The 45,351-nt window shown below is 63.4% G+C and carries 48 protein-coding genes and 1 tRNA gene; 46 read left to right on the top strand and 3 right to left on the bottom strand.

All coding sequences use genetic code 11. The annotated features are described in order from the left end of the window. Positions 1 to 535 precede the first annotated feature (535 nt). Positions 536 to 1,321, bottom strand: a complete 786-nt coding sequence (locus tag QJT78_RS28805) for an SDR family oxidoreductase (protein ID WP_028152877.1) — start codon at positions 1,319 to 1,321, stop codon at positions 536 to 538. A gap of 134 nt (positions 1,322 to 1,455) precedes the next feature. On the opposite strand from QJT78_RS28805, the gene QJT78_RS28800 reads away from it, so the two are divergent. Together QJT78_RS28800 and QJT78_RS28795 are read left to right on the top strand one after the other, a co-directional pair. Beyond that, positions 1,456 to 2,154: a histidine phosphatase family protein gene (locus tag QJT78_RS28800; RefSeq protein WP_038942316.1), complete on the top strand. Its 699-nt coding sequence runs from the start codon at positions 1,456 to 1,458 to the stop codon at positions 2,152 to 2,154. Positions 2,155 to 2,223: 69 nt separating this feature from the next. After that, positions 2,224 to 2,991, top strand: a complete 768-nt coding sequence (locus tag QJT78_RS28795) for an SDR family oxidoreductase (RefSeq protein ID WP_028152878.1) — start codon at positions 2,224 to 2,226, stop codon at positions 2,989 to 2,991. Between the two features lie 200 nt (positions 2,992 to 3,191). Here the strand turns inward: QJT78_RS28795 and QJT78_RS28790 are convergent, their stop codons facing one another. Continuing rightward, positions 3,192 to 4,415 carry a serine hydrolase domain-containing protein gene (locus tag QJT78_RS28790; RefSeq protein ID WP_028152879.1) on the bottom strand — a complete coding sequence of 408 codons (1,224 nt, stop codon included), beginning with the start codon at positions 4,413 to 4,415 and terminating at the stop codon, positions 3,192 to 3,194. A gap of 152 nt (positions 4,416 to 4,567) precedes the next feature. Between QJT78_RS28790 and QJT78_RS28785 the strand changes: the two genes are divergently transcribed. The 12 genes from QJT78_RS28785 (at position 4,568) to QJT78_RS28730 (ending at position 22,936) form a co-directional block, all read left to right on the top strand. Further along, positions 4,568 to 4,643: transfer RNA gene (locus QJT78_RS28785), tRNA-Trp, on the top strand. A 345-nt stretch (positions 4,644 to 4,988) separates the two neighbouring features. Then, a complete protein-coding gene (secE, locus tag QJT78_RS28780) occupies positions 4,989 to 5,180 on the top strand; it encodes a preprotein translocase subunit SecE (protein WP_007611620.1) in 192 nt (63 codons plus the stop codon). Further along, positions 5,180 to 5,737, top strand: a complete 558-nt coding sequence (gene nusG, locus QJT78_RS28775; protein WP_038942315.1) for a transcription termination/antitermination protein NusG — start codon at positions 5,180 to 5,182, stop codon at positions 5,735 to 5,737. The genes secE and nusG overlap by 1 nt, the downstream gene beginning before the upstream one ends. A gap of 131 nt (positions 5,738 to 5,868) precedes the next feature. Beyond that, complete coding sequence (rplK, locus tag QJT78_RS28770; RefSeq protein ID WP_006611824.1) at positions 5,869 to 6,297, top strand: 50S ribosomal protein L11; 429 nt, start codon at positions 5,869 to 5,871, stop codon at positions 6,295 to 6,297. Between the two features lie 6 nt (positions 6,298 to 6,303). Continuing rightward, positions 6,304 to 6,996 (top strand): 50S ribosomal protein L1, encoded by a 693-nt coding sequence (gene rplA / locus QJT78_RS28765; RefSeq protein ID WP_014494487.1) that lies wholly within the window; start codon positions 6,304 to 6,306, stop codon positions 6,994 to 6,996. A gap of 102 nt (positions 6,997 to 7,098) precedes the next feature. Further along, complete coding sequence (locus QJT78_RS28760; protein ID WP_028152881.1) at positions 7,099 to 8,052, top strand: 2-hydroxyacid dehydrogenase; 954 nt, start codon at positions 7,099 to 7,101, stop codon at positions 8,050 to 8,052. A gap of 584 nt (positions 8,053 to 8,636) precedes the next feature. After that, a complete protein-coding gene (gene rplJ, locus QJT78_RS28755; protein WP_028152882.1) occupies positions 8,637 to 9,155 on the top strand; it encodes a 50S ribosomal protein L10 in 519 nt (172 codons plus the stop codon). 54 nt (positions 9,156 to 9,209) lie between these two features. Beyond that, positions 9,210 to 9,587 carry a 50S ribosomal protein L7/L12 gene (gene rplL / locus QJT78_RS28750; protein WP_028152883.1) on the top strand — a complete coding sequence of 126 codons (378 nt, stop codon included), beginning with the start codon at positions 9,210 to 9,212 and terminating at the stop codon, positions 9,585 to 9,587. Positions 9,588 to 10,072: 485 nt separating this feature from the next. After that, positions 10,073 to 14,191 carry a DNA-directed RNA polymerase subunit beta gene (rpoB, locus tag QJT78_RS28745; protein ID WP_028152884.1) on the top strand — a complete coding sequence of 1,373 codons (4,119 nt, stop codon included), beginning with the start codon at positions 10,073 to 10,075 and terminating at the stop codon, positions 14,189 to 14,191. 129 nt (positions 14,192 to 14,320) lie between these two features. After that, positions 14,321 to 18,517, top strand: a complete 4,197-nt coding sequence (rpoC, locus tag QJT78_RS28740) for a DNA-directed RNA polymerase subunit beta' (protein WP_038942314.1) — start codon at positions 14,321 to 14,323, stop codon at positions 18,515 to 18,517. A 192-nt stretch (positions 18,518 to 18,709) separates the two neighbouring features. Continuing rightward, positions 18,710 to 20,773 (top strand): FAD-dependent oxidoreductase, encoded by a 2,064-nt coding sequence (locus QJT78_RS28735; RefSeq protein WP_028152886.1) that lies wholly within the window; start codon positions 18,710 to 18,712, stop codon positions 20,771 to 20,773. 132 nt (positions 20,774 to 20,905) lie between these two features. Further along, complete coding sequence (locus QJT78_RS28730) at positions 20,906 to 22,936, top strand: ABC transporter ATP-binding protein (RefSeq protein ID WP_038942313.1); 2,031 nt, start codon at positions 20,906 to 20,908, stop codon at positions 22,934 to 22,936. On the opposite strand, the gene QJT78_RS28725 is transcribed toward QJT78_RS28730, so the two are convergent. Next, a complete protein-coding gene (locus QJT78_RS28725) occupies positions 22,852 to 24,102 on the bottom strand; it encodes an NAD(P)/FAD-dependent oxidoreductase (RefSeq protein ID WP_038942312.1) in 1,251 nt (416 codons plus the stop codon). The genes QJT78_RS28730 and QJT78_RS28725 overlap by 85 nt on opposite strands. Positions 24,103 to 24,785: 683 nt before the next feature. Between QJT78_RS28725 and rpsL the strand changes: the two genes are divergently transcribed. The 32 genes from rpsL to QJT78_RS28565 all read left to right on the top strand — a co-directional run bounded on the left by rpsL (position 24,786) and on the right by QJT78_RS28565 (position 45,013). Further along, positions 24,786 to 25,157: a 30S ribosomal protein S12 gene (rpsL, locus tag QJT78_RS28720; protein ID WP_007603006.1), complete on the top strand. Its 372-nt coding sequence runs from the start codon at positions 24,786 to 24,788 to the stop codon at positions 25,155 to 25,157. Between the two features lie 15 nt (positions 25,158 to 25,172). After that, positions 25,173 to 25,643: a 30S ribosomal protein S7 gene (rpsG, locus tag QJT78_RS28715; RefSeq protein WP_038942311.1), complete on the top strand. Its 471-nt coding sequence runs from the start codon at positions 25,173 to 25,175 to the stop codon at positions 25,641 to 25,643. 30 nt (positions 25,644 to 25,673) lie between these two features. Further along, positions 25,674 to 27,746, top strand: a complete 2,073-nt coding sequence (fusA, locus tag QJT78_RS28710) for an elongation factor G (RefSeq protein ID WP_027549195.1) — start codon at positions 25,674 to 25,676, stop codon at positions 27,744 to 27,746. 40 nt (positions 27,747 to 27,786) lie between these two features. Continuing rightward, the gene (tuf, locus tag QJT78_RS28705) at positions 27,787 to 28,977 is read left to right on the top strand and encodes an elongation factor Tu (protein ID WP_014494497.1); all 1,191 of its coding nucleotides are present in this window, start codon (positions 27,787 to 27,789) and stop codon (positions 28,975 to 28,977) included. A gap of 83 nt (positions 28,978 to 29,060) precedes the next feature. Then, positions 29,061 to 29,369, top strand: coding sequence for a 30S ribosomal protein S10 (gene rpsJ, locus QJT78_RS28700; protein WP_002712302.1), 309 nt, complete (start codon positions 29,061 to 29,063; stop codon positions 29,367 to 29,369). A 53-nt stretch (positions 29,370 to 29,422) separates the two neighbouring features. Beyond that, positions 29,423 to 30,136: a 50S ribosomal protein L3 gene (gene rplC / locus QJT78_RS28695; protein ID WP_014494498.1), complete on the top strand. Its 714-nt coding sequence runs from the start codon at positions 29,423 to 29,425 to the stop codon at positions 30,134 to 30,136. Between the two features lies 1 nt (position 30,137). Further along, on the top strand, positions 30,138 to 30,758 hold the full coding sequence (gene rplD, locus QJT78_RS28690; protein ID WP_011088150.1) for a 50S ribosomal protein L4: 621 nt from the start codon (positions 30,138 to 30,140) through the stop codon (positions 30,756 to 30,758). Next, positions 30,755 to 31,057 carry a 50S ribosomal protein L23 gene (locus QJT78_RS28685; RefSeq protein ID WP_007603019.1) on the top strand — a complete coding sequence of 101 codons (303 nt, stop codon included), beginning with the start codon at positions 30,755 to 30,757 and terminating at the stop codon, positions 31,055 to 31,057. The genes rplD and QJT78_RS28685 overlap by 4 nt, the downstream gene beginning before the upstream one ends. Before the next feature lie 12 nt (positions 31,058 to 31,069). After that, positions 31,070 to 31,903 carry a 50S ribosomal protein L2 gene (gene rplB / locus QJT78_RS28680; protein ID WP_028152985.1) on the top strand — a complete coding sequence of 278 codons (834 nt, stop codon included), beginning with the start codon at positions 31,070 to 31,072 and terminating at the stop codon, positions 31,901 to 31,903. A gap of 12 nt (positions 31,904 to 31,915) precedes the next feature. After that, the gene (gene rpsS, locus QJT78_RS28675) at positions 31,916 to 32,194 is read left to right on the top strand and encodes a 30S ribosomal protein S19 (protein WP_008136357.1); all 279 of its coding nucleotides are present in this window, start codon (positions 31,916 to 31,918) and stop codon (positions 32,192 to 32,194) included. A 10-nt stretch (positions 32,195 to 32,204) separates the two neighbouring features. Then, positions 32,205 to 32,591: a 50S ribosomal protein L22 gene (rplV, locus tag QJT78_RS28670; protein WP_008136353.1), complete on the top strand. Its 387-nt coding sequence runs from the start codon at positions 32,205 to 32,207 to the stop codon at positions 32,589 to 32,591. A gap of 18 nt (positions 32,592 to 32,609) precedes the next feature. After that, complete coding sequence (gene rpsC / locus QJT78_RS28665; protein WP_014494500.1) at positions 32,610 to 33,335, top strand: 30S ribosomal protein S3; 726 nt, start codon at positions 32,610 to 32,612, stop codon at positions 33,333 to 33,335. A 30-nt stretch (positions 33,336 to 33,365) separates the two neighbouring features. Further along, the gene (gene rplP, locus QJT78_RS28660) at positions 33,366 to 33,779 is read left to right on the top strand and encodes a 50S ribosomal protein L16 (protein ID WP_008136349.1); all 414 of its coding nucleotides are present in this window, start codon (positions 33,366 to 33,368) and stop codon (positions 33,777 to 33,779) included. Positions 33,780 to 33,784: 5 nt separating this feature from the next. After that, entirely contained in the window at positions 33,785 to 33,991 is a 207-nt protein-coding gene (rpmC, locus tag QJT78_RS28655) for a 50S ribosomal protein L29 (RefSeq protein ID WP_011088144.1), read from the top strand. Positions 33,992 to 34,004: 13 nt separating this feature from the next. After that, a complete protein-coding gene (gene rpsQ / locus QJT78_RS28650; RefSeq protein WP_007603028.1) occupies positions 34,005 to 34,253 on the top strand; it encodes a 30S ribosomal protein S17 in 249 nt (82 codons plus the stop codon). Positions 34,254 to 34,337: 84 nt separating this feature from the next. Continuing rightward, entirely contained in the window at positions 34,338 to 34,706 is a 369-nt protein-coding gene (gene rplN, locus QJT78_RS28645; RefSeq protein WP_007603030.1) for a 50S ribosomal protein L14, read from the top strand. Further along, the gene (gene rplX / locus QJT78_RS28640; protein ID WP_028152984.1) at positions 34,706 to 35,020 is read left to right on the top strand and encodes a 50S ribosomal protein L24; all 315 of its coding nucleotides are present in this window, start codon (positions 34,706 to 34,708) and stop codon (positions 35,018 to 35,020) included. Before rplN ends, rplX begins: the two co-directional genes overlap by 1 nt. Beyond that, the gene (gene rplE, locus QJT78_RS28635) at positions 35,013 to 35,570 is read left to right on the top strand and encodes a 50S ribosomal protein L5 (RefSeq protein WP_028152983.1); all 558 of its coding nucleotides are present in this window, start codon (positions 35,013 to 35,015) and stop codon (positions 35,568 to 35,570) included. Before rplX ends, rplE begins: the two co-directional genes overlap by 8 nt. A 46-nt stretch (positions 35,571 to 35,616) precedes the next feature. Next, positions 35,617 to 35,922 (top strand): 30S ribosomal protein S14, encoded by a 306-nt coding sequence (gene rpsN / locus QJT78_RS28630; protein ID WP_014494504.1) that lies wholly within the window; start codon positions 35,617 to 35,619, stop codon positions 35,920 to 35,922. Positions 35,923 to 35,936: 14 nt separating this feature from the next. After that, positions 35,937 to 36,335 carry a 30S ribosomal protein S8 gene (rpsH, locus tag QJT78_RS28625; protein WP_014494505.1) on the top strand — a complete coding sequence of 133 codons (399 nt, stop codon included), beginning with the start codon at positions 35,937 to 35,939 and terminating at the stop codon, positions 36,333 to 36,335. A gap of 16 nt (positions 36,336 to 36,351) precedes the next feature. Beyond that, complete coding sequence (gene rplF / locus QJT78_RS28620; RefSeq protein WP_028152982.1) at positions 36,352 to 36,885, top strand: 50S ribosomal protein L6; 534 nt, start codon at positions 36,352 to 36,354, stop codon at positions 36,883 to 36,885. A gap of 11 nt (positions 36,886 to 36,896) precedes the next feature. Then, positions 36,897 to 37,259 (top strand): 50S ribosomal protein L18, encoded by a 363-nt coding sequence (gene rplR / locus QJT78_RS28615; protein ID WP_007603036.1) that lies wholly within the window; start codon positions 36,897 to 36,899, stop codon positions 37,257 to 37,259. A gap of 44 nt (positions 37,260 to 37,303) precedes the next feature. After that, positions 37,304 to 37,894 (top strand): 30S ribosomal protein S5, encoded by a 591-nt coding sequence (gene rpsE, locus QJT78_RS28610; protein WP_028152981.1) that lies wholly within the window; start codon positions 37,304 to 37,306, stop codon positions 37,892 to 37,894. 25 nt (positions 37,895 to 37,919) lie between these two features. Next, positions 37,920 to 38,114: a 50S ribosomal protein L30 gene (gene rpmD / locus QJT78_RS28605; protein WP_011088137.1), complete on the top strand. Its 195-nt coding sequence runs from the start codon at positions 37,920 to 37,922 to the stop codon at positions 38,112 to 38,114. 75 nt (positions 38,115 to 38,189) lie between these two features. Then, positions 38,190 to 38,675, top strand: a complete 486-nt coding sequence (gene rplO / locus QJT78_RS28600) for a 50S ribosomal protein L15 (RefSeq protein ID WP_014494508.1) — start codon at positions 38,190 to 38,192, stop codon at positions 38,673 to 38,675. 148 nt (positions 38,676 to 38,823) lie between these two features. After that, positions 38,824 to 40,155, top strand: coding sequence for a preprotein translocase subunit SecY (gene secY / locus QJT78_RS28595; protein ID WP_028152980.1), 1,332 nt, complete (start codon positions 38,824 to 38,826; stop codon positions 40,153 to 40,155). A gap of 276 nt (positions 40,156 to 40,431) precedes the next feature. After that, complete coding sequence (locus tag QJT78_RS28590) at positions 40,432 to 41,301, top strand: adenylate kinase (protein WP_038942309.1); 870 nt, start codon at positions 40,432 to 40,434, stop codon at positions 41,299 to 41,301. Between the two features lie 187 nt (positions 41,302 to 41,488). Then, complete coding sequence (rpsM, locus tag QJT78_RS28585; RefSeq protein WP_014494511.1) at positions 41,489 to 41,857, top strand: 30S ribosomal protein S13; 369 nt, start codon at positions 41,489 to 41,491, stop codon at positions 41,855 to 41,857. 121 nt (positions 41,858 to 41,978) lie between these two features. Further along, on the top strand, positions 41,979 to 42,368 hold the full coding sequence (gene rpsK, locus QJT78_RS28580) for a 30S ribosomal protein S11 (RefSeq protein ID WP_007603045.1): 390 nt from the start codon (positions 41,979 to 41,981) through the stop codon (positions 42,366 to 42,368). A gap of 112 nt (positions 42,369 to 42,480) precedes the next feature. Further along, the gene (locus QJT78_RS28575) at positions 42,481 to 43,512 is read left to right on the top strand and encodes a DNA-directed RNA polymerase subunit alpha (protein ID WP_038942308.1); all 1,032 of its coding nucleotides are present in this window, start codon (positions 42,481 to 42,483) and stop codon (positions 43,510 to 43,512) included. A 123-nt stretch (positions 43,513 to 43,635) separates the two neighbouring features. Beyond that, positions 43,636 to 44,052, top strand: coding sequence for a 50S ribosomal protein L17 (rplQ, locus tag QJT78_RS28570; protein ID WP_014494513.1), 417 nt, complete (start codon positions 43,636 to 43,638; stop codon positions 44,050 to 44,052). A gap of 121 nt (positions 44,053 to 44,173) precedes the next feature. Beyond that, on the top strand, positions 44,174 to 45,013 hold the full coding sequence (locus QJT78_RS28565) for a c-type cytochrome (RefSeq protein WP_028152977.1): 840 nt from the start codon (positions 44,174 to 44,176) through the stop codon (positions 45,011 to 45,013). Positions 45,014 to 45,351: the final 338 nt, after the last annotated feature.

The following is a 45,351-nucleotide window of genomic DNA, read 5'->3' as shown; positions in this document are numbered from 1 at the left end:
TCCCCGGGGAGAGCACGACATAAGCCGTTCCAACCATTGCGCAGGGAAGGCCGGGATGCTCCGGTTGCCCTGTTACCCGCTGTGCATTGTAGCGCAGACTACTCATGGCATGGCGGTCCATGGGAGCCAATCGGCTCCCGGTCTTCCCTGCGCCCTCTTTCAATTGGGGGTGAGGCATCGAGGCAAAGCTCGGGTGAAACAAGCCGCGAGGATGCGATGGTGTGTCTGCGATGAAGGTGCGAATAATGAAGCGGCCGTGTCACCCCACACTCCGTCATTGCGAGGAGCTCTTGCGACGAAGCAATCCAGACTGCCTCCGCGGAGGGATTCTGGATTGCTTCGCTGCGCTCGCAATGACGATGAAACAGCTGCGTACCAAAGCGCACTCTCGTGCCCCGGACGCAGCGCAGCACGAAGTGATGCGCTGCAGAGCCGGGGCCCATGCATCATCGAGGCGCGCGGTCCGCTGGGTCCCGGCTCTGCGCAGCAACGCTAAGAGGCGTTGCAGCGCGTCCGGGACACGAGAAAGCGCGTGCTAAACCGGCTTGCCCGTATACGGCATCGACGCAGTCAAACCACCGTCCACCGGGAACGCCTGGCCATTCACATACGACGCCTCGTCGCTGGCCAGGAACAGCCCCATCGCCGCGAGCTCGTGCGGCTGGCCGGGGCGCTTCAACGGATTGAGCTGGCCGATCTTGTCCTGGGTGCCGCGCTCCTTGGCGCGGTCGAAGATCGGTTTGGTCATGCCGGTCTCGATCAGGCCCGGGCACACCGCGTTGATGCGCACGCCGGTGCCGGTGAGCGAATACGCCGTGGTCTGCACCAGGCTGATCACGCCGGCCTTGCTCGCCGCATAGGGATGCCCGCTAGCGCCGGCCTTGAGGCCCGCGACGGACGCCGTGAGCACGATCGCGCCGGACTGCTGCTTCACCATGTGCGGCATCGCATGCTTCACCGCGAGGAACGGGCCGATCAGGTTGACGCGCAGCACCTCCTGCCACTGTTCCACGGTCTGCTCGCCGAGCGGCACGAGCCCGCCGGAGACGCCGGCATTGGCCCAGATCACGTCGAGCCGGCCGTGCGTCTTCACCGCCTTGTCGATGACGGCCATGACGTCCTTTTCGGAGCCCGCGTCCGCCACCATGGCTTCCGCGACGCCGCCGGCCTTCTTCACCTCGTCGACAGTCTCCTTCACCGCCTCGGTGCGATCGACCGCGATCAGCTTGGCGCCTTCTCTGGTGAAGAGGAGTGCGGCGGCGCGGCCGATGCCGCTGCCGGCGCCGGTGATGATGACGGATTTGCCTTGCAAACGGCCCATGCGTTTCTCCCTTTGGTATGCTGCGCGACGCTTGCCGCGCGACGGAATTTCAAACAAGATTTCAAACGGTAAAGTGTCTTGAGACACGTTCACACCTGACGTACAGCGACATCAAACGGGATGGAAGGGTTTCGATGGCAGCCGCAGAAAAGCCGAATGTGGTCACGACGCGATGGTGGTGGGTCCGTCATGCGCCGGTGCGCAATGACGGCGGCAACATTTACGGGCAGAGCGATCTCGCCTGCGACACCAGCGACACCTACGTCTTCAATGCTGTTGCCAGGGTGCTGCCACGCAAGGCGGTCTGGTATTCGAGCAATCTGATGCGCACCCACCAGACCGCGGAAGCGATCTGGGCGGCCGGTTACCCGAAGCCTGCGTCGATGAAATGGGAAGCAGACCTGGCCGAACAGAATCTCGGCCGCTGGCAAGGCATGAACCGCGCCCAGTTCATCGCGAGCCGCCCCGTCGGCTCGAGCTGGTTCGCCGACATCAACGAGCCCGCGCCCGGCGGCGAAAGCTTCATGGATCTCTACAACCGCACGCGCCGCACCGTCGAGCGGATCAACAACGAGGCGGCCGGGCAGGACGTCATCGCGGTTGCGCATGGCGGCACCATCAAGGCGGCGATCGGCCTCGCGCTCGACGGCCAGGTGGAGCGGGCACTGTCGTTCGACATCGACAATGTATCGATCACTCGGCTCGATTATTTCTCGAGCTCCGAGCGCTCGGTCTGGCGCTTGCCGATGGTCAACCAGCAGCCGTGGATCGCTGATGACGCGCACGCCGAGATGCATCAGCCGGCGGGGCCGGAAGTCAAGAAGCTCGCCTGACGCCATTGTCCGCGCGCGCGGACGCGGCGTAGGCTTCAAGCCAATCAAAACGTACTCTGGGAGAGAAACATGACCTTGTTCGACATGAAGGGAAAAGTCGCCGTCATCACCGGCTCGACGCGCGGCATCGGGCTTGCGATCGCCGAGCGCATGGCCGAGCACGGCGCCAAAGTCGTGATCTCCTCGCGCAAGGCCGACGTCTGCGATCAGGTTGCGAAGGGCATCAACGACAAGTTCGGCAACGGCACGGCGGTTGCGATCGCCGCCAACATCTCGTCGAAGGAAAATCTGCAAAACCTCATCGACGAGAGCAACCGCGCCTTCGGCAAGATCGACGTGCTGGTCTGCAACGCCGCGTCGAACCCGTATTACGGTCCGCTCGCCGGCATCTCCGACGATCAGTTCAGGAAGATTCTCGACAACAACATCGTCGCCAACAACTGGCTGATCTCGATGGTGGTGCCGCAGATGATCGAGCGCAAGGACGGCTCGATCATCATCGTCTCCTCGATCGGCGGCCTCAAAGGCTCGACCATTCTCGGCGCCTACGCGATTTCCAAGGCCGCCGACATGCAGCTCGCGCGCAACCTCGCCTGCGAGTACGGCAAGCACAACATCCGCGTGAACTGCATCGCCCCCGGCCTGATCAAGACCGATTTTGCCAAGGCACTGTGGGACAATCCGGAGAATTTGAAGGCCTCGACCTCGCGCTCGCCGCTGCTGCGCATCGGCATCCCCGACGAGATCGCCGGCGCCGCCGTGTTCCTGGGATCGAAGGCCGGCGACTTCATGACCGGCCAGACCATGGTAATCGACGGCGGCGCGACGATCAGTTGAGGTGGTCGAAGTGGGAGGGGGCAAGCAGCCCACCCCAACATCGGTGTCATCGCCCGCGAAGGCGGGCGATCCAGTATTCCAGAGACCGGCAATAGAGTGCTCGCTCTCACAACATCCGCCGCGGCGTACTGGATGCCCCGGTCAAGCCGGGGCATGACAGCGATTGTGCAGATGCAACGCCGCGTCTAACTGGCGTCTCCTCAATCCACCGCCGCGTAAACCAGATCCCGCACCAGCGTCCGCGTGTGGTCGCGCTGCCCCGGTCCCTGCGACATAAACACGACGAACAGATCCTCCTTCGGGTCGATCCAGAAGAACGTCCCCGCAATGCCGCTCCAGAAATACTGGCCGACGCTGCCGGGGAACGGCGCGATGCCGGCCTCGCGGCGCACGGCGAAGCCGAGGCCGAAGCCGTGGCCCGGCGACAGCAGTGTGCCGTTGGTCACGACGTGCGGCCCGAGATGATCGGATGCCATCAGCTCCAGCGTCTTGCGGCCGATGATCCTGTTGCCGTCGAGCGTGCCGTCGTTGCGCAGCATCAGCGCGAAGCGGGCATAGTCCATCGTGGTCGAGACCAGACCGCCGCCGCCGGACTCCATCACCGGCTGCTCGAGCATGTTGAACAACGCGACCTTGTCGCCGGTCCAGGGATCGGCTTCGAACGGCTGAGCGAGCCGGCCGGCATTGGCTTCGCTGGTGGAGAAGGCGGTTTCAGTCATCTGCAACGGCGCGAGGATGCGCTCGGTGAGGAACGCGCCGAGCGATTTGCCGCTGACGACCTCGATGATGCGGCCGAGGATGTCGGTGGAGCGGCTATAGTTGAACTCGTCGCCGGGATGGCAGACCAGCGGGAAGCTTGCCGCCAGCGCGGCATGCTCGGCATTGGTGATCTTGCGGCTGCGAACGCGGGACTCCTGGTAGAGCTTGTGCACGGGGCCGTCGCCCTGGTGCTCATAGGTGAGACCAGAGGTGTGGCGGAGCAGGTCCTGCACCGTCATCGGCCGCCGGGGCGGAACCAGTTCCAGCTTGCCGCCGCTGACCACGCCGACCTTCTGGTCCGCGAACTCCGGAATGAACTTGGCGACGGGATCGGCGAGCAGCAAATGGCCATCCTCGACCAGCGCCATGATGCCGACCGAGACGATCGGCTTGGTCATCGAGAAGATCCGGAAGATCGAATCAAGCGCCATCGGCGCGGCTCCCGCCGGGCTCTGCTTGCCAAGCGCCTCGAACCAGCCGACCTGGCCGCGCCGGGCGACCAGCACGGTCACCCCGGGAATGGTTCCCTTGTCGATCTCGCGCTTGAAGGCGTCCGACATCGCCTGGAGGCGAGGGCGCGACAGGCCCAGCGTTTCCGGCCTGGCCTCGGGCAAAGGCGGGGTTTTCGGCGCGGTGGCGGCTTGGGCGGCGGCTGTGGCAGTCATGTTCACTCCCGGGGGCACATTATTATCGGGAATGAACTCTGGCCCAGAAGGCGCGGCACAAACAAGCGAAGCCAGCGCGCTTCACCCTTGCAAACCAGCCGTCCCCTGTGCTTGAAAGCGCCCCTGATCCGCGTGGCGACGCGAGGGTCCGTAGGAGTGTAGCTCAATTGGTAGAGCACCGGTCTCCAAAACCGGGGGTCGCAGGTTCGAGCCCTGCCACTCCTGCCAGCTAATCCCAGACAATCAGGATCGACAGGCAGGACGGCGGCGGGCTGACAAGCTCGGACCGTGGATCATGCGGACCGGGTAAGCCCTTGATCCGGATCGGGTCCGCTGGCCTCGGCCGCGCGTGTCCCGGCCAGCCCACATCTTGACCTTTGGCCTCATCCGCAGTATCTACCCCGCACTCGCAGCCGGCCCGTTAAAAGCGGATTTCCGGCGCGGCTTTGAAATCCCCGAACAATCGAGCCCGGTTTCCCGGCTCATCCTTCGAGACAGAGGGCTGGGCCAACGGCGGCTGTTCGGATCCCTGAAATTCATTCGCGTCTGTCGACGGACGTTGGACATCAAACGATGGCAGTCAGCCCGTTCAAGTTCTTGCAGGAAGTGCGCTCGGAGACCGCGAAGGTCACCTGGCCGACCCGTCGTGAGACCACGATCACCACTATCATGGTGTTCGTGATGGTCGCCGTGGCCTCAATCTTCTTCTTCGCCGCCGACCAGATCATCCGTTACCTCATCACCTTCCTTTTGGGCATTCACTGATGGCAACAGCCGCTGCAACCCAATCGTCCGACAAGCGCTGGTACATCGTCCACGCCTACTCGAACTTCGAGAAGAAGGTCGCCGAATCGATCCGCGAGCAGGCCAAGCAGCGCGGGCTCGAGGAGTTGTTCGAGCTGGTGCTGGTTCCGACCGAGAAGGTCACGGAAGTGCGCCGCGGCCGCAAGATCGACGCCGAGCGCAAGTTCTTCCCGGGCTACGTGCTGGTGAAGATGAAGCTGACCGACGAGGCGTTTCATCTGATCAAGAACACCCCGAAGGTCACGGGCTTCCTCGGCGCCGAGAACAAGCCGATGCCGATCTCGGAAGCCGAGGCTATGCGCATCCTGCACCAGGTGCAGGAGGGCGTGGAACGGCCGAAGGCGTCGGTGTCGTTCGAGATTGGCGAGAACGTGCGCGTGGCCGATGGCCCGTTCGCCTCGTTCTCGGGTGTGGTCGAGGAAATCGACGAGGCGCGCTCGCGCGTGAAGGTCGCAGTGTCGATCTTCGGCCGCGCCACGCCGGTCGAACTGGAATTCGGTCAGGTCGAGAAGGTCTGATCGATTGAGGCGTGAGGCTTCGGTCTCACGCTAGCAAGAGGCCGTGGGAGGGAGAGGGCGGTTGCCAGCCGCATCCGACCCAGACCACGAACCTGAAACCGCCGGCCTGGCCGGCACAACAGGAGTGATACATGGCAAAGAAAGTGACCGGATACCTGAAGCTTCAGGTCCCGGCCGGTGCGGCGAATCCTTCGCCCCCGATCGGTCCCGCGCTTGGTCAGCGCGGTCTCAACATCATGGAGTTCTGCAAGGCGTTCAACGCGCAGACCCAGAAGGAAGAAAAGAACACCCCGATTCCCGTCGTGATCACGATCTACGCCGATCGTTCGTTCACGTTCGAGATGAAGACGCCCCCGATGTCCTTCTTCCTCAAGCAGGCCGCCAAGATCCAGTCCGGCTCGAAGGCGCCGGGCCGCGACAAGGCCGGCAAGGTGACCAAGGCGCAGGTGCGCGAGATCGCCGAGAAGAAGATGAAGGATCTCAATTGCGATTCCATCGAGTCGGCCATGAAGATGGTCGAGGGCTCTGCCCGTTCGATGGGTCTGGAAGTGGCGGGGTAAGCGGTCATGGCAATCGGAAAGCGTTTGAACAAAGCCCGCGAAGGTGTTGACCGCGAAAAGCTTTACCCGCTCGCGGACGCCATCAAGATGGTCAAGGAACGCGCCAAGGCGAAGTTCGACGAGACCATCGAGGTCGCGATCAATCTCGGCGTCGATCCGCGTCACGCCGACCAGATGGTCCGCGGCGTCGTGACCCTGCCGAACGGCACCGGCCGTACGCTCCGCGTCGGCGTGTTCGCCCGCGGCGCCAAGGCCGATGAGGCCAAGGCTGCGGGTGCCGACGTCGTCGGCGCCGAGGACCTGGTCGAGAAGGTGCAGAACGGCTCGATCGATTTCGACCGCTGCATCGCCACCCCCGACATGATGCCGCTGGTCGGCCGTCTCGGTAAGGTGCTCGGCCCGCGCGGCCTGATGCCGAACCCGAAGATCGGCACCGTGACCATGGACGTCACCGGTGCGGTGAAGGGTGCCAAGGGCGGCTCGGTCGAGTTCCGCGTCGAGAAGGCCGGCATCTTGCAGGCCGGCGTCGGCAAGGCCTCGTTCTCCGAGGAGAAGCTGGTCGAGAACATCAAGGCCCTGGCCGATGCTGTCTCGAAGGCGAAGCCGGCTGGCTCCAAGGGCACCTACATCCAGCGCGTTGCGGTGTCCTCGACGATGGGCCCCGGCGTGAAGGTCGAGCCGGGCACGATTCTCGGCTGAGGTTTGGAAATTGCATGAGGCGAGGGGCGGAATTGGGCAACCGATTCCGCCCCTCGTCGTTTGTGGCGTTCATCGGAAGCAAGAACCGGGAAACAAGAAAAAATGGCTGACAAGGTCCTGATCTACTCGCGCTTCCCGAAGACGATGATGGCGCGCTTCGCCGAGCGGTTCGAACTGCTCGACACCGGCGGCAAGCCGGCGCGCGAGGTGTTTTCGGCCGATGAGCTTGGCGGTATCCGCGCGATGCTCACCGCTGGTGGCTCGCCGCTCGGGGCAGAGGCGATGGACCTGTTCCCAAAGCTCGGCGCCATCGTCTGCTACGGCACCGGCTATGACGGCGTCGACCTGAAGGCGGCCGCCGCCCGCAACATCGCGGTCGGGCACAGCCCCGGTGCCAATGCGGCCTCCGTCGCCGACATCGCGATGACCCTGATGCTGGCGACGACGCGGCGGATCCTGGTCGCCGACCAATATGTCCGGAGCGGCGATTGGGCGGCGTCAAAGCAGTCGCCGATGATGCGCCCGCAGGCCGGCATGCCCGGCCGCCGTATCGGCGTCTACGGCATGGGCGAGATCGGTCGCAAGATCGCGGCGCGCTGCGCCGCCTTCGAGAGCGAGGTCGGCTATTTCAGCCGCAGCAAATACGATCTGCCCTATCAATATTTCCCGACGCTGGAGGCGCTGGCCGACTGGTGCAGCGTGCTGATGATCGCGGTCCGGGCAGGGGCCGAGACCCAGCACGTCGTCAACGCCGATATGCTCGGGCGACTCGGGGAGCACGGCTATGTCGTCAACATCTCCCGCGGCTCGGTGATCGACGAGAAGGCCCTGGTCGCTGCGCTCTCCGACAGGACCATCGCCGGCGCCGGCCTCGACGTCTTCGAGAAGGAGCCGCGCGCCCCCGACGCGCTGACGGCGCTCCCCAATGTCGTGTTCGCCCCGCATATCGGCGGCCACACCCTCGAATCGCACGTCGCCATGCAGAACTGCGTGCTGGCGAACCTGACGGCCTTCTTCGCGGGCGAGCCGCTGCCATATGGGGTCAAATCGGGCTGAATCGGCCCTTGTCGGGCCGCCTCAAGCCCGGCCGGCGACGGATTGGAACTGGTGCGAATTTTGCTCTTGGCAAGCGGGCTCCGAGCGGTTAAAGAACCGCTTCCGGACGTGCCGGCCTCGGCTGGCGCGTTCGTGCACGCATTCCGAAAACCCGACAAGGCAGGAGATCATTCCTTTTCAGGACGTCCGTGAGGATTTGCCCGAAAAGGAAGGAAAGCCCGTCGGTTGGTGGAGTGCGGGCAGGGGTCGGACGGTTCACCGGCTGACCTTGTCCTGTCCAAGACTGCAGGCGCCCGCGGGAAATTTCGATTTCTCAACGGCTTAATCGTATGGCCTGCATAGACGGGTGAAGACCGGATTTCACTTCGCGCCTAGCTTTAACGGCTGGCTTGCGAAACGGGTCTGGTTCGGACCTCGACACGCCGTGGGCCTTAAGGGCTCCCGGAGGGCAGGCTTTGAATTGTCGTCTCGCCCGGCGCGTGTCCAAGGGGTTTTGGCCCCGAGGTTCAGGTTTTGGGTGGGACGATGGGTGCAACCCGGCGGTCCCGCTTCTCGCGATGACCGCCAACCGGAAAGAGCTTGCTGTGGAACGAGCGGCAAAAAAGGAAGCGGTCGAACAGCTCAATGGGGTCTTCAAGACCACGAGCGTCGCGGTCGTTGCTCAATATTCCGGCCTGACCGTTGCCCAGATGCAGAAGCTGCGTATGCAGATGAAGCAAGCTGGCGCCTCGGTGAAGGTCTCGAAGAACCGTCTCGCCAAAATTGCTCTTGAAGGCACCGACGTCGTTGCCATCGGCCCCATGCTGAAGGGACCGACCGTGATCGCCACTTCGAACGATCCGGTAGCGGCGCCGAAGGTCGCCATCGAATTCGCCAAGGCGAACGAAAAGTTCGTCATCATTGGCGGCTCGATGGGGAAGACCGTCCTGAATGTCGACGGCGTGAAGGCGCTTGCCTCGCTGCCGTCGCTTGATGAACTGCGCGCCAAGATCGTCGGCCTGCTTGTGGCCCCGGCGACCAAGATCGCTCAGCTCGCCAATGCGCCCGCGGGCAAGCTCGCGCGCGTCATCCAGGCTCATGCCTCAAAGGGCGAAGCGGCCTGACGCCCTTCGCAAAACTCAAACCCGAACCAGACTTACACTCAAGGAAACTGAACAATGGCTGACTTGCAGAAGATCGTTGACGACCTCTCGAGCCTCACCGTGCTCGAAGCTGCCGAACTCGCGAAGCTCCTCGAAGAGAAGTGGGGCGTTTCGGCTGCCGCGGCTGTCGCCGTGGCCGGCCCGGCTGGTGGTGGCGCTGCCGCTGCTCCGGCTGAAGAGAAGACCGAGTTCACGGTCGTTCTTGCCGCCGCCGGCGACAAAAAGATCGAGGTCATCAAGGAAGTCCGCGCCATCACCGGCCTGGGCCTGAAGGAAGCAAAGGACCTCGTCGAGGGCGCGCCGAAGCCTGTCAAGGAAGGCGTGAACAAGGACGAAGCCGAGAAGATCAAGGTCCAGCTCGAGAAGGCTGGCGCGAAGGTCGAGCTCAAGTAAGCAACGCTTACTGGCGCGAGATCCCGGGGCGAGCATCAGCGAGACCGGGGTCTCGGTCCACCCTCTCAAAGGGGTGGGCAATATGCAAAAGGCGTGCGACGGAACGTCCCGACGCAGGTCGAACACGAAAAAGTGTGAGGATTTGAGGGTTAACCCCTCGAATCTTCACTATTGTCGCCCCATATCGGTTCGGCAGCACGAAAGCGCGGTGGGCAGGGATGCCGGATTTCCCTGTAAGCCGTTGGGAGAGCAGGCTATTTCGGGCTTTTGCAGTCCGTGAAGACAATCGTTGTGACGGGCGGGCGTGCCTATGCGCCCCGCGCGTCGTTTTGCGTTTTGAAGGTCTGAAGAGCAGATTCAGGACATGACGGCCTGAAACTGGATTTTTGGTCCCCAAAGCGGGTTCGAAAAATTCAACCCGGGGAGCGGCGGCAGCTGCGTTCCGGACGGCGCGCCCAGAGCGGGCGACGAAATGAGAGGCCACGATGGCGCAGCAGACATTCACCGGTCGCAAACGCGTTCGCAAGTTTTTCGGACACATCAAGGAAGTTGCCGAGATGCCGAACCTCATCGAGGTTCAGAAGGCGTCCTATGACCAGTTCCTGATGGTCGACGAACCCGCGGGCGGGCGTCTCGACGAGGGCCTGCAGGCGGTGTTCCGCTCGGTGTTCCCGATCTCCGACTTCTCGGGCACCTCGATGCTGGAATTCGTCCGCTACGAGTTCGAGCAGCCGAAATATGACGTCGACGAGTGCCGCCAGCGCGGCATGACCTTCGCGGCCCCCCTCAAGGTGACGCTGCGCCTCATCGTGTTCGATATCGACGAGGAAACCGGCGCGAAGTCGGTGAAGGACATCAAGGAGCAGGACGTCTACATGGGCGACATTCCGCTCATGACGATGAACGGCACCTTCATCGTCAACGGCACCGAGCGCGTCATCGTCTCGCAGATGCACCGGTCGCCCGGCGTGTTCTTCGACCACGACAAGGGCAAGACCCATTCCTCGGGCAAGCTGCTGTTCGCCGCCCGCGTCATCCCGTATCGCGGCTCCTGGCTCGACATCGAGTTCGACGCCAAGGACATCGTCTATGCGCGTATCGACCGTCGCCGCAAGATTCCGGTGACGTCGCTGATGTTCGCGCTCGGCCTCGACGGCGAGGCGATCCTGTCCACGTTCTACAAGAAGATTCTCTACAAGCGGACCAAGGAAGGCTGGCGCGTTCCGTTCGACGCCAACCGTTTCCGCGGCTACTCGACCATCAACGACCTGATCGACGCCGACACCGGCAAGGTCGTGCTCGAGGCCGGCAAGAAGCTCACCGTGCGCGGTGCGCGTCAGATGCAGGAGAAGGGCCTGAAGGCGCTGCGGCTGTCCGATGAGGAGCTCGTCGGCAACTATCTCGCCGAGGACCTCGTCAACCCGAAGACCGGCGAGATCCACGCAGAAGCCGGTGAAGAGATCACCGACAAGTCGATGAAGGCCCTCAACGAGCAGGGCTACAAGGAACTGCCGCTGCTCGACATCGACCACGTCAATGTCGGCGCCTATATCCGCAACACGCTCTCGGCCGACAAGAACATGACGCGCGAGGACGCGCTGTTCGACATCTACCGCGTGATGCGTCCGGGCGAGCCGCCGACGCTGGATTCGGCGCAGGCGATGTTCCAGTCGCTGTTCTTCGACGCCGAGCGCTACGACCTGTCCGCGGTCGGCCGCGTCAAGATGAACATGCGCCTCGACCTCGATGCGCCCGACACCCAGCGTACGCTGCGCAAGGAAGACATCCTCTCCGTCATCAAGACGCTGGTGGATTTGCGCGACGGCAAGGGCGAGATCGACGACATCGACCATCTCGGCAACCGCCGTGTGCGCTCGGTCGGCGAGCTCATGGAGAACCAGTACCGCATCGGCCTGCTGCGCATGGAGCGCGCGATCAAGGAGCGCATGTCCTCGGTCGACATCGACACGGTCATGCCGCAGGACCTGATCAACGCGAAGCCGGCGGCTGCCGCCGTGCGCGAGTTCTTCGGTTCCTCGCAGCTCTCGCAGTTCATGGACCAGACCAACCCGCTGTCGGAGATCACCCACAAGCGCCGCCTGTCGGCGCTTGGACCGGGCGGTCTGACCCGCGAGCGCGCCGGCTTCGAGGTGCGCGACGTGCATCCGACGCATTACGGCCGCATCTGCCCGATCGAGACGCCGGAAGGTCCGAACATCGGCCTGATCAACTCGCTCGCGACCTTCGCGCGCGTGAACAAGTACGGCTTCGTCGAGACGCCGTACCGCAAGGTCAAGGACGGTCGCGTCACCGACGAGGTCGTGTACCTCTCGGCGATGGAAGAGGGCCGCTACACGGTCGCGCAGGCCAACGTGCCGCTCGACCCGAAGGGCCGCTTCACCGAAGATCTCGTGGTCTGCCGTCACGCCGGCGAAGTCTTGCCGGTGACGCCGGACAAGGTCGACTACATGGACGTGTCGCCGAAGCAGCTCGTTTCGGTTGCCGCGGCGCTGATCCCGTTCCTCGAAAACGACGACGCCAACCGCGCGCTGATGGGCTCGAACATGCAGCGCCAGGCGGTGCCGCTGGTTCGCGCCGAGGCGCCGTTCGTCGGCACCGGCATGGAAGGCGTGGTTGCGCGTGACTCGGGCGCCGCGATCGCGGCGCGCCGTTCGGGCGTGATCGACCAGATCGACGCGACCCGCGTCGTCATCCGCGCCACGGAAGATCTCGATCCGACCAAGTCGGGCGTCGATATCTACCGTCTGATGAAGTACCAGCGCTCCAACCAGTCGACCTGCATCAACCAGCGTCCGCTGGTGAAGGTCGGCGACATCGTCAAGAAGGGCGACATCATCGCCGACGGTCCGTCGACCGATCTCGGTGAGCTCGCGCTTGGCCGCAACGTGCTGGTCGCGTTCATGCCGTGGAACGGCTACAACTTCGAAGACTCGATCCTGCTCTCCGAGCGGATCGTGAAGGAAGACGTCTTCACCTCGATCCACATCGAGGAATTCGAGGTGATGGCCCGCGACACCAAGCTCGGCCCTGAGGAAATCACCCGCGACATTCCGAACGTCTCGGAAGAAGCGCTGAAGAACCTCGACGAAGCCGGTATCGTCTACATCGGCGCGGAAGTGCGCGCCGGCGACATCCTGGTCGGCAAGATCACGCCGAAGGGCGAAAGCCCGATGACGCCGGAAGAAAAGCTTCTGCGCGCCATCTTCGGCGAAAAGGCCTCCGACGTTCGCGATACCTCGCTGCGCGTTCCTCCGGGCGTGCAGGGCACGATCGTGGAAGTGCGCGTGTTCAACCGTCACGGCGTCGACAAGGACGAGCGTGCGCTGGCGATCGAGCGGGAAGAGATCGAGCGTCTGGCCAAGGACCGCGACGACGAGCAGGCGATCCTGGACCGCAACGTCTACAACCGTCTTGCCGAGCTCCTCGAGGGACGGCAGGGCATTGCGGGCCCGAAGGGCTTCAAGAAGGACACCAAGATCACCCGTGCGGTGCTCGAGGAGTACCCGAAGTCGCAGTGGTGGCTGTTCGCTTCGCCGAACGACAAGCTGATGGCCGAGATCGAGGCCATGCGGAAGCAGTACGACGAGTCGAAGAAGGGGCTGGAACAGCGCTTCCTCGACAAGGTCGAGAAGCTTCAGCGCGGTGACGAATTGCCGCCCGGCGTGATGAAGATGGTCAAGGTCTTCGTCGCGGTGAAGCGCAAGATCCAGCCTGGCGACAAGATGGCCGGCCGCCACGGCAACAAGGGCGTGGTGTCGAAGATCGTGCCGATCGAGGACATGCCGTTCCTCGAAGACGGTACGCATGCCGACATCGTGCTCAATCCGCTCGGCGTGCCCTCGCGCATGAACGTCGGACAGATCCTCGAGACCCATCTCGGCTGGGCTTGCGCCGGCCTCGGCAAGCGTATCGGCCAGACGGTCGATGCCTATCTGTCGAAGCAGGACATCAAGCCGCTGAAGGAAACCTTGAAGAAGGTCTACGGCGAGGACGAGACGATCAAGTCGCTCAACGACAACGAGTTGATCGAGCTTGGTCACAATCTGAGCCGCGGCGTGCCGATCGCGACGCCGGTGTTCGACGGCGCCAAGGAAGCCGACATCGAGGAGATGCTGAAGCTTGCCGGTCTCGACGCTTCGGGTCAGTCGACCGTCTATGACGGCCGTACCGGCGATGCCTTCGATCGCAAGGTGACGGTGGGCTACATCTACATGCTCAAGCTGCACCATCTCGTGGACGACAAGATCCACGCGCGTTCGATCGGTCCGTACTCGCTCGTCACCCAGCAGCCGCTGGGCGGCAAGGCGCAGTTCGGTGGCCAGCGCTTCGGTGAAATGGAAGTGTGGGCGCTCGAGGCTTACGGCGCGGCGTACACGCTCCAGGAGATGCTGACGGTGAAGTCGGACGACGTCGCCGGCCGTACCAAGGTGTACGAGGCGATCGTCCGCGGCGACGACACGTTCGAGGCCGGTATTCCGGAATCGTTCAACGTGCTGGTCAAGGAAATGCGCTCGCTCGGCCTCAACGTCGACCTGCACAACTCCAAGGTGGGACCGGCGCCGACGTCGGAAGCAGCCGAGTAATACGACCTTTCATGCCCGGCCTTCACGGCCGGGCATCGGCGCCCCTCCCGAGGCCTTGAGGGCAGGGCGCCCCGATTGAGTGATTTTCGAATTTGCGGCCGTAGGCGACCGGCACGCGAGGAGAAGACGATGAACCAAGAAATTATGAATCTCTTCAACCCGACGACTCCGGCTCAGGTCTTCGACCAGATCCGGATTTCGATCGCGTCTCCTGAGAAGATTCTGTCCTGGTCCTACGGCGAGATCAAGAAGCCGGAGACCATCAACTACCGTACCTTCAAGCCCGAGCGCGACGGCCTGTTCTGCGCCCGCATCTTCGGGCCGATCAAGGACTACGAGTGCTTGTGCGGCAAGTACAAGCGCATGAAGTACAAGGGCATCATCTGCGAGAAGTGCTCGGTCGAGGTCACGCTGTCGCGCGTCCGGCGCGAGCGCATGGGCCATATCGAGCTCGCAGCCCCCGTCGCCCACATCTGGTTCCTGAAGTCGCTGCCCTCGCGCATCGGCCTTCTGCTGGACATGACGCTGAAGGATCTCGAGCGGATCCTCTACTTCGAATATTACGTCGTGCTCGAGCCGGGCCTCACCGCGCTCAAGGACCGTCAGCTGCTGTCGGAAGATGAGTATCTGAAGGCGCAGGACGAGTACGGCCAGGATTCCTTCACCGCCATGATCGGCGCGGAAGCGATCCGCGAGCTGCTCAAGGGCATGGACCTCGAGAAGCTCGAAGCCACCTTGCGCCTCGAGATGCAGGAGACCGACTCCGACATCAAGCACAAGAAGCTCGCCAAGCGCCTGAAGATCGTGGAAGCGTTCCGCCACTCCGGCAACAAGCCGGAATGGATGATCATGACCGTGGTTCCGGTGATTCCGCCGGACCTGCGTCCGCTGGTGCCGCTGGACGGCGGCCGCTTCGCGACCTCGGACCTCAACGACCTCTACCGCCGCGTCATCAACCGCAACAACCGCTTGAAGCGGCTGATGGAGCTGCGCGCGCCGGACATCATCATCCGCAACGAGAAGCGCATGCTTCAGGAAGCGGTCGATGCGCTGTTCGACAACGGCCGCCGCGGCCGCGTCATCACGGGTGCCAACAAGCGCCCGCTGAAGTCGCTCGCCGACATGCTCAAGGGCAAGCAGGGTCGCTTCCGTCAGAACCTGCTCGGCAAGCGCGTCGACTATTCGGGCCGTTCGGTGATCGTGGTCGGTCCCGAGCTGCGCCTGCACCAGTGCGGCCTGCCGAAGAAGATGGCGCTCGAGCTGTTCAAGCCGTTCATCTACTCGCGGCTTGACGCCAAGGGCCTGTCCACCACGGTGAAGCAGGCGAAGAAGCTGGTCGAGAAGGAGCGGCCCGAGGTCTGGGACATCCTGGACGAGGTGATCCGCGAGCATCCGGTGCTGCTCAACCGCGCACCGACGCTGCATCGTCTCGGCATTCAGGCGTTCGAGCCCGTGCTGATCGAGGGCAAGGCGATCCAGCTGCATCCGCTGGTCTGCGCCGCGTTCAACGCCGACTTCGACGGCGACCAGATGGCCGTGCACGTTCCGCTGTCGCTCGAGGCGCAGCTGGAAGCGCGCGTCCTGATGATGTCGACCAACAACATCCTGCATCCGGCGAACGGCCAGCCGATCATCGTGCCGTCGCAGGACATCGTGCTCGGTCTCTACTACGTCTCGATCATGCGCGAAGGCCTGCCCGGCGAGGGCAAGATCTTCGGCGACATGGCCGAGCTCGAGCACGCGCTGCACGCGAAGGTCATCCACCTCCACACCAAGATCAAGTATCGGTGGCAGGGCATGGACGAGACCGGCAAGGTCTCGACGCGCTGGATCGAGACCACCGCGGGTCGCGTTATGCTCGGCAACCTGCTGCCGAAGAACCCGCGGATTTCGTACGAGATCATCAACAAGCTGATGACCAAGCGCGAAATCTCGGGCGTGATCGACCAGGTCTACCGTCACTGCGGCCAGAAGGAGACTGTGATCTTCTGCGACCGCATCATGGCGCTCGGCTTCTACAACGCGTTCAAGGCCGGCATCTCGTTCGGCAAGGACGACATGGTCGTGCCGAACTCCAAGTGGAAGATCGTCGACACCACCCGTACGCTGGCGAAGGATTTCGAGCAGCAGTACAACGACGGTCTGATCACCCATGGCGAGAAGTACAACAAGGTCGTCGACGCCTGGTCGAAGGCCACGGAAGAAATCGCCAAGGCGATGATGAAGGAGATCTCCTCGACCAAGAAGACGGCGAGCGGGGCGGATGCCGACATCAACTCGATCTACATGATGGCTCACTCCGGTGCCCGCGGTTCGCCGGCCCAGATGCGCCAGCTCGCCGGCATGCGCGGCCTGATGGCCAAGCCGTCGGGTGAGATCATCGAGACGCCGATCATCTCGAACTTCAAGGAAGGCCTCTCGGTGCTCGAGTACTTCAACTCGACCCACGGCGCCCGTAAGGGCCTCGCGGACACCGCGTTGAAGACCGCGAACTCGGGCTACCTGACCCGTCGTCTCGTCGACGTGGCGCAGGACTGCATCATCACGCAGAACGACTGCGGCACCAAGCTCGGCATCAAGATGCGCGCCATCGTCGATGCCGGCACCGTGGTCGCCTCGCTCGGCTCGCGCATCCTCGGCCGCACGGCCTGCGAAGACGTGCGTGACAGCTCGGGCAAGGTGATCATCAAGCGCGGTACGCTGATGGAAGAGAGCCATCTGGACGCCATCCACCAGGGTGGCGTGCAGGAGGTGAAGATCCGCTCGGCACTGACCTGCGAGCTCGTCAACGGCATCTGCGGCATGTGCTACGGCCGCGACCTCGCCCGCGGCTCGCCGGTCAACCACGGTGAAGCCGTCGGCGTCATCGCGGCGCAGTCGATCGGCGAGCCCGGCACCCAGCTGACCATGCGCACCTTCCACATCGGTGGTGCGGCGCAGCTCAACGAGCAGTCGTTCGTCGAATCCAACTTCGACGGCAAGATCGTGATCAGGAACAAGGCCATCGCCCGCAACAGCGAAGGTCACCTGGTCGCGATGGTCCGCAACATGGTGATCGCGATCGTCGATGCCGACGGCACCGAGCGTGCGACGCACCGTATCCAGTACGGTTCGCGCCTGCACGTCGACGAGGGCGACACCGTCAAGCGCGGCCAGCGCATCGTCGAGTGGGATCCCTACACTCGTCCGCTGCTCACCGAAGTCGAAGGTACCATCGGCTTCGAGGATCTGGTCGAGGGGCAGTCGATCTCGGAAACGCTCGACGAGGCCACCGGCATCGCCAAGCGCGTGGTCATCGACTGGCGCTCGACCCGCGGCGGCGCGGACCTGCGTCCGGCTATCGTGGTCAAGGGCAAGGACGGCAAGGTGCTCAAGCTCGCCCGTGGCGGCGATGCCCGCTACATGCTGTCGGTCGATGCTATTCTCTCGGTCGACGTCGGAGCCAAGGTCAATACGGGCGACATCCTCGCCCGTGTCTCGACCGAAAGCGCCAAGACGCGTGACATCACCGGCGGTCTGCCGCGGGTGGCGGAACTGTTCGAGGCACGGCGTCCGAAGGATGCGGCGATCATCGCCGAAATCTCGGGCACCATCCGGTTCGGACGCGACTACAAGAACAAGCGTCGCATCTCGATCGAGCCGATGGACAAGACCGACGAGGCACGCGAGTACCTGATCCCGAAGGGCAAGCACATCCACCTTCAGGACGGCGACGTCGTCGAAAAGGGCGACTTCATCGTCGAAGGCAACCCGGCGCCGCACGACATCCTGGCGGTCAAGGGCATCGAGGAGCTCGCGGCCTATCTGGTCAACGAGATCCAGGAGGTCTACCGGCTCCAGGGCGTGCTCATCAACGACAAGCACATCGAGGTGATTGTCCGTCAGATGCTCCAGAAGGTGGAAGTCACCGACCAGGGTGACACGGACATGATCTCCGGCGAGCAGGTCGACAAGATCGAGTTCGACGTGCTCAACGAGAAGGCGAAGGAAGAGGGCAAGAAGATCGCTACGGGAACGCCGGTTCTGCTCGGCATCACCAAGGCGAGCCTCCAGACCCGCTCCTTCTTCTCGGCGGCCTCGTTCCAGGAGACCACCCGCGTCCTCACGGAAGCGGCGGTCAACGGCAAGGTCGATCCGCTCGAAGGTCTCAAGGAGAACGTCATCGTCGGCCGGCTGATCCCGGCGGGCACCGGCGCCTCCATGGCCAAGATCCGCGAAGTCGCGATGAAGCGCGACAAGCTGATCCTGGACGAGCGCGAGAAGCAGGCGGCCGTCGTGTCGCCCGCGCCGGAAGCGGAGCTTCCTGCGCTGCCTCCCGCGGAATAATCGTTCATCCGTAGGAATACCGAGGACAATGAAAAGGCCGGCGTAAGCCGGCCTTTTTGCTGCTTTGTTTGCCTGTTGCGGTGCAGGATCAACCTTTGTTCATCTTTCCTTCAGGCGCAAAAGCGCTTCTGCTAAGGGAAGTTAGACCGGTGGTCCCGTGACGGGGGCAGGGCCGGAGACCACGGAACTCATATGCTTGATCTCGCAATCGTAGGCGGCGGCCCCGGCGGGCTGATGAGCGCCTGGTACTTGAAGCGTAAGCTCGGCGACCTCTGCCGCATCACCATCTACGAGGCCTCCGACCGGCTCGGCGGCAAGATCGTCACGCGTAAATTCGATTCCGCGCCGGCGATGTACGAGGCCGGCGTTGCCGAGATCTACGACTACTCGATGACCGGTCCCGATCCGCTGCGCGAGCTGATTCAGCATTTCGGACTTCAGACCATTCCGATGGACGCCGAGCAGGTGCAGTTCGGTGGCGAGCTCCTCAACGACGTCGCAGGTATGCGCCGCAAATACGGCGCCAAGACTGCGGCGGCGATCGAGGCGTTCCGCGAGCGCTGCGCCGAGGCGATGACGCCGATCGAATATTACGAGGGCGTCGGCGCGCACGACAACGAGAATCCCTGGGCCTACAAGACCGCCGAGCAGGTGCTCGACGAGGAGGTCGAGGACGAAACCGCAAAGCGTTTCTTCAAGGTGATGGCGCGCTCCGACATCGCGACCGAAAGCCACAACACCAACGGGCTCAACGCGCTCAAGAACTATCTGATGGATGTCGACGGCTATATCGGCCTCTATTCCATCCAGAACGGCAATGAGCAGCTGATCGAGTGCCTGCAGTCGGAGGTCAACGCCGACGTCCAGCTCAATCACCGCGTGCTCACCGTAGGCAAGGCGTCGACCGGCCGCTACCAGCTGAAGATGATGAACGGCAAGGGGCCGGAGACGCGCGACTTCGACCTCGTGCTGGTCTGCCTGCCGCATTCGTGGCTCGCGACCATGGGCTGGGAAGGCGAGCAGCTCCGCAAGTCGATGGTCAAGCACGTCTCGTATTTCGATCGTCCCGCACACTATCTGCGCGTCTCAATCCTGTTCGACACGCCGTTCTGGGGCGAGAAGATTTCCGGCGCCTGGTTCATGTCGGAAGCCTTCGGCGGCTGCTGCGTCTACAACGAGGGCGCGCGCCATGACGTCGGCAAGCACGGCGTGCTGAACTGGCTGATTCCCGGCTCCGACGCGCTGGCCTTCGCCAATCTGTCGGATCAGGAACTGATCGACGCCGCACTGAAATCGCTGCCCGCCTCGCTCGGCGATGCGCGTTCGCATTTCGTGGAAGGCAAGATCCACCGCTGGCTGTCGTCGGTGAACGCCATCCCCGGCGGTCTGCCCGTGCGCGACGTCATGACCAATCACCGGCCGGAGCCGAAGGAGCATCCCGGCATCGTGGTGGTCGGCGATTATCTGTTCGACTCCACGCTGAACGGTCTGCTCGACTCCTCGGACGCGGCGACCGACATCATCCTGACCGAGATGATGCGCCTGCGCCGCGAGCGCGCACAGGAGGAGGGCGAGCCGGTCTCGGACAAGATCGACCGCGACTATTTCGAGAATTATCGCGGCCTCGGTCCCTACAGCGAAGCCTGGCGCCACTTCACCGATCCCGATTATCTGACCAGGCTGATCGGCATCGTCTGGGGCAAGGCCAAGGGCGCCAAGCTGCTGGTCGCGGGCTCGGCCAGCGGCGAATTGGTCGGCGCGCTGCGCGATCGCGGCATCGACGCCTTCGGCATCGAGAACAACCGCGCCATCCACGCCAGGACGCCGAAGGCGCTGAAGAAGTACAACAAGCTCGGCTCGATCACCGACATGCCGTTCAAGGACGGCGCCTTCGACTTCGTGTTCGAGACCAGCCTCTGCCATGTTTCCCCGAAGCAGGTGGTCCGCGCGATCCGCGAACTGAACCGCGTGGTCAAGACTGGCCTCGTGTTCGGCTCGATCACCTCGGACATGGCTTCGGTGGTGATCGACCGCTACGACCTGCTGCGCGGCGTCAAGAAGCTCGGCACCTGGTGGGAATGGTCCGAGCTGTTCTTCGGCAACGGCTTCGACCTGTCGATGCACCGCAAGGACTGCACTGATGCGCTCTGGGAGGCGACGCTTGCCGCCAACAAGGGCCCGGGCCAGTGGTACGCCGACGCCGACAGCCTGCGTTATTCCTTCTTCGACAAGGTCGAGGATGAGGACGACGACTAGAGACAGGATCGGACCGGCCTAGCCAATTGCTTTGCCGAATTCGTCATGATCGCATAGAATCGGTGCGATAGCGGCTGCCGCTATTTCCTGCTTTCTCCGCGGTCATGCCGGCCGTCAGCATCGGTTGGTTTCATGGCGTCCAAGCCCCTCCCGCCCGACAAACAGAAACTCGCCACGGAAGAGGCGGCCGAGCTCGACGACAAGCTTGTCCCCGTCAAGCCGGACCTCGAAGACGACGAGGACGACGAAGACGAGGAGGATGACGGGCTGGAGCTCGACGACGACGATGAGGACGAAGAGCTCGTCGTCTTTACCGCGCGCGAGGCCGCAGGCGCGCTCGCGACCATCCTGGGTTTCGTCAAGCCGTTCCTGTCCAACTACAAGCGGATGCTGTCATTCGTGGCGTTCGGCGTCTGCGTCGAGACGCTGTTCAACGTCATCATGCCGCTCAGCCTGAAGTACCTGATCGACGACGCGCTCGGCGAGGAGGATTTCCAGGCGCTCTACAAGATCCTCGGCGTGCTCGCGGTCGCCGGCATCTTCACCTCGATCGTGGCGGTCTGGTACGAGCGCTGGGACGCCAGGCTGGCTGCCTGCATCATCTCCGACGTCCGCAAGCGCCTGTTCGAGCATGTCCAGGACCTGCCGGCGGCCTATTTCGGCCGCACCAAGCGCGGCGAGATCCTGTCGCGCTTTTCCGTCGACCTTTCGGCCTTCGAGGGCTCGGTCAAGACCTTCGCCAACAGTGCGGCGCTGCCGTTCCTGGAATTGATCGCCGGCATCATCCTGATGGTGTTCCTGAACTGGCAGCTTGCCGCGGTCGCGCTGCTGGTGTTCCCGATCACGCTGATCGGGCCGCGCATCCTCACCCCGAAGGCGGTGCAGGCCAATTACGAGCAGAAGCAGAACGAGAGCGCGCTGCTCGGCATGGTGCAGGAGAACGTGGCCGCGCAGGCCGTGATCAAGGCGTTCAGCCTGCAACGCAAGATGTTCGGCTTCTTCACCTTCCGCAACGACGAGACCCGCCGCAAGATCGCTTCGGCTGCGTTCCTGTCGACCATGGTGGAGCGGACGGTCACCATTTCGGTGCTGCTGCTGCACCTCGTCGTGCTCGCGATCGGCGCCTATCTGGCGACCAAGGGCCAGATCACCATCGGCACCTTCGTCACCTTCGAGAGCGCGTTCTGGGAGGTCTCCTACAACATCGCCCACGTGATGCACTTCATCCCGGTGTCGATCTCCTCGGCCGCCGCGATCCGCCACATGCAGGAGTTGCTGGACGAGCCGACGCGCGGCGCCGATCGACCGGGCGCGCCCGATCTGCCGCGCATCACCAACGACATCACCTTCGACCACGTGACGTTCCAGTACGAAGGCAGCCAGACCCCGGTGCTGGACAATCTCAGCCTCAAGCTCAACGCCGGCAAGCGCATCGCTATCGTCGGCCCCTCGGGCTCCGGCAAGAGCACGCTGCTCAATTTGATCCTGCGGCTATACGTGCCCAACGAGGGGCGCGTCGCCATCGACGGCGTCGACGTCCGCAAGGTGACGCTGGATTCGCTGCGCCGGAGCATGGCGGTGGTGTTCCAGGAGAACATGCTGTTCAACATGTCGATTCGCGAGAACATCCGGCTCGGCAAGGAAGGCGCGACCGACGAGGAGGTGGAGGACGCCGCCAAGAAGGCTGAGATCCACCGCTACATCATGAGCCTGCCGCAGCGCTACGAGACGCCGGTCGGCGAGCGCGGCGATACGCTGTCGGGCGGCCAGCGCCAGCGCATTGCGATCGCGCGCGCGGTCATCCGTAACCCTTCCGTGCTGCTGCTGGACGAAGCCACCTCGGCGCTCGACCAGACCACCGAGGCCGCGATCAACCGTACGCTGCTGAAGGTCGCGAAGGGACGCACCATGATCTGGTCGACCCATCGCCTGACCTCCGTGGTCGAGATGGACGAGATCATCGTGATCTCAGGGGGCAGGGCGATCGAGCGCGGCTCGCATGCCGAGCTCCTCGCCAGGAACGGGACCTATCGCAAGCTGTGGAACGACCAGATCCACCAGCCGCATGGCGCTGTGGCTCAGGCCGATGACGACAGCGACGATGACGACGAGGATGAAGACGACCTCGACGAAGACGATGAGGACGACGACGAGGAGGAGTGACCGAGGAAGTTCGGCTCCAGATGAATTGCTCCTCCGAGCGGCCGCAGCAAGCCTTGAACCGACCAGGCGATGAAGCGCGCCCAGCGCTGCGCGGTCCAGTAGGGACTCGTCGCGGTCGAGACGGAGCGGAACTCGAACGCCTTCGCCGCCGACCATTCGTCGCAGGCCCGCTTGACCGGATCGGCGTAGAAGGTGGCGATCTTGGCCCCGTCCATCCCGTCGGAGGCGAGCCACTCCGGGATATGGACGTTGCAGAGCCGCTCGACGTCGGTGAAGACCTTGTCACAGCCGGTGCCGGCGGCGGGGCAGGAGGTCGAGAACGCATCGCCCACCAGCACGAGGCCGGGCTGGCCGCTTGCGTCGTTCACATAGAGGTCGACCGGACGGATCTTGATCTCGCCGGCGATGTCGAAGGCGCCGGTGATGCGCTTGAGCCGGGGCAGGGCGGCGTTCAGCGTCTCGGCTGGCGTGCGGCGCAGCTCGCGCAGCCATGGGTCGTCGACGCCGCGATAGACGAACAGATTGGCGCGCATCCGCGGACCGGTCGGAAACAGCGTGATGTAGGGGATTCGGTCGCTCGGCCGTTCCGAGAAATAGGTCAGCGCCGGGAAGTCGAACGAATTCCGCCCCGCCGGCACCACGTCGAACCCGATCGAGATCGAATGGCAGGCGCTGATGACTTTTCGCGCGATGCCGAGCTGGTGGCGCAGGCCGACATTCAGACCGTTGGCGAGCACGACCAGCCGGGCCGAGATCGTCTCCTCATTGGAGAGCGTGATCTTTTGCCGCTCCGGGCTCGTCTCGAGCGAGACCGCTTTGGCATAGATGCGCTCGACGCCAGCAGGGATTTCGTCGCGGACGGCGTTGACGAGCGAATCGTAGAGGATGTTGAACTGCCGACACGGCGCCTTGTCGAGCAAACGGCCGAATCGAGCGATCCAGTTTTCGCCGGCAAAGGTCGCGCGGCGCAGCACCGATTCTCCGATTCCGGTCTTCAGGAATCGCTCGACCTGGACGTGACCACTGAGTTTTTCGACTCGAAAGTCCGCCGGATAGCTCTCATGCGGGTCGATCAGCACCGTCGAAATGCCGGCGCGGCCGAGCATTGCGGCGGCGGTTGAGCCGGACAATCCCCCGCCGATAATGGCAATGTCGGTGTAGCGCATGGTGCAAATCTCTGCCGCAGGCGGCAGATTGACGCATCAACAGGAAAAAAAGCCTTAGCAAGGGTTATAAAAGTACATTTCGCCCGGGTGTAAATTGCTTTTGGGCTGGCGGAACAGACGTCCGGTCCCCATATCCGGCAGGCGCGGTGAGTGCGGGCAAACAGCGATTTCGTCAGGTGGCAGAAGCGTTTTCCGACTGTCGTTTCACCTTGACTTGGTCGACTCTCACTTATAGAAAGCGCCTCACTTAACGACAGGCGGTGAGCATCGCCAGCGTCGGAACGGGCCACCCGTTGATCTCCAGGGATCGGATCCTCAGAGATCGCTAAGACGGGCACCAACCTCGACGAATGCCGCTCAAACGCTGTCGATCATAGCTAGGCAATGCCAGTGCGATTTTAGGTCTCTTGAGCTCGTTCTCTTGAGATCGAATTCGGATGCATGACCTCGGTGCGCGGGCCGCAGCTTTATGCTGATTGGCCTGAAACTGCGGTCCTCTGTGGCGTCGTAACGCTTTCCGCTCGGTGATGGAGCGGTTGGCGCAATTTCGCTTTGTGCGGATTGTTCCGTGCGAGGCGACCTCGTCGGGCGGGTGGCCCGAAAAGAATTGCGGTTCCGGCAACGGACCGCGCCAAGACAGCGGACCCGGAAGGGACCGCGGCAGAACAAAGGGTAAGGCCAGGATGCCGACGATCAACCAGCTGATCGCTCAACCGCGTGAAGTGCAGAAGTCGCGCAAGAAGGTGCCGGCGCTGCAGCAGTCGCCGCAGAAGCGTGGTGTTTGCACCCGCGTCTACACCACGACCCCGAAGAAGCCGAACTCGGCGCTTCGTAAGGTCGCCAAGGTGCGCCTGACGAACGGCTTCGAGGTGATCGGCTACATCCCCGGCGAAGGTCATAACCTCCAGGAGCACTCGGTGGTCATGATCCGCGGCGGCCGCGTCAAGGACTTGCCCGGCGTGCGCTACCACATCCTCCGCGGCGTTCTGGATACCCAGGGCGTCAAGAACCGTAAGCAGCGTCGTTCGAAGTACGGCGCCAAGCGTCCGAAGTAAGCGGGAACCAGCTCAATGTCTCGTCGCCACTCAGCGGAAAAGCGCGAAGTTCTCCCGGATCCGAAGTTCGGGAACATCATCGTCACGAAGTTCATGAACTCGGTGATGTGCGCCGGCAAGAAGTCGGTCGCCGAAGGCATCGTCTACGGTGCGTTTGGCATCATCGAAGCCAAGACCAAGCAGAGCCCGCTCGGCGTGTTCGAGCAGGCGCTCGAGAACGTCATGCCAACGATCGAAGTGCGCTCCCGCCGCGTCGGCGGCGCGACCTACCAGGTTCCGGTCGAAGTTCGATCGACCCGCCGTCAGGCGCTGGGCATCCGCTGGCTGATCTCGGCTGCGCGCGAGCGCAACGAGAAGACGATGACCGAGCGGCTCTCGGCTGAGCTGCTCGACGCCTCGAACAACCGCGGCAACGCCGTCAAGAAGCGCGAAGACGTGCACCGGATGGCGGAAGCCAATCGCGCCTTCTCGCACTATCGCTGGTAACGGCGAAACACGGAATCTAAGGAACAGCCCATGCCTCGCGTTCATGCCATAGAGAACTACCGCAATTTCGGTATCATGGCGCATATCGATGCCGGCAAGACCACGACCACCGAGCGCATCCTCTATTACACCGGCAAGAGCCACAAGATCGGCGAAGTGCACGAAGGTGCCGCGACGATGGACTGGATGGAGCAGGAGCAGGAGCGTGGCATCACGATCACCTCGGCTGCCACCACCGCATTCTGGGCCGGCAAGCGCCTGAACATCATCGACACCCCCGGCCACGTCGACTTCACCATCGAAGTCGAGCGTTCGCTGCGCGTGCTCGATGGCGCCGTCTGCGTGCTCGACTCGAACCAGGGCGTCGAGCCCCAGACCGAGACCGTCTGGCGCCAGGGCGACAAGTACAAGGTTCCGCGCATCGTCTTCGCCAACAAGATGGACAAGACCGGTGCCGACTTCTTCAAGTGTCTGGCCGACATCGTTGACCGCCTCGGCGCCAAGCCGATCGCGATCCAGCTTCCGATCGGTGCCGAGAACAACTTCAAGGGTCTCGTCGACCTCGTGAAGATGCAGGGCATCATCTGGAACGATGAATCGCTCGGCGCGAAGTTCGACTATGTCGACATCCCGGAAGATATGGTCGAGCAGGCCAAGGAATACCGCGAGAAGATGGTGGAAGCCGCCGTCGAGCTCGACGATGACGCATTGGCCGCCTTCCTCGACGGCAACGAACCGGATGAAGCGACGCTGAAGCGGCTGATCCGCAAGGCGGTGCTGACCGGCGCGTTCTATCCCGTGCTGTGCGGCTCGGCCTTCAAGAACAAGGGTGTGCAGCCGCTGCTCGACGCCGTCGTCGACTATCTGCCGTCGCCGATCGACGTGCCGGCGATCAAGGGCACCGACGACCGCGGCAACGAGGTCGTGCGTAAGGCCGACGACAAGGAGCCGCTCGCGCTGCTCGCGTTCAAGATCATGGACGACCCGTTCGTCGGCACCATCACCTTCTGCCGCATCTACTCGGGCGTCCTGCAGAGCGGCACCGGCGTCGTGAACTCGACGCGCGAGAAGAAGGAGCGCATCGGGCGCATGCTGCTGATGCATGCGAACAACCGCGAGGACATCAAGGAAGCCTATGCCGGCGACATCGTCGCGCTGGCCGGCCTGAAGGAAGCGCGCACCGGTGACACGCTGTGCGATCCCGACAAGCAGGTGATCCTGGAGAAGATGGAATTCCCCGAGCCGGTCATCGAGATCGCGATCGAGCCGAAGTCCAAGGCCGACCAGGAAAAGCTGGGCGTGGCGCTGGCGAAGCTCGCCGCCGAGGATCCGTCCTTCCGCGTGTCGACCGACCAGGAGTCCGGCCAGACCATCCTCAAGGGCATGGGCGAACTCCATCTCGACATCAAGGTCGACATCCTCAAGCGTACCTACAAGGTCGACGCCAACATCGGCGCGCCGCAGGTTGCGTTCCGTGAGCGCGTCACCAAGAAGGCCGAGGTCAAGTACACCCACAAGAAGCAGACCGGCGGTACCGGTCAGTTCGCGGAAGTGTCGATCGTGGTCGAGCCGAACGAGCCCGGCAAGGGCTACGAGTTCGAGTCCAAGATCGTCGGCGGTGCGGTTCCGAAGGAATACATCCCCGGCGTCGAAAAGGGCCTCAACAGCGTGATGAGCTCTGGTGTTGTCGCGGGCTTCCCCGTGGTCGACGTCAAGGTTCAGCTCGTCGACGGCAAGTACCACGACGTCGACTCGTCGGCGCTCGCCTTCGAAATCGCATCGCGCGCGGCATTCCGCGAAGCGCTGCAGAAGGGCAAGTCCGTCCTGCTCGAGCCGATCATGAAGGTCGAAGTGGTGACCCCGGAAGACTACACCGGCTCGGTCATCGGTGACCTGAATTCCCGGCGCGGTCAGATCCAGGGCCAGGACATGCGCGGCAACGCCAACGTCATCAACGCGATGGTGCCGCTCATGAACATGTTCGGGTACGTGAACAACCTGCGCTCGATGAGCCAGGGTCGCGCGACCTTCACCATGCAGTTCGACCACTACGCAGAAGCGCCGGCCAACGTGTCGGCAGAAGTCCAGAAGAAGTTTGCCTGATTGTCGTCGGTCCAGAGCTGACGATTGAACGGAGAGTCAAATGGCCAAAGCAAAGTTTGAACGTAACAAGCCGCACTGCAACATCGGCACCATCGGTCACGTCGACCATGGCAAGACGTCGCTGACCGCGGCGATCACCAAGATCCTCGCCGAGACCGGCGGTGCGACGTTCACCGCGTACGACCAGATCGACAAGGCGCCGGAAGAGAAGGCGCGCGGCATCACCATCTCGACCGCGCACGTCGAGTACGAGACGCAGAACCGCCACTACGCCCACGTCGACTGCCCCGGCCACGCCGACTACGTGAAGAACATGATCACCGGCGCCGCCCAGATGGACGGTGCGATCCTGGTCGTGTCTGCCGCTGACGGCCCGATGCCGCAGACCCGCGAGCACATCCTGCTCGCCCGCCAGGTCGGCGTGCCCGCGCTCGTCGTGTTCCTCAACAAGTGCGACATGGTCGACGATCCGGAGCTCCTCGAGCTCGTCGAGCTCGAAGTCCGCGAGCTGCTCTCGAAGTACGACTTCCCGGGCGACAAGATCCCGATCATCAAGGGTTCGGCGCTCGCCGCTCTCGAAGATTCCGACAAGAAGCTCGGCCACGAGGCCATCCTCGAGTTGATGAAGAACGTCGACTCCTACATCCCGCAGCCGGAGCGTCCGGTCGACCAGCCGTTCCTGATGCCGGTTGAAGACGTGTTCTCGATCTCGGGTCGCGGCACCGTCGTGACCGGCCGTGTCGAGCGCGGCATCGTCAAGGTCGGCGAGGAAATCGAGATCGTCGGTCTGCGCGCCACGCAGAAGACCACGGTCACGGGCGTCGAAATGTTCCGCAAGCTGCTCGATCAGGGCCAGGCCGGCGACAACATCGGTGCGCTGCTCCGCGGCACCAAGCGCGAGGACGTCGAGCGCGGCCAGGTGCTGTGCAAGCCGGGTTCGGTCAAGCCGCACACCAAGTTCAAGGCTGAGGCCTACATCCTCACCAAGGAAGAGGGCGGCCGCCACACCCCGTTCTTCACCAACTACCGTCCGCAGTTCTACTTCCGCACCACCGACGTGACCGGTGTCGTGCATCTGCCGGAAGGCACCGAGATGGTGATGCCGGGCGACAACATCGCAATGGAAGTGCACCTGATCGTGCCGATCGCGATGGAAGAGAAGCTCCGCTTCGCGATCCGCGAAGGCGGCCGCACCGTCGGCGCCGGCGTCGTCGCCTCGATCATCGAGTAACAAGCGAATAGGGAATGGTGAGTGGCGAATAGGGAATTCTATTCGCTACTCGCTACTCGCCACTCACTAGAGAAAGCACGGCAATGAACGGCCAAAACATTCGTATCCGTCTCAAGGCGTTCGACCATCGTATCCTCGATACGTCGACCCGCGAGATCGTGAACACGGCGAAGCGCACCGGCGCGCAGGTCCGCGGACCCATTCCGCTGCCCACCCGCATCGAGAAGTTCACCGTCAACCGTTCGCCGCACGTCGACAAGAAGAGCCGCGAGCAGTTCGAGATGCGCACCCACAAGCGCCTGCTCGACATCGTCGATCCGACCCCGCAGACCGTCGATGCTTTGATGAAGCTCGACCTGGCCGCCGGTGTCGACGTCGAGATCAAGCTCTAAGATTTTTGGATCACGTTCGCGACTAGCGGACAGAAAGAACAGGAAGCACGCCGATGCGCTCCGGAGTGATCGCACAAAAGGTCGGGATGACGCGGGTCTTTACAGAGGCCGGCGAACATATCCCCGTGACCGTGCTGAAGCTCGGCAATTGCCAGGTCGTAGGCCACCGCACTGAAGAGAAGAACGGTTATGTCGCGCTCCAGCTTGGATCTGGCAGCCGCAAGACCGTGTACATGCCCAAGGCAGAGCGCGGCCAGTTCGCGGTCGCCAAGGTCGAGCCGAAGCGGCAGGTCGAGGAGTTCCGCGTCTCCGCGGATGCCATGATCCCCGTTGGCGCGGAGATCCTCGCCGACCACTTCGTCGTCGGCCAGTTCGTCGACGTCACTGGCACCTCGGTCGGTAAGGGCTTCGCCGGCGGCATGAAGCGCTGGAACTTCGGCGGTCTGCGCGCCACCCACGGTGTGTCGATCTCGCACCGCTCGATCGGTTCGACCGGTGGCCGTCAGGACCCCGGCAAGACCTGGAAGAACAAGAAGATGCCCGGCCACATGGGTGTCGACCGCATCACCACGCTCAACCTTCGAGTCGTTCAACTCGATGTCGAGCGCGGCCTGATCCTCGTCGAAGGCGCCGTTCCCGGCTCCAAGGGCGGCTGGATCCGCGTGCGCGACGCTGTCAAGAAGCCGCTGCCGAAGGAAGCTCCGAAGCCCGGCAAGTTTAAGGTTGCTGGCGAAGCGGACGCCGCTCCGGCTGCGCAGGAGGCGTGAGATGGAATTGAAGGTCACGACCCTCGAAGGTAAGGAAGCCGGCTCGGTCCAGCTTTCCGACGCCATTTTCGGCCTCGAGCCGCGCCAGGACATCATTGCACGCTGCGTGCAGTGGCAGCTCAACAAGCGTCAGGCCGGCACTCACAAGGCCAAGGGCCGCGCCGAGATCTGGCGCACCGGCAAGAAGATGTACAAGCAGAAGGGCACCGGCGGTGCTCGTCACGGCTCGGCCCGCGTGCCGCAGTTCCGTGGCGGTGGCCGTGCCTTCGGTCCGGTTGTGCGTTCGCACGCCACCGACCTGCCGAAGAAGGTCCGCGCGCTTGCTCTCAAGCATGCGCTGTCGGCGAAGGCCAAGGACGGCGATCTGCTGGTGATCGACAAGGCCGCGCTGGAAGCCGCGAAGACCAAGGCGCTGCTCGGCCACTTCTCGGGCCTCGGCTTGACCAACGCGCTGATCATCGACGGCGCCGAGCTCAACAACGGCTTTGCCGCTGCGGCCCGCAACATCCCGAACATGGACGTGCTGCCGATCCAGGGCATCAACGTCTATGACATCCTGCGCCGTCAGAAGCTCGTTCTGACCAAGGCCGCCATCGATGCGCTGGAGGCGCGCTTCAAATGACGAAGAACATCGAGCCTCGCCACTACGACGTGATCTTGTCGCCGGTCGTGACCGAAAAGGCGACGATCGCCTCGGAGCACAACAAGGTCCTGTTCAAGGTGGCCGCGAAGGCGACCAAGCCGCAGATCAAGGAAGCGATCGAGAAGCTGTTCGACGTCAAGGTCAAGAGCGTCAACACGCTGGTCCGCAAGGGCAAGACCAAGATCTTCCGCGGCAATCTCGGCTCGCAGTCGAACAGCAAGCGCGCGATCGTGACCCTCGAAGAGGGTCACCGGATCGACGTGACCACCGGTCTGTAAGGTCGTACGACGATGGCACTGAAAAAATTCAATCCCACGACGCCGGGCCAGCGCCAGCTGGTCATGGTCGATCGTTCGGCCCTCTACAAGGGCAAGCCGGTCAAGGCGCTCACCGAAGGCAAGCACTCCTCGGGCGGTCGCAACAACACCGGTCGCATCACCGTGCGCTTCCGCGGTGGCGGTCACAAGCAGACGCTGCGCATCGTCGACTTCAAGCGCGACAAGGTCGATGCGCCCGCGACGGTCGAGCGGCTGGAATACGATCCGAACCGCACCGCGTTCATCGCGCTGGTCAAGTACGAAGACGGCACCCAGGCCTATATCCTGGCGCCGCAGCGCCTTGCCGTCGGTGATTCCGTGGTTGCCGGCAACTATGTCGACGTGAAACCGGGCAACGTCATGCCGCTCGGCAACATGCCGGTCGGCACGATCATCCACAACATCGAGGTCAAGATCGGGAAGGGCGGCCAGCTCGCTCGTTCCGCCGGCACCTACGCCCAGCTCGTCGGCCGCGACCACGACTACGTGATCATCCGCCTGAACTCGGGCGAGCAGCGCCTGGTGCACGGCCGTTGCCGCGGCACGATCGGCGCGGTGTCGAACCCGGATCACATGAACACCTCGATCGGCAAGGCCGGCCGCAACCGTTGGCTGGGCCGCAAGCCGCATAACCGCGGTGTTTCGATGAACCCGATCGACCATCCGCACGGCGGTGGTGAAGGTCGTACCTCGGGCGGTCGCCACCCGGTCACCCCGTGGGGCAAGCCGACCAAGGGCAAGAAGACCCGCAGCAACAAGTCGACCAACAAATTCATTCTCCTAAGCCGCCACAAGCGGAAGAAGTAAGGAACGCCGGACATGGTTCGTTCAGTCTGGAAAGGCCCGTTCGTCGAGGGTTCTCTGCTCAAGAAGGCAGATGCCGCCCGCGCGTCCGGCCGTCACGACGTCATCAAGATCTGGAGCCGTCGCTCGACGATCCTGCCGCAGTTCGTCGGCCTGACCTTCGGCGTCTACAACGGTCAGAAGCACGTACCGGTTGCCGTCAACGAGGAAATGGTCGGTCACAAGTTCGGCGAGTTCTCGCCGACCCGGACCTTCCATGGCCACTCCGGCGACAAGAAAGCCAAGAAGGCTTGAGGATTAAACGATGAGCAAACCTAAGCGCGAACGGAGCCTCGCCGAGAACGAGGCCAAGGCGGTCGCCCGGATGCTGCGGGTGAGCCCGCAGAAGCTCAACCTGGTCGCCCAGCTCATTCGCGGCCGGAAGGCGGCTGCTGCGCTCGCCGATCTGCAGTTCTCGCGCAAGCGGATCGCCGTTGACGTGAAGAAGTGCCTGGAATCGGCTATCGCCAATGCCGAAAACAACCACGACCTCGACGTCGACGATCTCGTCGTGGCGCAGGCCTTCGTCGGCAACGGCCTCGTGATGAAGCGCTTTGCCGCTCGCGGCCGTGGCCGTTCGGGCCGCGTCTACAAACCATTTTCGCAGCTGACGATCATCGTTCGTCAGGTCGAAGCCGAAGCAGCGGCCTAAGGGACGCAGGAGCACACGATGGGTCAAAAGATCAATCCGATCGGTCTGCGTCTCGGCATCAACCGGACCTGGGATTCCCGCTGGTTCGCCGGCAAGCAGGAATACGGCAAGCTGCTGCACGAGGACGTCAAGATCCGCGAGATCCTGCACAAGGAGCTCAAGCAGGCGGCCGTCGCCCGCATCGTGATCGAGCGTCCGCACAAGAAGTGCCGCGTCACCATCCACTCGGCTCGTCCGGGCGTGGTGATCGGCAAGAAGGGCGCCGACATCGACAAGCTGCGCAAGAAGGTCGCGGACATCACCTCGTCCGACGTCGTCATCAACATCGTCGAGATCCGCAAGCCGGAGCTCGATGCGACGCTGGTGGCCGAGTCGATCGCGCAGCAGCTCGAGCGCCGCGTGGCGTTCCGCCGTGCCATGAAGCGTGCCGTGCAGTCGGCGATGCGTCTTGGCGCGGAAGGCATCCGCATCAACTGCTCGGGTCGTCTGGGCGGCGCGGAAATCGCGCGCATGGAGTGGTACCGCGAAGGTCGCGTGCCGCTGCACACGCTGCGCGCCGACATCGACTACGGCGTTGCGACCGCGTTCACGACCTTCGGCACCTGCGGTGTCAAGGTCTGGATCTTCAAGGGCGAGATCCTCGAGCACGATCCGATGGCCCAGGACAAGAGAATGGCCGAAGGCGAGACGGGTGGTAGCGGTGATCGTGGTGGCCGTCAGCGCCGCGATACGGCTGCAGCCTGAGCCAGCACAGGAATTTGAGGGCTTAAAGCCATGATGCAACCTAAGAAAACGAAGTTCCGGAAGGCGCATAAGGGCCGCATCCACGGCGTTGCGTCTTCGGGCGCGACGTTGGCCTTCGGCCAGTTCGGCCTGAAGGCGACCGAGCCTGAGCGCGTCACCGCGCGCCAGATCGAAGCCGCTCGCCGCGCGCTGACCCGCCACATGAAGCGTGCCGGCCGCGTCTGGATCCGCGTGTTCCCCGACGTTCCGGTGTCGAAGAAGCCAGCCGAAGTCCGCATGGGCTCCGGCAAGGGTTCGCCGGAATTGTGGGTCGCGCGCGTCAAGCCGGGCCGGGTGCTGTTCGAGATCGACGGCGTCAACACCCAGACGGCGCGTGAGGCGCTGACCCTGGCGGCCGCCAAGCTGCCGATCAAGACGCGCTTCGTCGAGCGCATTGCGGAGTAATGGCCATGGCACAGATGAAGATCGAAGACATCCGCGCGATGAGCCCCGATCAGCAGGATGACGCCATCCTGAACCTGAAGAAGGAGCGCTTCAACCTGCGCTTCCAGCGCGCTACCGGGCAGCTCGAGAACACCTCGCGCCTGCGCGAGGCTCGCCGTGACATCGCCCGGATCAAGACCGTCGCCGCGCAGACGCGCGCGAAGAAGAAGTAAGAGGCTTACGAAGATGCCGAAACGTACTTTGCAGGGCGTGGTCGTCAGCGACAAGCAAGCCAAGACCATCGTGGTGCGGGTCGACCGCCGCTTCACGCACCCGATCTACAAGAAGACGATCCGCCGTTCGAAGAACTATCACGCGCACGACGAGAGCAACGAGTTCAAGCCGGGCGACATGGTGTGGATCGAGGAATCGAAGCCGATTTCGAAGTTGAAGCGCTGGGTCGTGATCCGGGGCGAACACAAGAAAAGCGCCTGATCTGTTGGCTTTAGCCGACTGACTTCAGGGAAATGTTGAGCGCCGGCTGGGCTGGCGCAAAGAGAAAGAGGACGAGGTGCATCAATGATTCAGATGCAGACCAACCTCGACGTGGCCGACAATTCTGGCGCACGCCGTGTCATGTGTATCAAGGTGCTCGGGGGCTCCAAGCGCCGCTACGCCACGATCGGCGACATCATCGTCGTCTCGATCAAGGAAGCGATTCCGCGTGGCAAGGTGAAGAAGGGCGACGTGATGAAGGCCGTCGTGGTGCGTGTCCGCAAGGACATTCGCCGCGCCGACGGTTCGGTCATCCGCTTCGACCGCAACGCCGCCGTCCTGATCAACAATCAGTCCGAGCCGGTCGGCACCCGTATCTTCGGGCCCGTGCCGCGCGAGCTGCGCGCTAAGAACCACATGAAGATCATCTCGCTCGCGCCGGAGGTGCTGTGATGGCTGCGAAGATCCGCAAGGGCGACAAGGTCGTCGTGCTGACCGGTCGCGACAAGGGCCGCACCGGCGAAGTGTTCGAGGTGCGTCCCACCGCCGGCACGGCGCTCGTGCGCGGCATCAACATGGTCAAGCGTCACCAGAAGCAGACGCAGGCTCAGGAGGGCGGCATCATCTCGAAGGAGTCGCCGATCCAACTGTCCAACATCGCGTATGTCGGCAAGGACGGAAAGCCGACCCGCGTCGGATTCAAGATTTTGGCGGACGGCAAGAAGGTCCGCATCGCCAAGAGCTCGGGAGCTGAGATCGATGGCTGAGGCCGCTTACACGCCGCGCCTGCGCGCGGAATACGACGCGAAGATCCGCACGGCGATGACCGAGAAGTTCGGTTATGAGAACGTGATGCAGGTTCCGCGCCTGGACAAGGTCGTGCTGAACATGGGCGTTGGCGATTCCGTCAACGACCGCAAGAAGGCCGAGACTGCCGCTGCCGAGCTGACCCAGATCGCCGGCCAGAAGGCGATCGTGACCTATTCGCGGATCGCGATCGCGACCTTCAAGCTGCGTGAAAACCAGCCGATCGGCTGCAAGGTCACGCTGCGCAAGGCCCGCATGTACGAGTTCATCGATCGCCTGGTGACGGTTGCGCTGCCGCGCGTCCGCGACTTCCGCGGCCTGAACCCGAAGAGCTTTGACGGCCGCGGCAACTACTCGCTCGGCATCAAGGAGCACATCATTTTCCCCGAGATCGACTTCGACAAGGTCACGGAAGCCCGCGGTATGGACATCACCGTCTGCACCACGGCCACGACCGACGAAGAGGCGAGGGCCTTGTTGACCGCTTTCAATTTCCCGTTCCGGCAGTGAGACGCTGACCTAAAGCCTCTCAAACGCGGATACCCAGGAGCCAAGCATGGCAAAGAAGAGTTCAGTCGAGAAGAACAACCGGCGCAAGCGGATGGTGAAGAACGCCGCCCCGAAGCGCGAGCGGTTGAAGGCGATCATCGCCGACAAGACGCTGCCGATGGAGGAGCGGTTCGCCGCGACCCTGAAGCTTGCGGAAATGCCGCGCAATTCGTCGGCGACCCGCGTCCGTCTGCGTTGCGAGCTGTCGGGCCGCCCGCGCTCGAACTATCGCAAGAACAAGCTGTCCCGTATCGCGCTGCGCGACCTTGGCTCCAAGGGCATGGTCCCGGGCCTCGTGAAGTCCAGCTGGTAAGGAGGGTCGTTTAGATGTCTACGCACGATCCAATCAGCGATCTGATCACCCGCATCCGCAACGCGCAGATGCGCTCCAAGAGCAAGGTGTCCACGCCTGGTTCGAAGATGCGCGAGAACGTGCTGGAGGTCCTCAAGTCCGAGGGCTACATCCGCGGTTACGCCACGCTCGAGCACTCCTCGGGCCGCAGCGAGATCGAGATCGAGCTGAAGTATTTCGACGGCGAGCCCGTCATCCGCGAGATCGAACGTGTTTCCAAGCCCGGGCGTCGTGTTTACGCCTCGGTGAAGAACCTGCCGCGGGTCAACAACGGGCTCGGCATTTCGGTGTTGTCGACGCCGAAGGGGATCATGGCTGACCACAGCGCGCGCGACGCGAATGTGGGCGGCGAAGTCCTCTTCACGGTGTTCTGAGAAGGATTTTTGATCCATGTCACGTGTTGGCAAAAGGCCTGTGGCGGTTCCGTCGGGTGTTACCGCGACCGTCGATGGGCAGACCGTCAAGATGAAGGGGCCGAAGGGCCAGCTTCAGTTCGTCGTCCATGACGACGTCGAGGTGAAGCTCGAGAGCGGCCAGATCAAGGTCAAGCCGCGGCTCGAGACCAACCGCGCGCGGGCCCTGTACGGTACCGCTCGCGCCCAGGTCGCGAATCTGGTCGAAGGCGTCACCAAGGGCTTCGAGAAGAAGCTCGAAATCACCGGCGTCGGTTACCGCGCCGCGATGCAGGGCAAGAACCTGCAGCTCGCGCTCGGCTACAGCCACGACGTGGTCTACGCGATCCCGGAAGGGATCACGATCACCGTGCCGAAGCCGACCGAGATCACGGTGACCGGTAGCGACATCCAGCGTGTCGGCCAGGTCGCCGCCGAGATTCGCTCCTATCGTCCGCCGGAGCCCTACAAGGGCAAGGGCGTGAAGTATGTTGGCGAATTCATCTTCCGCAAGGAAGGCAAGAAGAAGTAACGGAGCCGGTCATGTCCAAAGCCAAGGTTACCAATGCCCGGCGCAAGCGGAGTGTGCGGCTGAAGCTGCGCCGCTCCGGTGGCGGTCGTCCGCGTCTGTCGGTGTTTCGCTCGTCCAAGCACATCTACGCCCAGGTCATCGACGACCTGAAGGGCGAGACGCTGGCCTCTGCCTCGTCGCTCGAGAAGTCGATGCGCGACGGCGGCAAGACCGGCGCCGACATCGATGCGGCGAAGGCGGTCGGCAAGCTGCTGGCCGAGCGCGCCGCCGAGAAGGGCGTCAAGGAAGTCGTGTTCGATCGCGGCAGCTACCTCTACCACGGGCGCGTCAAGGCACTGGCCGACGCTGCGCGTGAGAGCGGGCTGAGCTTCTAATAGAATTTGAGGATTGAGGCGCAAGCCTCTGAAGGAATGGAAAAATGGCAGAACGCGAACAACGTGGTGGACGCGATCAACGCGGCGGCGGCGGACGTGAACGCCGGGAGGAGCGCGACAGCGAGTTCGTCGACAAGCTCGTCCACATCAATCGCGTGGCAAAGGTCGTCAAGGGCGGCAAGCGCTTCGGTTTCGCAGCGCTGGTCGTGATCGGCGACCAGAAGGGCCGCGCCGGCTTCGGTCACGGCAAGGCGCGCGAAGTGCCTGAGGCGATCCGCAAGGCGACTGAATCCGCCAAGCGCAACCTGACCCGCGTGTCGCTGCGCGAGGGCCGTACGCTTCATCACGACATCGCCGGCCGTCATGGCGCGGGCCGTGTCTACCTGCGTGCTGCTCCGGCCGGTACCGGCATCATCGCCGGCGGCCCGATGCGCGCCGTGTTCGAGACGCTCGGCGTCCAGGACGTGGTCGCGAAGTCGATCGGCTCGTCGAACCCCTACAACATGGTTCGCGCAACCTTCGACGCGCTGAAGCATCAGGATTCGCCGCGTTCGGTCGCAGCCCGCCGCAATATCAAGGTGTCCACCCTCCAGTCCCGCCGTATCGGCGGTGACGCCGAGGCGGCTGCCGACTAACGGAAGCTTTTCGGAGTAGACTCCCATGGCCAAGGCAGCAAAGACGATCAAGCTCGAGCAGACCGGCAGCGCGATCCGCCGCCATCACTCGCAGCGTTCGACGCTGATCGGACTCAAGCTCAACAAGATCGGCCGCACCAGCGAACTGCCGGACACCCCGGCGGTTCGTGGCATGATCGAGAAGGTTCACCATCTCGTTCGCATCGTCGACGAGAAGTAAGCAAAGGCGCAGGATCCCGAAAAGCGGGCACCCGTTTTCGGTGAAGATCATGCGCAAGAAACAAGGAGCAGGGCGATGAAGCTCAGCGATATCGCCGACAACGCCGGCTCGCGCAAGAAGCGTATGCGCGTCGGCCGTGGCATTGGTTCGGGCAAGGGCAAGCAGTCCGGCCGCGGCGGCAAGGGCCAGACCGCGCGTTCGGGCGTGCGCATCAAGGGTTTCGAAGGCGGACAGATGCCGATGCATCGCCGTCTGCCGAAGCGCGGCTTCAACAACATCTTCCGCGTCGAGTTCGCCGAGATCAATCTCGATAGGCTCCAGGAAGCGGTCGATGCCAAGAAGATCGACGCCGGCAGCGTCGTGAACGTCGAGGCCCTGGTGAAGGGCGGCGTGCTGCGCCGCGCCAAGGCCGGCGTGCGGCTGCTCGGCCGCGGCGAGCTCAAGTCGAAGCTCAACATCGAAGTGCACGGCGCCACGAAGACCGCGATCGCCGCGGTCGAGAAGGCGGGCGGCTCGGTGAAGATCCTCGCCCCTGCCAAGGAAGAAGGCGAGGCGGCGTAACAACTGCGTCATTGGCCCGCGGCTCGCGGGCCTTTACGCGTGTGGGACGTGGACTTATCGAAGCCGAGCCCCAGATAATGTCCGGTGTCCGCTAGAGTAGCCCGGCCGCGGGCATGACGGCGCAATAGGCGGCGGGAGAAAGTCCAAGATGGCCTCTGCAGCGGAACAACTGGCAGCCAATCTCAATTTCGGTGCGTTTGCCAAGGCTGACGAACTGAAGAAGCGCATCTGGTTCACCCTGGGTGCGCTGCTCGTTTATCGGCTCGGGACCTATATCCCGCTGCCCGGCATCGATCCCAACATCTGGGAACAGGTGTTCCGCTCCCAGGCGGGCGGCATCCTCGGCATGTTCAACATGTTCGCCGGCGGCGGTATCCACCGCATGGCGATCTTCGCGCTGAACATCATGCCGTACATCTCGGCCTCGATCATCATCCAGCTCCTCACCACCGTCTCGCCGCAACTCGAGGCGCTGAAGAAGGAAGGTGAGTCCGGCCGCAAGCTGCTGAACCAGTACACCCGCTATCTCACGGTGATCCTGGCCGCGTTCCAGTCCTACGGCATCGCGGTGGGCCTCGAAGGCGCCGGCAACGTCGTCAGCGACCCCGGCATGTTCTTCCGCCTGTCCACGGCGATCACGCTGACCGGCGGCACCATGTTCCTGATGTGGCTGGGTGAGCAGATCACCTCGCGCGGCATCGGCAACGGCATCTCGCTGATCATTCTCGCCGGCATCGTCGCCGAGCTGCCCGCGGCGCTCGCCAACATGCTCGAGCTCGGCCGTCAGGGCGCCATGTCGACCGGCCTGATCCTGGTCGTCATCATCATGGCGGTCGCCGTGATCGCCTTCATCGTGTTCATGGAGCGCGCACAGCGCCGGCTGCTGATCCAGTATCCGAAGCGCCAGGTCGGCAACAAGATGTTCGAGGGCCAGTCCTCGCATCTGCCGCTCAAGCTCAACACCTCGGGCGTGATCCCGCCGATCTTCGCGTCCTCGCTGCTGCTGCTGCCGACCACGGTTGCCAACTTCAACGCCGGCAGCGGGCCGGAATGGTTCCAGTGGATCACGACCCAGCTCGGCCACGGCCGTCCGCTGTTCCTGATCATGTATCTCGCGCTGATCGTGTTCTTCGCGTTCTTCTACACTGCGATCGTGTTCAACCCGACCGAGACCGCGGACAATCTGAAGAAGCATGGCGGCTTCATTCCGGGCATCCGTCCGGGCGAGCGGACCGCGGAATATATCGACTACGTGCTGTCGCGCATCACCGTGCTCGGCGCGATTTATCTGGCGATCGTGTGCTTGATCCCGGAAATCCTGATCTCCTACGCCTCGGTGCCGTTCTACTTCGGCGGCACCTCGCTGCTGATCGTCGTCAGTGTCACCATGGACACGGTGGCGCAGGTGCAGGGCTATCTGCTGGCGCATCAGTATGAGGGCTTGATCCGCAAGTCGAAGCTGCGCGGCCGCCGCCGCTAGGCGCGGCGTTCTCCGAGGGCGGCGCGACAGCGCCGCCGATTCGCCGCGCGAGCAACGCGCGGCGCCCGCCGAGGCGACCAGTCAGCCATTCCAAGACATCGGCAGAGCTGCTCTCCCTGCGACGCAATCACTGATTTCAAAGGCCTTCTTGGCGTCCTGGCATTTGCTCCCCTATGATATGGGTAGCGGTGCGACGCCGATTATGATTTGCACTGTCATTGGACTTCAAACACAGGTGCGCGACGTATCGCTCACCAATCCGGGGGGCGTACGCCGATGAGAATTATACTTCTGGGACCGCCGGGGTCGGGCAAGGGGACCCAGGCGCAGCTGCTGGTGCAGCGCTATGGCATCGTCCAGCTCTCGACCGGCGAGATGCTGCGCGCGGCCGTTGCGGCGGGAACGCCGGTCGGGCTGAAGGCCAAGGAGATCATGGCCAGCGGCGGCCTCGTGCCCGACGAGATCGTGGTGGGAATCATCTCCGACCGCATCGACCAGCCGGACGCCAAGAACGGTTTCATCCTCGACGGCTTCCCTCGCACCGTGCCGCAGGCCGAGGCGCTGGATGAGCTGCTCAAGCACAAGCATCTCAAGCTCGACGCCGTGGTCGAGCTCCGCGTCAACGAGAGCGCGCTGCTGAGTCGCGTCGAGACCCGCGTCGCCCAGATGCGGGAGCGCGGGGAGGAGGTCCGGGTCGACGACACTCCGGAGGTCCTGACCAAGCGACTCGCCAGCTACCGCAGCCAGACGGAACCGCTGATTCACTACTATTCCGAGCGGCGGAAGCTCTCGACCATCGACGGCATGATGGCGATCGACGAGGTCACCCGCGCGATTCATCGCCAGCTCCTGGCCCTCGGGGCGGTCGAGCCCAAGACGCACGGCAAGGCCCAAGCGCGCAGCGCGGCCAAGTCGGGGCCCGCCAAGAAGGGCACCAAGAAGGCCAAGGCAGCCAAAAAACCGGCGAAAACCGCCAAAAAGGCGGCCAAATCCGCTAAAAAGGCCGCCAAGAAGGCCGTAAAGGGCACCAAGAAGGCGGCCAAGAAAACGGTCAAAAAGGCAGCCAAAACGACCGCCAAGAAGGCTGTCAAAAAAGGTGCCAAAAAGGCCGCAAAAAAGGTCGCGAAAAAGCGAGCTAAGCGCTAGCAGCGGTTGACGAAAGCCCCCTGAATCCCCTAATAAGCCCCGCATCCAAGTCGGATAGTTTCAAACGATGCCGGGCCCCAGGAAGACCAGGGGTGGGCGTCGTGTTCGCGTTTGTGAACACCTGCCCGAGAAACCAAGCACTTAAAGACCGGTTCCTGACGAGGGATCGGCAACAGGAGAGAAGGCCGTGGCCCGTATTGCCGGCGTGAACATTCCGACCAACAAGCGCGTGCTGATCGCGCTCCAGTACATCCATGGCATCGGCCAGAAGATCGCTGGTGAGATCCTGGAGAAGGTGAAGATCCCCGAGGATCGTCGCGTGAACCAGCTCAGCGATGCCGAAGTGCTCCAGATCCGCGAAGTGATCGACCGCGACTATCTCGTCGAGGGCGACCTGCGTCGTGAGGTCGGCATCAACATCAAGCGTCTGATGGACCTCGGCTGCTATCGCGGCCTGCGTCATCGTCGTGGCCTGCCGGTGCGCGGTCAGCGTACCCACACCAATGCGCGTACGCGCAAGGGTCCGGCCAAGGCCATCGCCGGCAAGAAGAAGTAAGTTTTCGAATCCAATCGCGGCGTGTGGCGAAAGGGGAGACCCGTTCGCCACGCGCCTTTCGTTCCACAGGTGTAGCCGCTGGCATTACGGCGGCGTTTGAGATCTTCAGGAAAGGTACTCTATGGGCAAGGAAGCCACCCGCGTTCGTCGTCGTGAGCGCAAGAACATCGCCTCCGGCGTCGCGCACGTGAACTCGTCGTTCAACAACACGACCATCACCATCACCGACGCGCAGGGCAACACGATTGCCTGGTCCTCCGCCGGCACGATGGGCTTCAAGGGTTCGCGCAAGTCGACCCCGTACGCCGCGCAGGTTGCCGCCGAGGACGTGTCGAAGAAGGCGCAAGAGCACGGCATGCGCACGCTCGAAGTCGAAGTCGCCGGTCCCGGTTCGGGCCGCGAGTCGGCGCTCCGTGCCCTCCAGGCCGCGGGCTTCACCGTTACCTCGATCCGCGACGTGACCACGATCCCGCACAACGGTTGCCGTCCCCGCAAGCGTCGGCGCGTTTGATACCAAGTTGCGGGCGCATTGGTCGCCCGCAATGACTTTTTGCAAAGCCGCGCGAATGATCCGCGGCCTTTCTCCAACGCCAGTGTCTGCACTAGCAGTTTGACTGGCCTGTATGGGTGAAACAGTGACGATCCAGAAAAATTGGCAAGAACTGATTCGGCCGAACAAGCTCCAGATCCAGCCCGGCAGCGATTCGACTCGTTTCGCGACCATCGTCGCCGAGCCGCTCGAGCGCGGCTTCGGCCAGACGCTCGGCAACGCGCTGCGCCGTATCCTGCTCTCCTCGCTCCAGGGCGCGGCGGTGCAGTCGGTGCACATCGACGGCGTGCTGCACGAGTTCTCCTCGATCGCGGGTGTCCGTGAAGACGTCACCGACATCGTGCTCAACATCAAGGACATCTCGATCAAGATGCAGGGCGAAGGCCCCAAGCGCATGGTCGTGAAGAAGCAGGGCCCGGGCGTCGTCACCGCCGGCGACATCCAGACCGTGGGCGACGTCGTCGTCCTCAACCCCGACCTCCAGATCTGCACGCTCGACGAGGGCGCCGAGATCCGCATGGAGTTCACGGTCGCCACCGGCAAGGGCTACGTGCCCGCCGAGCGCAACCGTCCCGAGGACGCGCCGATCGGACTGATCCCGGTCGACAGCCTGTACTCGCCGGTCCGCAAGGTCTCCTACAAGGTCGAGAACACCCGTGAGGGCCAGATCCTCGACTACGACAAGCTGACCATGACGATCGAGACCAACGGCGCGCTGACGCCGGATGACTCGGTGGCTTATGCCGCCCGCATCCTGCAGGATCAGCTCAACGTGTTCGTCAACTTCGAAGAGCCGCGCAAGGAAGTCGCCCAGGAGATCATCCCGGACCTCGCCTTCAACCCGGCCTTCCTCAAGAAGGTGGACGAGCTCGAGCTGTCGGTGCGTTCGGCCAACTGCTTGAAGAACGACAACATCGTCTACATCGGCGACCTCGTGCAGAAGAGCGAAGCGGAAATGCTCCGCACTCCGAACTTCGGCCGCAAGTCGCTGAACGAGATCAAGGAAGTGCTGGCCCAGATGGGTCTGCACCTCGGCATGGAAGTGCCGGGCTGGCCGCCGGAGAACATCGACGAGCTCGCCAAGCGCTTCGAGGATCACTACTGATCCGACTTCATCGTCGTGGCCGGAGATATCCGGCCACGATTTTTAATGGGCGAACGCAGGCAGCCCACCTGAGCAACATGTCCGACGAACCGTCGCGGCAGTTTCAAACTAAGGAATAGTTACATGCGTCACGGCAAGGTTCATCGGAAGCTCAACCGCACGGCCGAGCATCGCCGCGCGATGTTCGCCAATATGTGCGCCGCGCTGATCAAGCACGAGCAGATCGTCACCACGCTGCCCAAGGCCAAGGAGCTCCGCCCGATCGTCGAGAAGCTCGTCACCCTCGGCAAGAAGGGCGGCCTGTCCATGCGTCGCCAGGCGATCTCCGAGATGCGCGACAAGGACCAGGTCAAGAAGCTGTTCGACGTGCTGGCGCCCCGCTACAAGGACCGTCAGGGCGGCTACACCCGCATCATCAAGGCCGGCTTCCGCTACGGCGACAACGCTGCGATGGCCGTGATCGAGTTCGTCGACCGCGACGTCGATGCCAAGGGCCAGGACTCCGGTCCGGTGCAGGAGAAGGAAGCCGAGGCGGCGTAAGCCGGCCGGTACCTCAGTTTTCAGAAAGCGGCGCCCCTGGGCGCCGCTTTTTTTGTATGGCGCGGCGATATCTCATGTCGCGCATCGTCTGGTGAACGCGATTCCGGCCGGGGGGCTGTCGATGAGGATTGTGCTTGGGATCGCGCTGGCGCTGTTGATGTCGCCGGCCACCGGCGAGACGCTGATCGAACGCGGCGCCTATCTCGTCAACAGCGTGATGGTCTGCCACAACTGCCACACGCCGCGCGGGCCGCAGGGCCTCGATCTCTCGCGCGCGCTCGCGGGCGGCAGCCAGGTCTTCGATGAGCCTGCCTTCAAGGTCACCGGCTCCAACATCACGCCGGACAAGGACACCGGCATCGGCAACTGGAGCGATGCCGAGCTGAAGCGGTTTCTGGTCAGCGGCAACAGGCCGAACGGGACCAAGGTCGCGCCGATCATGCCGACCGCGTTCTACACGGTGCTCACGGCCCGGGATCTCGATGCGCTTACCGCTTACCTGCGCTCAATACCCGCAGTGCGCCGCGAAACCCCGGCGCCGGAATACAGGATCGCGCTGAAGCCGGAAACGCCGACCTATGCCGGCAAGCAGGCGACCGAGGCCGAGCTCTCCGACAAGCTCGCGCGCGGCCGCTATCTCCTGACCATCGCCCATTGCCTGGAATGCCACACGCCGGAGGGCCCGTCCGCCGTGCATGATTTCGCGGGTGCGAGCGGCAAGGGTGGCCGCACGTTCAAGGGGCCGTGGGGCGAATCCATCTCCCCCAATATCACCGCGGATCCCGCGGCCGGCCTGGGCGGCTGGAGCGACGACGAAATCAAACGTGCGATTACGCAAGGCATCGCGCGCGACGGCCACAAGCTCAAGCCGCCGATGGCCTATGCTGCCTATGCCAGCATGGCGGCGCAGGACCTCGATGCCATCGTCGCGTTTCTCAGGACGCTACCGCCGCGGCAATAGTGCCGTAGGGTGGGCAAGGGTGCGCTCTTCGCGCGCCGTGCCCACCGTTCCGCTTTCAACTCGTGTCGAAAAGGTGGGCGCGCCTCCGCCTTCGCTCTTCGAGCTGCGGCGGACAAGTCGCTTTGTCCCACTCTACGATTTCGCAGTTGTGGCGATTGAAGCGGCGTGCGCTGGACACGATATCCGCTTCGGCAACAATGGAGATGATTCATGAAGATCGACCTTTCCGGCCCCGTGGGTCGGTCAAAATCCCCCGGGTATGGTCACTTGAAACTCCCCCACCTGATGATCGCCGTCAGCGCCGCTGAACAGCAGTAGCCGGTCAGGCAGGACGTTTA

The sequence above is a fragment of the Bradyrhizobium sp. Mp27 genome, assembly GCF_029953005.1.
GTDB classification, from domain to species: domain Bacteria; phylum Pseudomonadota; class Alphaproteobacteria; order Rhizobiales; family Xanthobacteraceae; genus Bradyrhizobium; species Bradyrhizobium barranii.
The sequence above is the reverse complement of the archived record's forward strand: the minus strand, read 5'-3'. Positions and strand labels throughout refer to the sequence as shown.

What these genes read in the sequence shown, in the direction of transcription:
- QJT78_RS28805 (WP_028152877.1), bottom strand. Translation starts at nt 1,321, where the DNA reads ATGGGCCGTTTGCAAGGCAAATCCGTCATCATCACCGGCGCCGGCAGC.
- QJT78_RS28800 (WP_038942316.1), top strand. Translation starts at nt 1,456, where the DNA reads ATGGCAGCCGCAGAAAAGCCGAATGTGGTCACGACGCGATGGTGGTGG.
- QJT78_RS28795 (WP_028152878.1), top strand. Translation starts at nt 2,224, where the DNA reads ATGACCTTGTTCGACATGAAGGGAAAAGTCGCCGTCATCACCGGCTCG.
- QJT78_RS28790 (WP_028152879.1), bottom strand. Translation starts at nt 4,415, where the DNA reads ATGACTGCCACAGCCGCCGCCCAAGCCGCCACCGCGCCGAAAACCCCG.
- secE (WP_007611620.1), top strand. Translation starts at nt 4,989, where the DNA reads ATGGCAGTCAGCCCGTTCAAGTTCTTGCAGGAAGTGCGCTCGGAGACC.
- nusG (WP_038942315.1), top strand. Translation starts at nt 5,180, where the DNA reads ATGGCAACAGCCGCTGCAACCCAATCGTCCGACAAGCGCTGGTACATC.
- rplK (WP_006611824.1), top strand. Translation starts at nt 5,869, where the DNA reads ATGGCAAAGAAAGTGACCGGATACCTGAAGCTTCAGGTCCCGGCCGGT.
- rplA (WP_014494487.1), top strand. Translation starts at nt 6,304, where the DNA reads ATGGCAATCGGAAAGCGTTTGAACAAAGCCCGCGAAGGTGTTGACCGC.
- QJT78_RS28760 (WP_028152881.1), top strand. Translation starts at nt 7,099, where the DNA reads ATGGCTGACAAGGTCCTGATCTACTCGCGCTTCCCGAAGACGATGATG.
- rplL (WP_028152883.1), top strand. Translation starts at nt 9,210, where the DNA reads ATGGCTGACTTGCAGAAGATCGTTGACGACCTCTCGAGCCTCACCGTG.
- rpoB (WP_028152884.1), top strand. Translation starts at nt 10,073, where the DNA reads ATGGCGCAGCAGACATTCACCGGTCGCAAACGCGTTCGCAAGTTTTTC.
- rpoC (WP_038942314.1), top strand. Translation starts at nt 14,321, where the DNA reads ATGAACCAAGAAATTATGAATCTCTTCAACCCGACGACTCCGGCTCAG.
- QJT78_RS28735 (WP_028152886.1), top strand. Translation starts at nt 18,710, where the DNA reads ATGCTTGATCTCGCAATCGTAGGCGGCGGCCCCGGCGGGCTGATGAGC.
- QJT78_RS28730 (WP_038942313.1), top strand. Translation starts at nt 20,906, where the DNA reads ATGGCGTCCAAGCCCCTCCCGCCCGACAAACAGAAACTCGCCACGGAA.
- QJT78_RS28725 (WP_038942312.1), bottom strand. Translation starts at nt 24,102, where the DNA reads ATGCGCTACACCGACATTGCCATTATCGGCGGGGGATTGTCCGGCTCA.
- rpsL (WP_007603006.1), top strand. Translation starts at nt 24,786, where the DNA reads ATGCCGACGATCAACCAGCTGATCGCTCAACCGCGTGAAGTGCAGAAG.
- rpsG (WP_038942311.1), top strand. Translation starts at nt 25,173, where the DNA reads ATGTCTCGTCGCCACTCAGCGGAAAAGCGCGAAGTTCTCCCGGATCCG.
- fusA (WP_027549195.1), top strand. Translation starts at nt 25,674, where the DNA reads ATGCCTCGCGTTCATGCCATAGAGAACTACCGCAATTTCGGTATCATG.
- tuf (WP_014494497.1), top strand. Translation starts at nt 27,787, where the DNA reads ATGGCCAAAGCAAAGTTTGAACGTAACAAGCCGCACTGCAACATCGGC.
- rpsJ (WP_002712302.1), top strand. Translation starts at nt 29,061, where the DNA reads ATGAACGGCCAAAACATTCGTATCCGTCTCAAGGCGTTCGACCATCGT.
- rplC (WP_014494498.1), top strand. Translation starts at nt 29,423, where the DNA reads ATGCGCTCCGGAGTGATCGCACAAAAGGTCGGGATGACGCGGGTCTTT.
- rplD (WP_011088150.1), top strand. Translation starts at nt 30,138, where the DNA reads ATGGAATTGAAGGTCACGACCCTCGAAGGTAAGGAAGCCGGCTCGGTC.
- QJT78_RS28685 (WP_007603019.1), top strand. Translation starts at nt 30,755, where the DNA reads ATGACGAAGAACATCGAGCCTCGCCACTACGACGTGATCTTGTCGCCG.
- rplB (WP_028152985.1), top strand. Translation starts at nt 31,070, where the DNA reads ATGGCACTGAAAAAATTCAATCCCACGACGCCGGGCCAGCGCCAGCTG.
- rpsS (WP_008136357.1), top strand. Translation starts at nt 31,916, where the DNA reads ATGGTTCGTTCAGTCTGGAAAGGCCCGTTCGTCGAGGGTTCTCTGCTC.
- rplV (WP_008136353.1), top strand. Translation starts at nt 32,205, where the DNA reads ATGAGCAAACCTAAGCGCGAACGGAGCCTCGCCGAGAACGAGGCCAAG.
- rpsC (WP_014494500.1), top strand. Translation starts at nt 32,610, where the DNA reads ATGGGTCAAAAGATCAATCCGATCGGTCTGCGTCTCGGCATCAACCGG.
- rplP (WP_008136349.1), top strand. Translation starts at nt 33,366, where the DNA reads ATGATGCAACCTAAGAAAACGAAGTTCCGGAAGGCGCATAAGGGCCGC.
- rpmC (WP_011088144.1), top strand. Translation starts at nt 33,785, where the DNA reads ATGGCACAGATGAAGATCGAAGACATCCGCGCGATGAGCCCCGATCAG.
- rpsQ (WP_007603028.1), top strand. Translation starts at nt 34,005, where the DNA reads ATGCCGAAACGTACTTTGCAGGGCGTGGTCGTCAGCGACAAGCAAGCC.
- rplN (WP_007603030.1), top strand. Translation starts at nt 34,338, where the DNA reads ATGATTCAGATGCAGACCAACCTCGACGTGGCCGACAATTCTGGCGCA.
- rplX (WP_028152984.1), top strand. Translation starts at nt 34,706, where the DNA reads ATGGCTGCGAAGATCCGCAAGGGCGACAAGGTCGTCGTGCTGACCGGT.
- rplE (WP_028152983.1), top strand. Translation starts at nt 35,013, where the DNA reads ATGGCTGAGGCCGCTTACACGCCGCGCCTGCGCGCGGAATACGACGCG.
- rpsN (WP_014494504.1), top strand. Translation starts at nt 35,617, where the DNA reads ATGGCAAAGAAGAGTTCAGTCGAGAAGAACAACCGGCGCAAGCGGATG.
- rpsH (WP_014494505.1), top strand. Translation starts at nt 35,937, where the DNA reads ATGTCTACGCACGATCCAATCAGCGATCTGATCACCCGCATCCGCAAC.
- rplF (WP_028152982.1), top strand. Translation starts at nt 36,352, where the DNA reads ATGTCACGTGTTGGCAAAAGGCCTGTGGCGGTTCCGTCGGGTGTTACC.
- rplR (WP_007603036.1), top strand. Translation starts at nt 36,897, where the DNA reads ATGTCCAAAGCCAAGGTTACCAATGCCCGGCGCAAGCGGAGTGTGCGG.
- rpsE (WP_028152981.1), top strand. Translation starts at nt 37,304, where the DNA reads ATGGCAGAACGCGAACAACGTGGTGGACGCGATCAACGCGGCGGCGGC.
- rpmD (WP_011088137.1), top strand. Translation starts at nt 37,920, where the DNA reads ATGGCCAAGGCAGCAAAGACGATCAAGCTCGAGCAGACCGGCAGCGCG.
- rplO (WP_014494508.1), top strand. Translation starts at nt 38,190, where the DNA reads ATGAAGCTCAGCGATATCGCCGACAACGCCGGCTCGCGCAAGAAGCGT.
- secY (WP_028152980.1), top strand. Translation starts at nt 38,824, where the DNA reads ATGGCCTCTGCAGCGGAACAACTGGCAGCCAATCTCAATTTCGGTGCG.
- QJT78_RS28590 (WP_038942309.1), top strand. Translation starts at nt 40,432, where the DNA reads ATGAGAATTATACTTCTGGGACCGCCGGGGTCGGGCAAGGGGACCCAG.
- rpsK (WP_007603045.1), top strand. Translation starts at nt 41,979, where the DNA reads ATGGGCAAGGAAGCCACCCGCGTTCGTCGTCGTGAGCGCAAGAACATC.
- QJT78_RS28575 (WP_038942308.1), top strand. Translation starts at nt 42,481, where the DNA reads ATGGGTGAAACAGTGACGATCCAGAAAAATTGGCAAGAACTGATTCGG.
- rplQ (WP_014494513.1), top strand. Translation starts at nt 43,636, where the DNA reads ATGCGTCACGGCAAGGTTCATCGGAAGCTCAACCGCACGGCCGAGCAT.
- QJT78_RS28565 (WP_028152977.1), top strand. Translation starts at nt 44,174, where the DNA reads ATGAGGATTGTGCTTGGGATCGCGCTGGCGCTGTTGATGTCGCCGGCC.